Here is a 57,195-nt window from a genome sequence, read left to right on the forward strand (position 1 = left end):
ACCGCACACCCCGGACGCCATCTTTGCATTCCCCTGAAAGGCACGCAGGGGCCGGTGGGTATACTCCACTTGCATCTTGCCAGTACCACCGACGAGACGGGAAATGGCGACCCTCAAGCCGAGTTCGCCAAGGGCGCCGCCGAGAATATGGCGCTGTCGCTAAGCAATGTGCGACTGCGCGAGCAACTCGAGGAGGCCAGTATCCGCGATGCCTTGACCGGCCTCTACAATCGACGCTTCCTGGACGATACCTTGACGCGCGAGCTGGCCCGTGCAGAACGCCAGCCCGGCCCGCTTTCAGTTCTCATGCTGGATATCGACCATTTCAAGCCGATCAACGATGACCACGGCCATGCCTTGGGCGATAGGGCGTTGATCGAGGTGGCCGAGCTTCTAGTAGACAACGTCCGGCGCGGCGATATCGTCTGCCGTTACGGCGGCGAAGAATTCCTGATCATCATGCCCGGCGCCGGCCTGTCCGCCGCACGGCAACGCGGCGAGCATCTTCGCCAGCAGGTCGCCACGCTGGACATTCCCCGGGATGACGCAACCCCGCTTCACCTTACCATCTCTCTGGGGCTAGCCTGTTACCCCCAGCATGGCGAGGACGCCGCCACCCTGCTGCATCACGCCGACATGGCGCTTTACGAGGCCAAGCAAGGCGGGCGCAATCGCCTGGCGATCGCCAACGACTGAGCCCACGTGAATCGCCCCGCACGCGGCGGGGCAATTCAGGCTCGATCATGCATGGCGAATTACTGGCGAATACCTTCGACCACCAGGTACATGTCAACGGTGGACGCCATCGGACCCAACTTGCTGGTATCGATGCCGAAGTCGGACAACGTCAACGTCGTTTCCCCCTCGAAGCCATCGCGATAATCGCCCCATGGGTCGTCGCCGCCGCCGATATGCTCGACGTCGATGGTGATCGACTGCGTCTGGCCATGCAGCGTCAAATCACCGGTGAGCTCTCCCTCGCCATCACCGGTCGATTCGAAACCGGTGGATTCGAACGTCGCGGTGGGGTACTGCGACGCATCGAGGAAGTCGTCACTCAGGATGTGCTTGTCACGCTCGGCATGGTGGCTATCGAGACTGTTCACGTCGATCTCGACATTGGCACTGGCTTCTTCCGGGGCATCGGCATCGTAGCTGAACGTTCCCGTGAAGTCCTCGAAGCTGCCGAGCACATAGGAATAGCCAAGATGGCTGATCTTGAACTCAATGAAGGCATGCTGCCCTTCGCTGTCGATCTTGTAATCGGCGGCGTTGGCCTGGGCCATGGGCAATAGCACGGCAGCACCGAGGGCGGCACCGGTCACGGTCTTGAGTAGCGATTTCGAGAACATCGTCATCTCCTGATGATGAAGGATTGAAGTACTTAAGTGGCGGCACACCGCCACGGATATCGAACTCATTGGCGTCGAGACCCGCCGGGCCACCACATGCGACGCAAGGTATCCCGGCGATCGAGAATATGATGTTTAATCGCGGCCAGCGTGTGACCCACGGCGAGCACTATCAATGCCCAAGCTGCGTACCAGTGCACCTCCCCTGCCAGAGTTGCCTGGCGGGGCAAACCGCTGAGCAGTGCCGGTACTTCGAAGGCGCCGAACACACTGATGCCTTGGCCTTCTGCAGTGGATATCAAGTAGCCGCTGATCATCACCGTCAACAGCAAGACGTAGAGCAGACCATGGCCGGCATGCGCCAGCATTCGCTCCCACGACACGCCATGTGCCTCGGGCGTGGGCTGGCTCAAGCGCCATGCCAGCCGCAGCAGCGTCAATCCCAGTAGCGCCAGGCCCAGCGACTTGTGCCACCAGGGCGCCAATTGATACCAGCGATCGTAATAGCCGAGGCCGGTCATCCACCAGCCCAGCACGAAGAGCGACACGACCAGCACGGCACTCAGCCAATGCAAGAGAATGCTGGGCAAGCCCCAGCCGTGTACCGAATTACGCCACATCGTGTCTCTCCGCCAGTCATGCCTTTAGCATAATGGCTATCGCGCGTCGCGCCAGGCGATATCGAAGAAAGGCATCATTAACCAAAAAGAAATAATGACCCGCAAAGGCGAGCCATTATAAGAAAAGCGTGTAAGAATCGAGAGGTAGTGTCAGCCTGTCAGCGCCTCCAGCAGCAACTTGGCCGTCGGCGCACTGGAGGCCGGGTTCTGACCGGTAATCAACAAGCCATCACGCAGTTGAAAAGGCGCGAAATCGGTAGCGGCACGCTCATAGTGGCCGCCCTTTTCTTTCAGGGCATCTTCCACCAGTAGCGGAACGACATCGGTCAGCCCCACAGCATCTTCTTCGCTGTTGGAGAATCCCGTCACGCGATGCCCCTTGACCACCGACTGGCCATCGGGACCTTGGGCATGCACCAACACGGCAGGCGCATGGCAAACTGCGCTGACAGGCTTATGGGCCACAAGGAAGTCGTGGATCAACTGCTGGGAATGACGATCCTCGGTCAAGTCCCACAGCGGGCCATGGCCACCGGGATAGAAGACCGCATCGTAGTCATCGGCACGCACCTCGGCCAGCTTGTGCGTATTGGCCAAATGCGCCTTGGCGTCGCTATCCGCCTCGAAGCGGCGCGTTTCCTCGGTCAGCGCATCCGGCTGCGTAGAGGTGGGATCGATAGGCGGTTGCCCGCCCAGCGGCGAGGCCAGGGTCACCTCGGCACCTGCATCCTTGAACACGTAATACGGCGCAACGAACTCCTCGAGCCAGAAGCCGGTGGCATGGCCGGTATCGCCCATGCGGTCGTGTGACGTCAGAATCATCAGAATCTTCATGCAAACCTCCTTGGGTAAGCGACATTCATGTCGATACCCATGAGGTGGAGACATCCGAGTAGACTTCAAGGTATCGCCGCGCCAAGTACCCTACTCGATCGCCACTTCCACCTCGTAGCCACCGAACTTGCGCAGATTGATGACACCCGTATCGAAGATCAGGTACTGCCCCTTGAGTCCCATCAAGCGGCCGCTGACCTCGGGGGATTTATCGAAATTGTGCGACACCACCTTGCCGGGAAACTCCAGGACGGGATAGTGCAGATCGACCGGCGTCGCCGCCAGCGTACCGATCGCCTGCTCGCCGATGCGTCGCTTCAGCGCCGCCAGCTCCTGATCGAGCGCCGCCAGGAGACGATCCCGCTCGGCAGGTAGATCGAGAGGCGCCACATCGCCTTTCAGCATGGCGCGCCAGTTGGTGCGATCGCCCACCACCTGCTTGAACAAGGTTTCGACCAGCCCCGACTGCAGACGATTGTCGACCTCGAGAATCGGCAGTGCCTGAATCGCCCCCTGATCGAGCCAGCGCGTGGGCAATTGCGTCTTGCGTGTGATACCGACCTTGAGCCCCGACGAATTGGCCAGGTAGACCACGTGCGGCTGGAAACAATGCTGCTCACCCCACGTCGGTTCGCGGCACGTGCCCGCATGATAGTGGCAGGTTTCCGGCTTGACGATGCAGGTATCGCACTGAGCAAGCGACTTGAAACAAGGGTAGCAATAGCCCTGGGCAAAACTCTTGCGCGTGGCACGCCCGCAATGCACGCAGTGAATGGCGCCGGTATGCACCAGTCGCAACGACGCCCCCAGATGCGCGTTGAGGCCGATGCGCTGTTCGCCGGCACGCAGGGTGTATTGCACCGGCGTCTGAGCGTCGCCGGGCGCTATGTCCATCTTGCGCAGCGGTCCGCGTGCGGCACTGACATCCGCCACGCTGAACAGATCGCTCATCAGTTCATCCACTTGATGGCATCGGACTCGCCGGCTTCATCGTTAGTGCTGCAACTGCTGCGCTCGAGATAGCCCACTCGCTCGTTCTCGGGGATACCGTGGGCGACTTCGTATTTCATCACCGCCTCAAGACACAGCTCGGTCTGCTCCTGGCTCAGGCGCTGTCCATCCGGCCATTTACGCAGTGCGATGGCCTGCTTGAAGCTGTCGTACATGGCGGGTGTCATCTGCGCCACCATCTTGTCGAAGGTCATATCACTCACTACCGTTCTCCTCTCGCGGCACGTCCACCGGCCCACCATCCGCCGACCAGCCCGACCAACAGACCGCCCAGGTGGGCCTCGTTGGCGACGTTGCCGAATCCAAACAAACTCGCCATATCGGTCATCGTGAAGACCATCCAGGCAAGCATGAACACCACCAGCATCTGGGGCACGAAAAATCCGCTTTCCGGGGCTCGACGTGCCATCAGCCAGACATACCCCAGCAAGGCATAGTCGACCCCGGACATGCCGCCGAACAGTACGGTCCCCGTGGCGTATTGCGCCAGGTTGGAGACGAGTGCCGCCACGACGGCGAGCATGATAAGGCGCACGGGGCCTTGCAGGGCCTCGACCTGGCGTCCGAAATACCACAACCACAGCATGTTGAAGACCAGATGCATCCAACCGAAATGCATCAACGCCGGCGATACCAGACGCCATATCTGACCGCTGGCCAGGGAATCGCCCAAGTTGCCGACCGTCAGGCGCCCGGATACGGAATCGACGGGCACGAAGGTCAGCGCAGCGATCACGCGATCCCCGAACATCGCCATCAAGGCGAAGACCACCACACAGAGTGCCACGCAGGCAGCCGCCAGCGGCGCCTGGCTAAAGGCACTGCCAAGCATGCCGGGCGATCGGCGTTTCGCCGCTTGAGCGGGACGCTCGGCCAACTCGCCACGATGCCATTGCTCGATCAAATGCGCCGCCTCGTCACGCTGACGCGGATCGGCCAGCCATAACACCTGAACCGCCTCTTCCTCAGTCACCTGATGGCCGATACGATGCGCCCACAACGCTCGACGCAGCGCGACGATATCCTGTTGAAGAGGCAATTCCAGTAGTTTGTACATGGGCGGGGTCCCTTTCAGTACCGCAGACGAACGCACAAAAGAAAAAGTCCGGCGGAGGGGGCCGCCGGACAAGAGCAAGGGATCATTCAAGGGAACACTTACTCTGACGACGCCCCACCGCGATGAGTTCCCGGCGCAACGAAATTTTTTCCAACTTTTTTCTGCTCCCCTCAAGCCAGGTCGAAGTCATCCGGCATCGGAGGAACCGACCCCTCACGCGCTACATCGACCCACACGAAGCGATTGGCATCCAGACGCTGCTCACCTTCCCAGCGATAGGCCACCAGACGCCCGTATTTCACGGCACTATAATCGAGACAGGCAATATTCGGCGCCGGCAACGCCGGGACCCCCTCGCACCAATAATGACCGATGAATAGCGGCGGTTCTTCCGGTCCGTAATACGGCAGTCGCTGCCGCTCATCCGCACTCAAGGGCTGATTCTCGATATCGCCGGGCAGGTTATCGGGCTGGAAGACCACATCGCCATAGGTAAGAGGGTCACGTGCCCAAAAATGAGTGCGAAAGGTAGTGCGCGTGAAACCATCACCGGAATAGATCCGCAGTCCCGCCGGCAGCGGCAAGGAGGGACCCCGCGTCAGCCGATCCATGACACGAAAGGCGAAGGTCCCTGGACACGCCGAATCGTAAAAGAAATCCTCGCTCATGCAACCATCGGGACACTGCGCCAGAAATGGCGCGATGAGATCGCTGTCCCAGCAGGCATGCACGACCCGTAGTCCGTCGCGTTCGAGGCACAACGGCATCGTCATGAACCAATCGAGGTGGGACTGCCACTCCTGGGGATGATCGCGAAACTGTGCCAGCGTCTCATTGATGATGCGATTGTGGCGCGGTGAATGCTCACGTAACCACTCTCCCGCCCATTCCGGCGGCGCCCGGCGACTATACGCCAAGGCATTGTATTCGTGATTGCCCATCACGATATCCGCTTCGCCAGCCTCGACCATATCGCGGGCGATATTCAGTGCCAGCCGAATGCGTGGGCCACGATCGATCAGATCGCCGAGGAAGACGACCCGACGACGCGGATGACGATACACGCCATCCCGGTAGCGATACCCAAGCTTCTCCAGCAACACTGCCAGCGAGGCGCCACACCCATGCACGTCGCCGATCAGGTCGTAGCCATCGAGATCATTTCGAGCCAGCGTCATATCACTCCCCCATCCGGCTACTCCAGCCGAGCTTGGTGCGACAGGCCTCGAAATAGTTGTGCCCATGCGGATGAAGGAGTGTCAGCCGTTCTCGCTTGCGACGCACCACCAGGCGGTCGCCGGGCTTGGACACCACCTGGGTCTGGCCGTCACAACTGACATGCGGATACGCGTGGTTGGTTTCGCCGATATGCACCGTGACTTCGCTGGCCGCATCGATGACGATCGGCCGACTCGACAACGTATGCGGAAACATCGGTACCAGGGTGATGGCCTCGAGCCGGGGATGCACGATCGGACCACCTCCCGACAAGGCATAGGCGGTGGAACCGGTGGGCGTGGCAATGATCAACCCATCACTGCGCTGGCTATAGACGAACTGACCGTCGATGAACAGCTCGAACTCGATCATCCGCGCCGCCTTGCCGGGATGGATGACCACATCGTTGAGCCCCGAAGAAGCACCGACCCTCTCCCCGGCGCGGAACACTTCCGCCTCCAGCAGGAAGCGGCGCTCACTTTCGAAGTGCCCATCGAGCACTTCGCCGATTCGCTCTTCGACTTCATCCGGCGAGATATCGGTCAGAAAACCCAACCGTCCTCGGTTGATGCCCACTACCGGCGTCCCCGTGTCGCACAACGCCCGCGCGGCGCCCAACAGACTGCCATCGCCACCCACCACGATCACCAGGTCGCAACGTTCACCCAGTTGGCTGCGGCTGGCCTCGGGATAGCCGTGATTGAACAATACCGTGGCGGTGCGTTCCTCGACGATAACGTTGAGTTGGCGAGCGCCGAGAAAGCGGAGCAACCGCTTGAGCGTCTCTACCGCGTTGGGGCTGCCCAATCGCCCGATCAGGCCAATGGTCTTGAATGGCTGCATGAAAGCATCTCGTTGCCAGCGTCGCGGCCCGTCATTATGCGGACTGGCGAGCAGCGGAGCAAACCGTGCCCGGACCGGACGCTTGCGAGATTAGCGATAGGTACTCATTCCTTGGGGTCGTTGTACTGATCCGAATCGGGCGTCTGCACGGGGTGCAACTCCCACCAGTAGAGATACAAGGCCACGGGCGACGCAAAGATCGTATTCAAGATCATGAAGGTCACCAACGCTGCCCGGCCCTGTCCATCGACCTCGCCGTAATAGAGCATCATGAAGGCAATGCCGGCGATGCCCACAATCACGTTGATCACGATGATGGCCGCGAAGAATTTACCGATGGCGCGCCACCGGCGACGCCGGACCGTCTTTTCCGTCATTACGCATCTCCGGTTCAAGAATTGGCGTGCCACCTCGGGTCTGTCGACGACCTGGCAAGCGAGAGTATATTGTCAACACGCTGGTGCACTTAGTACAGCCTTGAGTAGATGCGATGTTGATGACAGGCGCCTCACAGATGACCACGACATGATGCAAACATTGCTCGATGACGCCACGCCCGTGCAGGAAGGCGAAGGGGCAGCGCTTCACCATCCCTGGGTGCGTGATCTCGCCTGGCTATTGCATGCACCGGATATCATCGAAAGCGCTCATCCGGGCCGGCCGACCCTTGAGGAACTCGGGCTTGGCGACGACGCATGCAGAAAGACTTGGCTACGTGCGCTCGACGCCGCGCCACAACGGCTCGCACCTTATATCGGCGCGACGCCGCCGCAACGCCTGGGGCATTATCATGAGCGTCTCTGGCACGCCCTGCTCGACCTTGCCCCGGCGACACGCCTACTGGCCACCAACATCGTGATTCACGAAGCCGGCCGCACACTGGGTGAACTCGATGTCATCTATGCCGATGCCCGTGGACACCCCGTCCATCTCGAACTGGCCATCAAATACTATCTGGGACTTCGCGATGGTCCCGGCGACGAACACAGCCCAGCACGCTGGATTGGCCCCGGCTGCGCTGACTCCCTGGCGCGCAAGCATGCCCATACTCGACATCACCAACTGCCCCTGGCCCATCATCCGCTCGCGGCGGCACGCTTGAACGCGCTGGATATCGACCCAAGATCACTGCGACAGCGTGCCGCCATGCTCGGGATACTGTTTTACCCGTGGCCCGACACGATAGCGGCGCCGCATTTGGCAAGCACCACCGCCGCTCATGGCGCTTGGCTGACATGGCGAGACTGGCCGATACTGTGTGACCACTTACCGACGGGAACCCTGGGCGCCCCGCTGCACAAGCCGCATTGGCTCGCACTCCCCGGAGTCGAGACGTATCGCTCGCTGGAGAAATTGGAAACCGCACTCGAGACGCACTTCACGAGCACCGGCGCGCCACGGCAATATCATCTGCAAGCGCCCGACGGCGCACAGCGACGTTTGTTCATCGTCCCCGATGACTGGCCGCGCAGCCTGCCGCTACCCCCCATCACCCCCATCACAGGGAGCAACTATCACCATGTTGAGGATCGGAGAACTGGCCGAGCATAGCGGCGTCAGCGTCGACACGTTGCGCTACTACGAAAAGGAAGGGTTACTCCCCGAAGCCCTGCGCGGCGACAACGGCTATCGCTACTACGCCGAGGACAATCTCGAGCGCCTGCATTTCATCCTTCGGGCCAAGCGGCTCGGTTTTACCCTGGCCGATATTCGTGAGCTGCTGTCACTGCAGGTCGATGCCGATGCACACACCTGCAAGGAGGTCAAACGCGTCGCCGAGGACAAGCTCGCCGCCATCGACGCGCGCCTGGCCGAGCTGCATCACATGCGCCAGGCGCTGGCCCATCTGACCGATGCCTGCTGCGGAGGCCCGCACGCGGCCACGCAATGCACGATCCTTACCGCCTTCGCCAACGGCAAGACCGCCCCCGAGCCCCACCAGCACCGGCATGACGCCTGAAAACACCCACTACGCGGCCGTCGCCCCGCTCGGCGCGTCAACCAACTGCACGGGGGCGAAGCTCTTGGCCTGCGCCATGCGCCAGATACGGCCATAAAACGGCCGCTGACCGGGGTCGCGCAACAACTCTCCCGGCTCCAGGAACGGATGTAGATGAGTGAACAGCTTCACCTCGTTTTCCGAAACGCGGTGCACGAGGTGATCGGGCGTGATCTGCCACGGGCGCGTCAGCCCCGCCGCCGCGATCATTTCCGCCAGGGCATGCAGGGTATTGTGATGGAAGTGATACACCTGCTCGGCCTTGTCACCGACCACCAACGCCTTCTGACGTAGCGGGTCCTGGGTGGCCACTCCTGTCGGGCAGCGGTTGGTATGGCAGCTTTGCGATTGAATACAGCCCAGCGCGAACATGTAGCCGCGCGCGGCATTGACCCAATCAGCGCCCATGGCCATGACCCTCGCGATATCGAAGGCGCTGATGATCTTGCCGCTCGCCCCTAGGCGGACCTGCTCACGCAGCCCTGCGCCGACCAGCGTGTTATGCACGAACAAGAGCCCTTCTCGCAGCGGCGTTCCCAAATGGTCGGAAAACTCCACCGGGGCCGCGCCGGTGCCCCCTTCACTGCCATCGACGACGATGAAATCGGGCATAATCTCGGTTTCGAGCATCGCCTTGACGATGGCCATGAATTGCCAGGGCTGGCCGAGGCAAAGCTTGAAGCCAACCGGCTTGCCGCCGGAAAGCTCACGCAATTGCGCGATGAAGTCGAGCATCTCGAGCGGCGTCGAGAACGCCGGATGGCTGGCCGGCGAGAGACAATCCTCGCCCTGTGGGATCTCCCGCGTCTGGGCGATTTCCGGCGTGATCTTGTCCGCCGGGAGAAGCCCTCCGTGGCCAGGCTTGGCCCCCTGACTGAGCTTGACCTCGATCATCTTGACCTGCGCATCGCGGGCCTGCTCGGCAAAGCGCTCGGGGTCGAACTCGCCTTCCGGCGTGCGGCAACCGAAGTAGCCACTGCCTAGCTCCCAGATCAGGTCACCGCCATGTTCGCGATGATACGGGCTGATGCCGCCTTCTCCGGTGTCATGCGCGAAGCGCCCAAGCCGGGCGCCCTTGTTGAGGGCGCGAATCGCATTGGCGCTCAGCGCGCCGAAACTCATCGCCGAGATATTGAATAGCGAAATCTCATAAGGCTGGGAACACTGGCGGTTACCGATAGTCAGACGAAAATCGTCCGGCTCCGCCACCGGTGCCGTTTCCATCGAGTGGCCGATGTATTCATACGTATTGGCATAGACATCGCGCAGCGTCCCGAAGGGCTTGGCATCGTTATGCTGGCGTGCTCGCTGATAAACTAAACTTCTCTGCACATGGGAAAACGGCAGTTGCTCGGTATCGGCCTCGAAGAGGTACTGACGCAACTCCGGGCGTAGCGCCTGAAAGACATAACGCAGGTTGCCAAGGATGGGGTAATTGCGACGTACCGCATATCCACGCTGCGAGAGATCGGCGATACCCAAGAACACCAACGCACCGCTCACCAACGGTACCGGCCACCAGCCATGCCACTGTATGGCCATGAGCGTCGTCACCAAGGTGGTCGTACAGCACGCCGTAAAAAACCCGTAACGTGATAACAAAGAATACTTCATGAAGATGTCCTGAACGAAAGGCGTCATCACCATGAAAACACGAAACGTCGTCCGGGTTTAGAGCCGCCTGGTCCAACAGGCGGCCGCAACGCTATCACGCAATACCAAGCGACGCCTGATGACGCCGGCGCCACCAGGTATTGATCAGCAGCGAGGCCAGCAGTATGCCCCCGCCCAACGCCAGACGCCCCACATCCGCATCGCGGTTCCAGATCAGCAGATTGACCAGCAACCCGGCGGGCACCAGGGCATTGTTCATGATCGCCAGCGTCCCGGCATCGACGCGGCAAGCCCCCTTGTTCCACAGGAAGTAACCCAGCCCCGACGCGACGACGCCTAGCCATAGCAGGACACCCCACTGCAGGGAGGTCGTCGGCAATGCCGTGACATCGCCGAACAGCCAGAACGCCGGTAGCGCTACGCACAACGCTCCCAGGTAGAACCAGCCGAAGACATGGCGATGCGCTATCTCCCGAGGCAAACGTGGCGCCAGATGACGATAAGCGACCTGCCCCACCGCAAAGCATAGGTTCGAACTCTGTACCACCAGGAAGCCGACCCAATAGGCGTCGCTGATGTCGGCGTAACGAATGACCGCCGCCCCAAGCACGGCAAGCGCGGCGGTAAGCAGATAGAATGGTGTGAAACGCCCCTGGAGGATGTCGTCGATCAAGGTGATATAGAGTGGCGTGAAGATCGTGAACATCAAGACTTCCGGCACGCTCAACAACAGAAACGACTGATAGAAGCCGATATACATCGCCCCCAGCTGCACGGCGCCGATGGTCATCAGTCCCACTATGTGCCCGAGCGGCAAACGCTGCGGACGTAGCCAAATCAGAAAGACCGCCGCCGCCAGCCCAATGCGGGTGAGCACCGCGAAATAACTATCGACCTGGCCGGAGAGGTAGACGCCGATCAGGCTAAAAGAAAATGCCCAGAGTACCGTCACCCCGATCAAATACCCCATTTATGGTTAACCTCAGGATTAATTAAAGTTGACTGCTATTATACGCCTGACACGCCTGTTGCCTAGTATTCATCGACTGAGTTTCACGTCGCGCTCGGGACACGCCTCCGAGGTTGTCTGGTCCGGCCAGGGCGCTGGGGTCGTGACGCCCGAGACACACACCGACCGGGTACGTTTCATCGAACAGGGGCATTTCCTACCTCAAGGACAGTCGCGCGAAGTGGCATTTCGCAACGTCTATCGCTGGGATTTTCATCCTGAGCATATCGCGCTTTATCACGAGCGCCGTGGCCCCGACGCGGCGGTCTGGCTATTCGACCTCGTCGCCGAGTCGGCGACCACATTGATCAGCAAGTCGCCGCATCTCTGCGGTGCCGATACCTACCAGGCCCGGCTCGACCTCGAGCCCCCTGGCTTTCGACTCGAATGGCATATCACGGGACCGCGCAAGGATGAGCGACTCGTCTACCATTATCGGCAGTCAGGCGATTAACGCAGCGCAGCGACACGTCTTCGTCGCCAGCACTGGCAGGCATCGTCACAACGCGCTAGAATAGTTTGAGAACACTGTTTTAAAACAGTATGGCAAGCAACGGAGGTCGCATGAAAGCATTACTTCCTTTAGCACTCATCGGAACATTGGCACTGGCCGGTTGTGCCAACACCTCGCCCTATTCCGGCGATGTCTATCGCAGCGGACAAGCCGAAACCGCACAGTCGGTGACTTACGGCACTATCACTTCAGTGCGTCCGGTGCAGATTCAAGCCGGCGATCAGAACGAAGGCGTTTTGGGTGGCCTAGGCGGTGCCGTACTGGGTGGTTTGCTGGGGAACCAGGTCGGCGGGGGATCCGGACGCACCATCGCCACGGCGGTCGGCGCCATCGGCGGTAGCGTCGCCGGCAGCAAGGTCGAAGACTCCGCCAATCGTACCCAGGCCTGGGAGTTAGAAATTCGGCGCGATAGCGGCGATTCCGTCGTCGTGGTCCAGAAGGCTGACCGCGACTGGCAAGTTGGACAACAAGTACGCATGATCGGCAGTGGGGGCAGTCTGAGCGTCGCACCCTACTGAACCAATGAACTAATGAACCAGTGTCACAAGGCTCATGCCGCCGATGAGGGCATGAGCTTTTGAAAGCACGCTAATTTTTCCTGTCCGAATCTTTTTACATCCGCTATCGTATGTACTGTAATACGCCACGGACAGGAAAACCGTCTCATGAACACAGGACGCACGCTCGGCTATCTCGCTTCAGCGCTTGCCTTTACAGCCTTCTCCAGCCCCGTGCTGGCCGACGGAATGCTGACGATCAAGAGCGAGAATGATCTTTTCGCCAGCGGTGACGACGGGCACTACACCAATGGTTTGGAAGTCGACTGGTCTTTCAAGCCCGACGAGGCGCACTGGACACGACGTCTCGCCGACGCCGTGCCCGGCTGGTCCGGCGCCGATCTCGACGGCGTGGCTTATCGTGCCGGCCAGCAGATCTACACGCCAAACGATATCGACCGCTCGGACCTCGTCGAGAACGACCGACCCTATGCGGGTTTGCTCTATGCCGGTGTGTCACTCTTCGATGACCGTCAGTACAACGGCTGGCGCCAGGCGGACGATCTCCACGTCGACGTCGGCATCGTCGGGCCGGCATCGGGTGGGAAAGCCATCCAGAAGAACTTTCACCACCTCATCGGTAGCGATGAGCCCAACGGCTGGTCGCATCAGCTTCACAACGAGCCGGTGCTCAACCTGACCTACAAGCGCAGTTGGTGGCTGCAAGACTCGCTCGGCAATCTGGAAGTAGAATACGGCCCCAACGCCGGCTTTGCCCTCGGCAACCTGTATACGTATGCCGCAAGCGGCGTAGGCCTGCGTATCGGCGATAATCTACGCAATAGCGCCGGCATACCTGCCGTCGCCCCCGCCCAAAGTGGCAGAAGCCATTTCACACCCGGCCAAGGGTTCGGCTGGTATGCATTCGCGAGCCTCGAGGGCCGCTTCATGGCCCACAACCTGTTGCTCGACGGCAATACCTTCGAGGACAGCCACTCAGTGGACCGCCGCCAATGGGTCGGCGATGCGCTGGCCGGTATCGCCTTGACGTGGGACCGCTGGCAGCTCACCTACACCAGCGTCTGGCGGACCCACGAATTCGAAGCCCAAGACGAAGGGGACCAGTTTGGCTCATTGACGCTCTCGCTGTGGCTATGACATTTCCCGCAACGACAATGCCCCGCATTGACGGGGCATTGATCTATCGCAAAACGGCTTTTCGTCTCGTCAATGTAATTTGACGCGGCGCATCAACCAGCAGCCCAAACGCTTGGCGATCCAGAAAAACAGCGCCAGGAGAATCAGCGTCAATAACATCGATATCGGGTTGACGATAAAGGTGGCGCCCAACACGGCCAGGGCAATGCTCCACACCCAACGATCGTCACCGCCTAGCTGCAACGCCTGCGGAATGCGGCGCATGACCACCTTGCCAAGAGAAGAATCCCACGCGCGCAGCGCCAGGAACAGAATCACGGCGAAAGCGATCAGCCAGATCAGCGTTACGGTCATGTTGGCCTCCTGATAGGCAACGTCGGTAATCTTTCAGCTCCACCAATATCGGCAGGGTACCGTCCCCCCATTTACCGCGCAACCGGCGCGACGTCCTGACGCAGGACACTTCTTTCGGAGACCACTCGGCGCTGAATTCGTTCCCGATGCAGCTTGAAGTACCGTCATGCAACACAAAGGGGACATGAAAACCCCGAGAGGCCCCTGACACACTTGGGTGAGCGCGTTACCATGGGTGGCGACATACACCCAGAAAGGTCTTCAACATGCAGATTGCCCAGAATTCCGTGGTTTCCTTCCACTACACCCTTACCAATAACGAGGGTGAAGTGCTGGACAGCTCGGAAGGCCGCGATCCTCTGACTTACCTGCACGGCGCGGGCAACATCATTCCAGGGCTGGAAAAAGAACTGGAAGGCCGTCAGAGCGGCGAGAACCTCAAAGTCACCGTCGAGCCGGCAGAAGGCTACGGTGAAACACAGCCCGGCCTGATGCAAGAAGTGCCGCGCGATGCCTTCCAGGGTGTCGACGATATTCAACCGGGCATGCAGTTCCAGGCGCAGACCGAGGGTGGTCCGCTCATGGTCACGGTCACTCAGGTCGAAGGCGACACCGTCACCGTCGATGGCAACCATCCGCTGGCTGGTCAGACATTGAATTTCGATGTTGAGATCGCTGAAGTGCGTGAAGCCACTGCGGAAGAAACCGAACACGGCCACGTGCACGGTGAAGGCGATCAGGAACAGGAGCACTAAGACGCTCCTTCGCAACACCTGACGCAAAAACGGGCGGCCTGTGGGCCGCCCGTTTCATATCTACTCCCCGCTTACCTTGGCTCATCTCTCGACGCGTCAGCACCTTTCGCGAACGATCCCCCGGAGCCACCTTCAGCACTGCTCAAGGCACGGTAGCCTCCCCCGATACGCATCGCCGCCGTCAGCAGGCACGCCAGCGCGAAGCAGCCCGCCAACCAGGGAAAATATGCCGGCCACAGGCAGAACACGACGAAGGCGATGATCGTCTCGGTACCTTCGGTCAAACCATCCAGGTAGTAAAACGCCTTGTGCTCGAAATGCGGACGCTCCAAGCCATGGCGTGTCGCGGCGATCGCAAAGGCCAAAAACGAGGCGCCAGTCCCCATGAACGCGAAGAGCAGCAAAGCCGCTGGCAAGGCATTTTGCGCCGGATCGGCAAGCGCGAATCCCAATACCACGGCGGCATAGAAGACGAAGTCCAGGGCGATATCGAGAAATCCGCCGGCATCGCTCTGACATTGCAGATGACGCGCCAAGGCGCCATCCAGACCGTCACACACGCGATTGAGGACAATCGCCATCAGCGCCAGACCATAGGCCTGATAAGCCAATAACGGCAGCGCCAGCATACCGATTGCAAAACCGCCTACCGTCAGTTGCGTCGGCGTCACGCCACGACGCCCCAAGCCAATGGCGCAGCGTGCCAGTACCGGCGCAACCCAGGCGTTCGTCCATTTATCCAGCATGCGAGTTCTCGCTATTTTTCGAGTAGACTTGATGTATGTTCATCGCATCAGCATGGCATATTAACCCGACGTTCAGGAGCTTCACGATGCGCTTTCCCGTGATGGCGTTAGCTCTACTCACAACGCTTGCAGTCGTTCCCATCTCCCAGGCGCATGCCGCACAACGCGAGGCCATCTTCGCCGGTGGCTGTTTCTGGTGCATGGAGCCACCTTACGACAAACTCGAAGGCGTCGTCTCGACAACCTCCGGCTATATAGGCGGTGATAGCGAGCGTCCCACCTACGAACAGGTCAGCAGCGGCACTACCGGCCATGCCGAGGCGGTCAAGGTCGTCTACGATGACGAGGCCGTCGACTACGACACGCTGCTCAACGTGTTCTGGCACAATATCGATCCCTTTGCCGAAGGACGCCAATTCTGCGATGTAGGCAGCCAATATCGCAGTGCCATCTTCCCCCTCGACCAGCGCCAGCGACGCCTCGCCGAAGCCTCCAAAAAAGCCGTGGAAACGCGCTTCGAGCGCGACGTCAAGACACGCATCGAGCCCAAGGCTCCCTTCTGGGACGCCGAGGAATACCATCAGAATTTCTACGAGAAGAACCCCGTGCGCTACCGCTTCTACCGTGCCGGTTGCGGTCGAGACGAGCGTCTCGAAGCTGTGTGGGGCGATGACGCCGGCAAACCTTGAGAATACGCGCTCAGGTCGTCGCCGGCATGCGTCGCTCGCGACGCCACAGCCAAGTCGCCACGCTGAAGGTTCCCAGCAACACCAGCAGCGAGGCAACGATCACGCCGCCCCATTGCCAGCGCGCCCAGAACGGCTCCAGATAGAAACCACCGAGGCTGGCGCCCAGGTAGTAGAACACCAGATACAGCGACGACGCACTACCCCGCGCGCGCTGGGCGTGGCGCCCCACCCAGCTCGAGGCCATCGAATGCGCCAGGAAGAATCCCACGGCATTGACCGTCAGCCCAGCGACGATCGTAATCAAGGTGGGTATCAACGTGAGTAACGAGCCGCTCATCAGGATGCCGATACCCAGCATCATGCAGGCCGGTTGCGACAAGCGTTGCGCGATACGCCCGGACAGCGCCGAGCCCACGGTGCCGCCGAGATAGGTCAGGAAAATCAGGCCCAGCCATTGCGAGGTGAGAGCAAACGGCGTCTCGCTGAGCCGAAACGTCACATAGCTGTATTGATTGAGGAAGATGAAGAAGTTGAACCCGCCGATCAGGTAGGCGGCAATCAACCGGGGATCGCGCAAATGCCCCTGCATGTCCCGCGCCGCCTGTCCCACGCGCAACGGCGAGGGGCGGAACTCTCGGGCAGGCGGCAAGGCACGCCAGAAGATCCAGGTACATACCAGGCTCAGACAGGCGACCGCCACGAAACTGCTATGCCATCCCCACTGTTCGGCAACCGTACCGCCGATGACGCGCCCGCCGATTCCACCCAGCGTGTTACCGCTGATATAGAGCCCGACGGCCAGCAACAGCGCCGGCTTGTTGAATTCATCACCCATCCAGGCAATCGCCACCGCCGGCAAACCGCCCAGCAAGAACCCCTGCAAGGCACGCAAGGCCAGTAGACTCGCGAAGTTGGGCGCAAAGGCCATGACCAAGGTGCAAAAGCTGGCGAGTACCAGCGTGACACGCATGATGGCGGCTCGGCCGATGGCATCGGAAAGCGGTCCATAGAAAAGTAGCGACAATGCCAGCGTCAACATGCTCACCGACATCGCACTGCCCGCAGCCAGCGTCGAGACCTCGAAACTCTCGCGAATGGCGGGCAGCAATGGCTGGGCAACGTATAGATTGATGAAGACGGTAAAGGAGCCCAGGCACAGTGCCAGGGTAGCGCGCCACCAGGCGCGGGTACGTGGTTCGATCATGACATCCTCCATGAGTGCATCATGATCTCTTTCAGCGCCGCATTATACAAACAAGGCGCGAGGTGAATCCGTCGACCAGTCATGACGAAGCCTGCTCGCCGCTCATCCTTCGTGGTGTTGGCGATCGATACGCGCCGCCAACTGAGTGCTATCCATGGGCCGCCGTGACTGCCAGTAGTGACGATTCCAGTAGACATTATCGAGGCGTGACAGCTTGACGCCCTGTGACGTCGAAGCATGCAGGAAATAACCGTCGTCGACATAGACGCCGACATGGTTGTAAGGGCCAGGGGAACGGAAAAAAACCAAGTCGCCGGCTTCCAGCTCGCTGCGCTGGACGCGTCGTCCCTCTTGCATCTGCTGTTCGGTGGTACGCGGCAGGGAAAGCTGGAACGCCTCACTGTAGACATGCTGCATCAGCGCCGAGCAATCGATACCGCGTCGCGTGGTACCGCCGAGGCGATACGGGGTCCCGACCCAGCGCCGGTGCTCGGAGAGTAGCGCCTCGCGAATACGTGCCGGTGATACCAGCGCGCGCTGAACGTCGCTGTCGCGAAAGGTGGTCAGTAGAGATTCACGGCTGGACAGCGCACCTTTGCCGACTTTGGCGGCTGCGGACAGGGACGACGATTGTGGCGCGATATGTTGCGGGCTTTGCGTGGCACAGCCACTCAGCAGAGCGGCCAACACCCATCCCAATGCCATGATTCGAAGCATCCAAGCGACCTCATCACACGTATTCAACCTCGCGGATGCCTCGGGGCGCTTGCATGAATGCAAGGCGCCCTGCCTTGCTAGGCACTACCTGGCGAGGGGGTCGCTGTGGTGGTGGCGCACATCGCAGGTGCCACCGCCAGAGCGGCCTAGACTCGACTCGTTAACATGCCGTGTGCCCACTGGAGGGCATCATGACCGAAACGATGATAGAGAAACTCCCGCCTTTTGACGAGAGCTCTCGTAAGCGGGATACGAAATGTTTCATCCCGATGCCCTGCCCGATCAGTGCAGCGTCCGCGCATCACCCGGCAGGGTATCGATATGCAGAGGCGCCCAGTGACGTGCAGGGGCACCCGGAAAATCGAGACTCGCCCAGCTACCAGCCAGCGGTGGCGCAGCCGTCAACCAGGCGGTCAGTGCCTCGCCAAATCCCTGCAGGAATGCCTCCCGCTCCTCGGTCTCGCCCATGAAGAAGGAAAAGCCCGCGTACAGCCCTCGAGCATAATCGTACCAACTCGCATAGTGCGATTGCGCCAAGTGAGCGGCGCGCTCCACCAGAGCGTCGAACTCCATCCCCGACAGCCACCCCATCTGTCGCCCGGCAATGGCGAGATCGACGGCCTGGGCCACATCCCAGGCGGCCATGTCGTACTCGTTGCACCCCGACGCATTATTCTCGACGCGCCGCAGGCGCAACAGATGATTGCGATCATCCTCGCTGCACTCACCGGATTCGATGATCGCGACTTCCTCACGCAAGCGCGCGGCATTGAGCGTGTAAGGCGCATAGTTGATCTGATATTCCTGACGGTCGCCCGCCTCGATCAGGAAATCCAGGAACTCCTTGAGCGCTTCCGACGACAACACCCCATAGTGGCTATCGAGCCATTCGCGAAGCTCCTCACGCTCGCTGCCGACTTCAGGGCCCGGGGCGCTCCAGACAGGGGCATTGAGAGGCCCGACCAACGCCAGCGCCGTGAAGCGCGGCAACGACAAGCGCTCGCCGGGTTCAGTCCAGGTGCCATGGCGCCAGTCGAGCCAATGGAAGGGGCTTCCAGCGTCATCGAGGTGCCAACGAATTTCCGCCACCAGAGACGGCTCTTCCGCTTCTGGCAGCGCCGCCTCCCATGTCGCCCACGCCTCGATCAGCGCCTTGGGGCCACTATAAAAGCGGCTCAACACGCCGCGTAGCGACTCCGCCAGCGTCTCAAGCTCGCGTCGGTCGTAATCGCCGCTGTCGGCACACATCATCAAATAGAAGGCGTATTTCTCCGCCATGAAAATCGTCGCCGCATGGCGCGCGCAGTGCTTGAGCCCATTGCGGAGTCGCACGGCCTCCGACATCGCATGCCCAAAAGGGGTTTGCGTCGCAGGCAATGCACCGTGGGCGGCATCGGCGGCCAGTTGATTGAGATGATGCACCTGCCCGGGCAGCCACAAACTGGCCAGACCGGCCGTGCCCATGGCAGGTTCGAGACCCAGCGTGTCCCGCAGATAACGACGCGCCTCGTCTCGCTGCTGCGCATCCGGAGAACGGTCGATGCCCTGCCGGTACAGCAGATCGGGTTCACGCATCGCCGCCAACGCCAGGACCCAGTGCCACGCCGGCGCGCGCCAACCGCGTATCGCCTGCCGCGAAGCCTCCCGCTGGGCGTCGTCCAGCAGCGCCTCGAGCGTCACCTGCCAGGGGCTCGACCGTGAACGCAACAAGACGTCCCAATCACGCGCGAAATTCGCACGCCGATCGACCCCCTCGAAAAGACTACGTCCACGCTGATACGCCTTGGCGACAGCCGTCCAGTCGCGATACCGGCGCATCAACAGATCACCTGCGTGCGCGGCAAATGCCTCGGCTTCCCGTACATCGAGCCAGCCTGCGTTCCAGCCCGCATAGGCGAGATCCGCCAGCCGCAGCCAATCCCACGCCGCCCATTCCAGTGGCTCTCCGCCATCGATGAATGTCAGCATTATCTGGCCGTAGTCACCCGCTTCGCCGAGAGATTCCCGCCACTGACGTCGAGCGCTTTTGCCCTTGGGGGTCAAACGCGCAGCATCGAGATCCCATGTATAACGATGCCCTTGACCGCCCAACCACAGCAGCATGCGAATCAATTCATCACGCCCGTCGATCTGCCAGACATCGGCCAACCAGCGCTCAACCCCCGGCCAGTCCAGGCGCGCATCGCACGTCGCGGTCAGTACGGGGGCGAAGACCGCGCGCAACCGCCATACGCCAGCATTCTGCTCGACCGGCCACGGCAACTCACGAGGCCGGTCTGACAGCCACTCGGCGAGTACCTCCCAAGTGACGCCGGCCGCTTCGCGCTCGAGTTGCGACAATGCTTCGCAGGCCTCGAGAAAGCCGTCATCGTCATGCGTCCAGTCGATTTGCCCTCGCTCGTGGCGCAACGCCGCAAGCCATGCATCCAGCGAGGCATGATGCGCCTGGATGTCGGCAGCAATCCACTCTGCCCAGGCCTGGGATCGGGTAGCGTCCAGCCAACCGGCAGAGCCCGACAACGCCAGCAGCTCAAGTGCTTGTAGCTGGCGCAAGGCCTCGCCCTGCCCCGGCATGCACGCTTCGGCCAGACGCCAGCCGAGCTCTCCCCGTTCGCGCACGTCCAACAACGCTAGGCGTGCCTGCGCCGTCTCGGGCGGCACACTCAACGGTTCGGGATCAAACGCCCAGCCGCACAGCACCAATTGCTGGGCCCACCAGGCGTTAAGAGGATCGATCAAGACGCACCTCACTCATGACTCGGCATTCACACAACGGCGCCATAGTGTACCGGAAAGAGACTGGTGTCGCCGATACGCAAGGCACGATAACCTGACTGCGCAGGGATACGAAAAATCGCTGGACGCCACCTCGGCCAAGTGTTTTAAATAATGCACACGCCATCAAACGATAGCGATGAATCATGCTTCACCCGGAGGCTTCCATGAGTCAGCCAACACCCAATATTTTGATCGACCGCGCCTACATCGGCGGCGAATGGCGCGATAGCGAGCGCCGTTTCGCCGTCACCGACCCTGCCACGGGCGAAACCCTGGCCGAGGTACCCGACCTGGGCGCCACCGATGCACGCGATGCCATCACCGCCGCCGAAGCCGCTTGGCCGGCATGGCGCAAACGCCCCGCCAAGGAGCGCGCGTCCTTGTTGCGTGCCTGGTTCGAGCGTGTCATGGCCCACCGCGAAGCCCTGGCACAACTCATGACCCTGGAACAGGGCAAACCCCTCTCTGAATCGCGTGGCGAGATCGCCTACGGGGCCAGCTTCATCGAATACTACGCCGAGGAAGCCAAGCGCATCGCTGGCGAGACCTTGCCCGGCCACGGCGCCGACAAACGTATTCTCGTCATGCGCGAACCGATCGGCGTAGTGGCAGCGATTACGCCCTGGAACTTCCCACTGGCGATGATTACCCGCAAATGCGCCCCGGCCTTGGCGGCCGGCTGCCCGGTAGTGATCAAGCCCGCGGAAGCCACCCCGCTAACCGCTCTGGCATTGGCCAAGCTCGCCGATGATGCTGGGCTACCCGCAGGGGTCATCAACGTGCTTACTGCCGAAAAGCCCGCCGAGATCGGTCACGTGCTGACCACCGACCCCCGAGTACGCAAGGTCTCGTTCACCGGCTCGACACCGGTCGGTAAGCGCTTGCTCGCGCAATGTGCCGAGACGGTCAAGAAAGCATCCATGGAACTAGGCGGCAATGCCCCCTTCGTCGTCTTCGACGATGCCGATCTGGATGCTGCCGTGGAGGGCGCCATCGCCTCCAAGTTCCGCAATTCCGGGCAGACCTGCGTGTGCACCAACCGCTTCCTGGTGCAAGACGGCATCTACGACGCCTTCATCGCCAAGTTCGCCGAGCGCATCGCACAACTCAAGGTCGGTAACGGTCTCGACGACGACGTGACCCAAGGCCCCTTGATCAATGCCGCCGCCATCGACAAGGTGCAGGCACATATTGCCGATGCCCGATCCAAAGGCGCACGCTTGGTATGTGGTGGCGAACCGCACGCGTTGGGCGGTACCTTCTTCCAACCGACCCTGCTCGCCGATGTCACCGACGACATGCATGTCGCCCACGAAGAGACATTCGGCCCCGTGGCGCCGGTCTTTCGTTTCACCGACGAGGCCCAGGCCATTGCCATGGCCAATGCCACCGAATTCGGCCTTGCCGCCTATGTCTATGCGCGCGACTATCGACGTATATGGCATGTGATGGAGGGCCTCGAATACGGCATGGTCGCCATCAACGAAGGGCTTCTATCGACCGAGCTGGCGCCCTTCGGCGGCATCAAGGAGTCCGGACTGGGCCGTGAAGGCTCTCATCACGGTCTCGAGGAATACACCGAGCTAAAATACGTCTGCATGGGCGGACTTTGACAAGGAGGCAAGCATGAACAACGCACAGCTCAATGAACTCAAGACACGCTATGTCGCCAGCGGCGCCGCAAGCCCGGCGACCCAGTTTGCCGAGCGCGCCGAGAACGCCCTGATCTGGGATGCCGACGGCAATCGCATCATCGACTTCGCCGGTGGCATCGGCGTGCTCAACGTCGGCCACCGTCATCCCAAGGTGGTGCAGGCGGTCAAGGACCAGCTCGACAAGGTGATGCACACCTGTCAGACGGTGATGCCCTATGAAGGCTATGTGAAAGTCGCCGAAAAACTCAGCCAGCTCACCCCGGTACGCGGCCATGGCAAGGTAATGCTCGCCAACTCTGGGGCCGAGGCGCTGGAGAACGCTGTCAAGGTGGCCCGCGCAGCGACCGGGCGCGACAACGTCATCTGCTTCACCGGCGGCTATCATGGCCGGACCTTCATGACCATGGCCATGAACGGCAAAGTCGCGCCCTACGCCACCGACTTCGGCAGCATGCCGGGCAACGTCTTCCGTGCGCCCTACCCGGTGCCTTATCACGGCGTCAGCGAGGAAGACGCGCTAAACGGCCTGAAGATGACGCTCAAGACCGATGCCAACCCGCGTGATACCGCAGCCATCGTGCTCGAGCCAGTCCTCGGCGAAGGCGGCTTCTACGCGGCGTCGACCAGCTTCCTCAAGGCGGTCCGCGAGATCTGCGACGAGCACGGCATGCTGATGATCGTCGATGAGGTCCAGTCCGGCTTCGGTCGCACCGGCAAGTTGTTCGCCATCGAACACAGCGGCGTCGAGCCCGACATCATCACCATGGCCAAGAGTATGGCCGACGGCATGCCGATCTCCGCCGTGGTCGGCACCGACACGGTCATGGACGCTTCTGGCGGTAACTCGCTAGGCGGTACCTACACCGGCAGCCCGGTCTCCTGCGCCGCCACGCTGGCGGTGCTGGAAGTCTTCGAAGAGGAGAAGATTCTCGAGAAGAGCCAGGCGCTGGGTGACAAGCTGGGCGAGCGCTTCACAAAATGGCAGCAAGACTTCGCCTGCGTCGACAATGTCCGCCACCTGGGGGCCATGGCCGCCTTCGACGTAGTCGCCGACAAGGACAAGCACACGCCGGATGCAGAGTTGACCGGAGCGCTGTGCAAGAAGGCGCGCGAGAAGGGGCTGATCCTGCTGTCCTGCGGCCTTTACGGCAACACCCTGCGTTTCTTGATGCCGGTCACCATCGAGGACGACGTACTCCAGGAAGGCCTGGACATCGTCGAAGCCTGCCTCAAGGAGCTGAACCACGCGTAAACGACTCGCGCGCACTCATGACAACGCGTGCTCATGACAACGCGTGCTCATGACAACGCGTGCTCATGACAAGAAGGGGCGCCATGCCAATGGCGCCCCTTCGTTGTTAAAGCCAGAGTGTTCGAGCCGAGCAGCGACGTCAGCGCGCCACCTTCTCGGTATGCGACGGTGGCGATCCCACTTTCGGCAGTAGCCACCGCTGCATGGCATTGCGTACCCGGAGTACGAACTGCTCCTGAAACATCACGCAGAACAGCACCATCAGCAAGAGATACAACGGATAGAACAGCACGGAGCTATCACCGGCAGCGTCGAAACAGGCACGAAATCCGCTCGTGCAGAGTGCCGGGTCGCCCACGATCACGCGCTCGATTCGCGTGAAGATCACAAACAGCGGAACGTGCAGCGCAAACATCGGCAACGATGCCCCACCCAGCCGGCTCGCCAAGCGACGGACACGGCGACTCTCGGGCGTACGCCACTGTGTCGCCAGCAGAATGAGCGCTAACTGCGCGGGCAATAACAGGCCATTATGAAGCATGTAGTACCAAGCATGCCCATGGCCCAATAACCAGACCGCCAGCAACACACAAATCGCTACGAAGAACGTCAGCATCAGGCGCTGCCCACCACTCAGCCAGCCACCCGCCGCGCGATAGCGGGTATACCATACGCACAGTAGTATCCCCGCCACGAATTCAGGCAAGCGTATCAACGGATTGCGGTGCAGGATCCCCGTTTCGGGCATACCGAAGTCCGTCATGGCAATGACAATCAGTGGTGGAATCAGGTACAGCAGATTGGTCAATACCAAGGCGCGTCCCACGCGACGAAGACGAAATAGGCGCGGCGCCAGCCACGGGAAGACCAGATAAAAGCCCATCAGCGCCGAAATCGACCAGGACGGCGGATTGAAAGTCAGATAATACGGGTTCCAGGCATGCAGTAACCCGACATTGAGTACTAGATTGAGCGCAAGCTCGCCATTGCCCATGAAGTGTTTGAGGACATCCGGGGTTTCGCCTAGATCGTTGTTGACGTCGTAGAGCACGAAACGCCATGACATATCGGCATCTTCCGGCGTAATCGCCAGATACCCGATCAGTGCCGACATGCTGATCGCCAGCACCAGCGAGCCGATATGAATCGGATACAAGTTCGAGAAGCGCTTGATCCAGAAACTTCGCGCCGGCTCGCGCAGTTGGCGACGCTCATCGAGGTACACATGGGTCAGCAAGAAGCCCGACAGCACGAAAAAAGTACTCGTCGAGAAAAAACCGATATCCGTCACGTAATGCGACCAGTCACTGATCGATGGATAGGTATGCAGGGTATGGAAAATAACGATATAAAGCCCGAGTGCGAAGCGTAACCACTCCAGACCGATAAAGCGTTCCTTCTGGGCTGTCTGTTGCGTCTTGTCCATAAGCGCTCATCTCACAGCAGTTCCGGGGGCACGGCATCCATGAAAAGCCCCGACCTCTCAACGGGATCGGGGCAATACGTCATTCGTTTTCCGTATGCAACGAACATTCTTCAGCGGGTCGGTAACTCACGACGCACTACGACTTGCGGATCTTGGCCACGATCCACAGCAGCACCACCGCACCAATCACGGCCATGATCAACGAGCCGATAATATTGGTCTGCGCAAGTCCCAGTAGACTGAAGAGGAAACCGCCGATCACCGCGCCCACGATGCCCACCCCAATGTTGCCGAGGATACCGAAGCCGCCACCGCGCATGATCTTGCCAGCAATCCAGCCGGCCAAGCCGCCGATGATCAACCACAAAATGATGCTCATTCCTTCATCTCCTTCTTTCCTTGAATGCGACGCTACACGACAAACCACTTACAGACATCGTCTCCAGCATAGCAGCTAGGCCAACGGCGATAACTTTGTCCCCTCGTCTCATCCTGGCACTCGCCATGAGACAGGCGTCGGCGTACCGAGTTCACGCCAGTCCGGATGTGCGTCGGGCGATGTCCATACCCAGTGATGCAGCATCGACAGCAGCACGGGGTCGTCGAGAAAGTTCAGTTGGGTTGCGGGCTGCACTTTGCCGGGGTTCTCGGTGACGATCGCCCTGACTCGTTCCTCTCGACGCCGCCGCAGAAGCGCCGAGACGCCATGTCGGCTCGTGGCCAGCGCACACCCGAGCGCATTGGCCATGGGATCGACGACCACCTGCACGAAGGTGGGCGTCGCCGCCTGCTGAGCGCGCATGCGTTTCAGATGCCGCACCATGCGCCGCAGCACACGCGGAGGATGCGTCTCTTCGGGAATACGAAACAAGCGCGCATGCTGACACCAGCGCCCCAGCGACACACGGCTGGAAAGAACCGAAACGGGAATCGACACCATCAAGGCGCCGACGATCGGCGCCAACCACCAGAGAAAGGTCGGTTCCATGTAATACACGCCCACGGCCCATACCGCTCCGATGAGCGTCTGAACGCCGTGGTGACGCACGGCATCACTCCACGGCGTATCGCTGTTATCACGCGACGGCGAACGCCACTGTATGGCGCGTCCCAGAAGCGCCGTCAGTACGAAGCGCGTATGGAAGAGCATTCGCACCGGCGCCATCAGCATGGAAAACAGCGATTCCAGCACCATGCTCGCAAATAAACGCAAGCCGCCACCGAACTCCTTGGAGCCTTGGGCGATGACCAGGATCACGCTGAGCACCTTGGGCAAAAACAACAGCGTCGCCGTCGCCGAAAACAGCCCCACCGCCAGAGTCGGATTCCACTGTGGCCAGACGGGGAACATCATGCCCGGCTCGGGGAAATACTGAGGTGTACTCAACGTATGCACCGCCAGCAAGGCAGTCGACAAGATCAAAAACAAGCACCACAACGGTGCCGATATATACGACATCACGCCGGTCAGGAAGACCGCACGATGCACGGGATGAATACCCTTGGCCAGAAACAGGCGAAAGTTCATCAAGTTGCCGTGACACCAGCGGCGATCGCGATTGAGCTCGTCGAGGAGATTGGGGGGCATCTCTTCGTAACTGCCATCCAGGTTGTAGGCGATCCACACACCCCATCCCGCGCGGCGCATCAACGCCGCTTCGACGAAATCGTGAGACAGGATTTCCCCGGACAGCGAGCCTTTCCCCGGCAACGGCGCCAACATGCAGTGGCGCATGAAGGGGGCCAGGCGAATGATCGCATTATGCCCCCAGTAATGTGACTCGCCCAACTGCCAGAAATGCAGCCCCGCCGTGAACAGCGGCCCGTAGACACGCGTGGCGAACTGTTGCATACGCGCATAGAGGTTTAGACGGCCGGAGGCACGCGGCGCGGACTGGATGATCCCCGCTTTGGGATGCGCTTCCATCAACCGCACCAGACGCGTCAAACACGCACCGCTCATGACGCTGTCGGCATCCAGCACCAACATATAGCGGTAATTGGCGCCCCAACGGCGGCAGAAGTCGTCGATATTGCCGCTCTTGCGCTTCATGCGGCGCTGGCGGCGTCGATAGAAGACTCGGTCGAAGGCACCCAGTTCACGGCACAACGCCAGCCAGGCGTGCGTCTCCGCAATCGCCAGTTCAGGGTCGAAGCTATCGCTCAGGATGAACAGGTCGAAGTGGCGTTCCTGGCCGCTATCGCGCAGCGACTCGAGCGTGGCCCGCACGCCGGCAAAGACGCGCGCAACGTCTTCGTTGCAGATGGGCACGACCAAAGCCGTACGCGCCGTCTCCTCGATCGGCGCATCGGCCTCCACGTCACGGGCGTCGATGGCGTAACGGTCGCGTCCACGCAACAGTTGGAAGAACCCCATGAGGGCCGTCCAGAACCCCGCCGAAACCCAGCAAAACAACAGCACGAACAGCGTCAGGATGGCAATCTCAAGCGCTTGCTTGCCTTGATAAGGCAACACCGAACGCATGTATTCCGCCGCGACCAGGCTCTGCCCCACTACCAGGATCAACAGGACCCTGCGCCGCAGCATGCCGACTTTTTGCCAACGTGGTGTCGGAGAAGCTTCAGGCTTAGCCTTATGCCGACGCCGAAATCCACGCTCGATCCACTTTCGCACTCGTTGCCCAAAGCGAACGAACGGGTTGGTCGCCCAGGGTTCCGGCCCCAAGGGGGTGCGCGTCATCGGCGGCATAGTACAAAGCCGTGTGATGCCTTGCGCATCGGTCGTGAGCACGGTGGGCGGCGCCAACGGACGGGCGCTATACGCCAGCGACAGACGCGCGCCCACCGACGTCGCGGCCGGATCATCCTCCGCGACCTCGCGCGCGCCGAGACTCGAGTGCAAGCCTTCCATGTCCTGTTCATCGAGGCGACTGGCGAGTAGCTCGCGGCGCACCTTACGGGAGTCCGTTTCCTGCGCCAGGCGTTCGAGATAATCGCCAGTCACCGTATCGGCTTGTGTATCAACCATTGGCAGGGAGCCGGTAATACCAAGTTTCCGAAAGCCGTTCGTCCCCATCCTTCAAGAAGGCACGAATATCCAGCGGTTTACTGTCATCGCTGCGCTTGACGCGCACGAACATGCGCCAACCGCCTTCGGCGTCATTGGGTACGACACGGCTTTCGACCAGTTCGCCGTTGTCGCCGATATCGGCATCGACCTCCATATCTTCGCCGTCCTCGATCGACTCCAGACCCGGCCCCTTGAAATCGACGATGAAAGCCAGCGACCCATCGCTCTCACGTACCAGGTTGTCCTTACGCACCTCGCCTTGGGAGCGGCGCGTCTGATCGGCCCAGGACAGATCAGGGCTATGGAACTTGGCTTCGTGCGTCGTCCAGTACATGCGGTAATCGAAGTCGAGTTCATCACCCGATTCCGGCGCTTCGTCGGGCTTCCACATAGTGACGATATTATCGTTGGTCTCGTCGGGCGTGGGGATCTGGATCAATTCGATCTGGCCTTTTCCCCAATCGCCCTGAGGCTCGACCCACACGCTTGGACGACGATCATAGCGGTCCGTGAGATCTTCATAATCATGAAAGTCGTGACTGCGCTGCAGCAATCCGAAGCCCTTGAGGGACTCGACATCCTGCTCATTGACCATCAACTTGTCGGGATTGGCAAGCGGGCGCCAGACCCAGTCTTCCTCGCTCCCTTCTGATTTTTTGCCTGCGTCGTGCACCAACAAGCCATTGGAATCGTGAATCGCCGGCCGATAGTTGAGTGAATCCGTGGGCTGGCCAGGGCCGTATAGGTACATACTCGTCAGCGGTGCGACCCCCAGCTTTTCCACGGCGTTACGCATGAAAAGCCGCGATGTCACGTCGACGACGGTGTCTTCGCCAGGGCGGAGAACGAAACGATAAGCGCCGGACAGGCTCGGCGAGTCGAGCAGGGCGAACACCGTCAGGTATTGGCTATCGTTGTTCGGCTTGACGACCCAGAACTCACGAAACGCGGGGAACTCCTCCCCACTGGGTAACGCCGTATCGATCGCCAGTCCACGGCCGGACGCGCCATAGGTCTGATCACGCCCCAAGGTACGGAAATAACTTGCCCCCTGAAAGGCCATGATTTCATTCATGTGCTCAGCGTCATTGAGCGCATTGGTGACCTTGAATCCCGCAAACCCGAGGTCCTCGAGATCTTCATCGGGAATATCCAGATCGCCGTAAGTGAAGTCGTCGGGATCGAAGGAAAGGTCTTCTACCTCACCATCCACCACGGTGTGCATCTTCACCGGGGTGTCGTAGTGCATCCCTTCATGAAAGAAAGCGAGATTGAAGGGTAGATCCTCGTCTTCCCACAGCGCGTGACCATCTTTGGTGTGAATCTTGGCGTAGTCGGAATACTCCAGGTTGCTCAGCGATTCCGGCAGGTTGGCTCCGGGTGATTGATACCCCTGCTCGGAAAGTTTCTCGGCTTTCTTGATCACATCTTCAAAGCCAAAGGCAAAACACGCCTGCGCCGCGAAGGCCAACCATACGCCCATTACGCCCGCGAGAGGGCGACTACAACGGCGCGAGGAAATTGCCGTCAAAAAATGTCGATTCGGTACGCTCACATTACTACTCCCTTGCGGCTTTTCAGGGGGAAATCACCCCTTTACGTCACATTCTTCGTCTGAACACACTAGTCTATGCAATACACTCAACGAAGATAAAAGTTCCAGAGACGATGCGAATTGCGTGAGACGAGAAGCTTTCCGTGCCCCCGACGCAAGAGCTTAGCATCACGCAGGGCATGAAGGGAGCCCATTGGCAGCGTTGTCGTCACATTGCACTCATCCGCGCTATCTTCATACAGACGAAGGATTCCTGATGTCGACACCATCAACTCCGCCGTCCTCACGCACGCCGAGCCCCAATGCCTGGCGGTGGATAGGCGCTTTCATTGGTCTTGTGCTGGCCACTTACCCGATCGTGGCGGCCGATCGTCCCTATCTCGATGATATCTGGCGCAGCATGCATGGCGATCCCGGCTGGACCTCGAATGCGCGCCCTCTCGCCGACGCCGTCATGCTCATGCTCAACCTAGGCACACGTGTCGTCGAGCTGGCTCCACTTCCTTTATGGTTGGGATTGGCCGGCGTCGCGACAATGCTCGTTGCACTACGCCAGACCTTTGTACAATTTAGCGACGGCTACGCCTGGCCTGCGATGGCGCTGTTGGTGCTGCAGCCCTTCTTCCTACAGAACCTTTCCTATCAGTTCGATGCCTTACCCATGGCACTTGCCGTCAGTTGCGCCGGACTCGCCTTTGCCATCGGCATGAGATCGTCACCGAAAAAGGGTTTCATGCTGTCAGTCATCGGCTTATTCGTCAGCCTATGCTTCTATCAGGCGGCAGTGAGCGTTTACTTCGTGTTGCTCGCGTTTCATGCCCTGCTCAGCTTGGCCACGCATGGCACACTACAATGGCGGCGTCATGTCGGCTTGCTGGCCGCAGGCGCCGTCACGCTCCTGGGGTACAAGCTGATCTCGCCCTGGTGGTTGGCCGGTGACTACAGTCTATCGCATAGCCAGATGGCCGCCCCGGCGACATTGCCCATGCATATCTTCGACAACACCCTGACCTTCTGGCGTTATGCGGCCAGGACACTCTCCGGTGCACCTTGGTGGGGCCTATCGGCCACGGCCCTGTTCGCGCTAATCGGTCTGATTCTGGGCACCCTCAGGCCAACACAGGCCAAGCGTGCCCTGTCACTGCCCTGGCGGCTCTTATGCATGCTCATCATCGTGCTACTGCTTCCGCTTGGCGCACTGGGTATCATGGCGGCGCTCGAAGATCCCCTCTGGCGTCCGCGCACCTTCATCGGGTTCGGCGCCTTATGCGCCGGCTCACTGTTCTGCGCAGTCTCTATTTGCGAGCGCTACGGATGGCGCCGCTTAGGCATGTCAATGCTCGTTATCGTGCTGGGAGGCGCCACGGTGATCGCTTATGCCTATGGCAATGCCCAGAGCAGTCAGAAAGCGTTCGAGGAAAGCGTGTCGCGCCAGCTAGTCGACGACCTGCGACGGTTCGAGGCGAACGGTCCCCTCGTCGTCTTCGGCATCCTCCCGCTCAGTAACAGCGCCGACAACAGCGTGCATGCGTTCCCCGTCCTCAAGGAACTACTGGGACGCTATCTCGACAACGGCTATTGGTGGGGCTATCAAAACCTCTACCGTCTGGGCTTGCCCCAGCGTTACGAGTTCAATGGCGACCAGGCGCTGCGCGACGACTTCGCCAACCACTGCACTACCCTCGAGCCCCTCCTGGAACGTGGCTGGTACACACTGTACCAGTGGCAAGACGCAACCTTCGTCTCCTTGGACGGGGCCTGTCGAAGGAACGCTAGCAACCCATGAGTCGAGCTGCACAGACATTGCTCGAGCAATGTCAGACAAATGGCGAATGGTAGTTGACGGTTCGCCGGCTAAAATTCGTCCCCACGATGTCGTGTTATCGACGTGGCGTGCGCTTGAAGACTGACGATATGCCAATGGCATGTCGTTGGTCTTCAATTGCATTGATCGCAGCAGGCTATTTCATACCGCCCTTCAACAAGATTCTCGACGTCACCAGCCAGTATCACTTCGTGGCAGGCGTCTTCGTCTTGCTGATCATCAGCAAGCTATTCCCGCGTGAAACCAAGTGGGTACACCACGACGCCGGCGAAGTCGATCTGACGCCCTGGAAAGGCGCTTGGCCCGTGGGCTTGGTGATGATCCTATGCGTCATCGCCATCTATGCTGCATTTGCTGGCGGTTAATCGCATACATCACCCACAAGCACGATGAAAAACGCCCGATCGGCATTGAAGCCGATCGGGCGTCTTTTCGATAGCGCCGGGAAGCGACTAGTCCGCGAACGGGTTGCGCAACACGATGGTCTCGTTGCGATCAGGGCCCGTGGAGATCGTATCGATCGGCACCCCCGTTTGCTCTTCGAGAAAGCTGATATAGGCCCGTGCGTTATTGGGCAGGTCCTCGATGCGCTTGGCTCCCAGGGTCGACTCGCTCCATCCAGGCAGATCCTGGTAAAGCGGCTTGACCGCTTCATACCCTTCGGAATCGACGGGGTGATCGATAATGGCGTCATCCTTGCTGCGATAGCCTATGCAAACTCGGATGTTTTCCAGGCCATCGAGCACATCCAGCTTGGTCAGACATAGCCCCGAGACCGAATTGATTTGCACCGCATGGCGTAGCGCCACGGCATCGAACCAGCCACAGCGCCGTGCACGACCCGTCGTGGCACCGAACTCATGACCTTTTTCGGCTAAGTGGCGACCGAATTCATCGAAGATCTCGGTGGGAAACGGCCCCGACCCGACACGTGTGGTGTAGGCCTTGGTAATCCCCAGCACGTAATCAAGATACAATGGCCCCACACCAGAACCGGTAGCCGTCCCCCCCGCCGTGGTATTGGAACTGGTCACGTACGGATAGGTACCGTGGTCGATATCCAGCAACGAGCCTTGCGCCCCTTCGAAGAGGATATTCTCGCCAGCCTTACGCATCTCGTGAACCAGCGACACGGTATCGCAGACCATCGGGCGAAGCTCTTCGGCCATCTCCATCGCCTGATCGAGCACCTGCTGAAAGTCCACCGGCGATTCGTTGTGATATTGCGTCAGCACGAAATTATGGTAGTCGAGAACCTCACCCAATTTCGAAGCGAACCGCTCGCGATACAGGATATCGCCGAGACGCAACCCACGCCGCGCGACCTTGTCCTCGTAGGCCGGCCCGATTCCTCGGCCGGTCGTGCCAATCTTGGCAATGCCACGCGCTTTTTCGCGCGCCTGATCGAGACGCACGTGATACGGCAGTATCAAGGGACAGGCCGGGGACAAGCGAAGACGTTCACGCACAGGCACGTCTTTCGCTTCCAGCTCGCGGATTTCCTCCATCAACGCTTCCGGCGAAAGCACCACGCCGTTGCCGATCACGCAAGTTTTATCGGCACGCAGGATCCCGGAGGGAATCAGATGCAGGACGGTTTTCTCGCCATCGATCACGAGCGTATGGCCGGCATTGTGCCCCCCCTGAAAGCGGACCACCGTGGCGGCGGATTCCGTCAGCAGGTCGACGACCTTGCCCTTGCCTTCGTCACCCCATTGAGTGCCCAATACGACTACGTTCTTGCCCATTGCTTTCGTCTCTCGATCAAAGAATCCACCGATTTACGCGAGCGGCTCGACCCGCCATTCGCCATTGGTTTCCACTAGCTGCCGGTCACAACGCTGTTCGCGAGGCCCCACACGCTGCCCTGGCAATGCCTGAATGACACGCTCGCCGGCAGCACGCAGATGCGCGATGGCCTGGGTGAGCGTGGCACGATCGTCTGCAGGCGCCCAGATGGCATCGCTACGCGGGCCACTCTCGATGAACGAGGCTAACAGCTTGAGGTCCATGGAAAACCCCGTCGCCGGGCGCGCCCTGCCAAAGGCGCGTCCCGTATCATCGTAGCGCCCTCCCTTGGCCAAGGCCTGACCGTAACCCGGCACATAAGCCGCAAACACCATACCCGTGTGGTATTGATACCCGCGCAACTCAGCCAAGTCGATATACACCTCGGCCTGTAGATGATTGGCCGTCACGGCACGGCACAACGCCTGAATTTCATCCAGCGCCGCCGCGACGGCAGGAGGCGCTCCCGCAAAAACCTCGCGGGCCTGGTCGAGCATCTCCTGGCCCCCGTAAAGACGCGGCAACGTTTGCAGCATCTCGGCCAGCGCGGGATCACGAACGTCGCGTTCGACCAGTGCATCGACGTCATTGAAGGCTTTGCGCTCGATGGCTTCGAAAAGCGCATGCTCGCTTTCCGCATTCAAGGCTGCCGCGTGCACCAAGGCACGATAGATGCCGATATGGCTAAGCGCCAGGTGAGTTTCGCCGGCTCCGGCGACTTCCAGCCCCGTGAGTGCCAGCCGCAACACCTCGATGTCCGCATCCAGCCCCGCATGGCCGAACAACTCCACGCCGACCTGAGTCGGGCTGCGCCCACCCTGATGCTGATCGGCCTTGGCGCGCAACACGGTCGTGCAGTAGCAAAGTCGTGCCGGCCCGCTGCGCTTCAATGAGTGCGCATCCATACGCGCCACCTGCGGCGTCACATCCGCGCTGGCGCCCATCATCCGCCCGGAGAGCTGATCGGTCAGCTTGAACGTCTGCAGATCGAGATCGGTCCCCGTACCGGTCAAAAGCGAATCGAGAAATTCGACCGTCGGAGGAATCACCAGGTCGTATCCCCAGCGGTCATAGAGATCGAGCAATGCACGGCGCAGTTGTTCCATCCGCGTCGCCTGAGGCGGAAGTACTTCATCCATGCCGTCGGGAAGCAGCCAGCGGTCAGCGATGGTCATTTTTCGGTCCTGCCAGAAATGAGTGGCGTATTGGCATCGTCGGCTGAGGGCGAGACGACATGAGCGCTGACACGTCATGTCGGAGTCGCATACCGAGCCCGTCGCGAATCGCCATGAAGGCATTCATATCCGCTGACAGGCCACAAAAAAACCGGGCGACGCCCGGTGTCAAGAGTCTATCACAGTTGGCCCCCGGATGTACCCCGAACGGAGGTTCCCCGAACGGAGGTTCCCCGGAGGCCAGTACGCGATTTATTCGTCGCTGCCGCTTTCACCCTCCGGCGACCGGAAATAGCGGAAGAACTCGCTATCCGGGCTCAACAACAGCATATCGTCGCCCTTGTCGAAGCTGTTCCGATACGCTTGCAGAGAGCGATAGAAATCAAAGAAATCCTCGTCCTGACTATAAGCATTGGCGTAGATCTCCGCCGACTTGGCATCGCCTTCACCACGCAGCGTCTCGGCCTTCTTGCGTGCGTTAGCCAGCGTCACCTGACGCTCACGATCGGCCCGGGCGCGAATACGCTCGGCCTGCTCCTGCCCCTGGGCGCGATACTGACGCGCTTCGGCATTACGCTCGGTACGCATACGCTCGAAGACAGCCTGCTGAACCTCTTGAGGCAGTTCGACGCGCTTGAGACGTATATCCAGGATCGAGACACCTACTTCCTCGCGCAGCCGTTCATCCAAGTCCTCCTGAGGCTCCTCGAGCATCTCGTTACGCTCTTCGCTGATGATCTTGTCCACTTCGCGACTACCGAAGGCGTTACGCAAGCTTTCATCTACACGCGGCGCAATGAGGTCCTCGGCACGCGACGCTTCACCACGTGTGGCCTGATAGAACAGGCTGGGATCGACGACCTGCCACTTGACGTAGGAATCGACGATCAAGGCATTGCGACCCGCCGTCAGAAAGCGACTCTCGGTGCTTTCCAGCGTCTGCACGCGCGCATCGAAGATGCGCACAGTGTTGAGCACTGGCCATTTTACGTGCAGGCCAGGTTCGATATCGGCCTGCACCACCTCACCGAAGCGTAACTTGATGGCACGCTGCGTCTCCGTCACCACATACAAGCTGGAGCTGGCAACCCAGGCGCCCACGGCCAGCAATGCGACGATACCCAAGGCACGATTGTTGACCATGATTAACGACCCTCCCGCGAAATTCCGCTCGACTGGCGCTGACCATTGCTGTTGTCGCCACCAGAAAGTGGTTCGTTTTGAACCTGCTGGGAGACCGACTCGAGTTCACGTATATCTTGTGAGTCAACACCGCTACCACTATCACCGGCACGAGGCTTACCTAGCTGATCGAGCGGTAGATAGATCATCGAGTTGTTCTGAGAACCAACATCGATCAATGCCTTGCGGTTGTTACCCAATACTTCGCTCACCGTATCCAGATAGAGACGTTGGCGTGTCACTTCCGGCGCCTGCTGGTATTCGCCCAACACGGCCAGGAAGCGGCTGGTCTGACCTTCGGCATCCGATACCACGGTATTACGATAACCGGTAGCTTCCTCGATAAGGCGCTGCGCCTCCCCTTCGGTACGGGGCTGCAGGGCATTCTCGTAGGCGCGCGCTTCGTTGATCGAGCGCTGACGATCCTCTCGCGAGCGAATCACGTCGTCCACGGCATCTTGAACCTGCTCCGGTGCCTGAGTGCTTTCCAGGTTGACGGTCTGCAAACGCAGCCCCAGTCCATAGGCATCCAGCGACTCCTGGAGCCGCTTGGCGACTTCTGGACCGAGCTCTTCACGACCACTGAGCAATGAATCCGGAACCGGCGGCGTCATGGTGACCACCGGCAATTCGCTGGGATCCTCCACTGTTTCCGGCATATCCGGCACCTTGCCGCCTTCATCGATCTGTTTGACTTCTTCCACCTCAGTGGTACTGGTCAACACGTTCTGCATGCCACTCGCGCCCACGACATGGCGCAACGTGGAATCCAGCGCGTTGCGCAGGCTCTGCTCAGGATCACGCACGTTGAGCACATAATCGCGAGGATTGGCGACCTGGTACTGAGCAGAAAGGCGTACCGTCACGATGTTGGTATCGCTCGTCAGCATGGAAGCATTCTGACGGAACGACCGCACCTCGGTAACGTTCACCCTCGTCACTTGATCGACGAAAGTGGGACTCCAGTGCAGACCAGGATTCACCGTATCGTGATACTCGCCAAAGCGCAGCACCACGCCACGTTCAGACTGATCGACAACGTAGAACCCTGACCCGGCCCAGATGACCAACGCGATGATCACCAGCACACCCGGCAGTATGAAGGGATTCCCCTTACCGCCCGATGAGCCGCCGCTGCCGTTGCCACCACGCTTGCCGCGCTGGCCCATCATGCGATTGAGCTTGTCCTTGAACTTCTTCAGCGCCTCGTCGAGATCCGGTGGGCCCTGGTTGTTGCCACCATTCCCCCCACCGCTGCCGCTGCCACGACGATCACCGCCGCCGCTCCACGGGTCCTGCTGATTGCCACCACCAGGCTCATTCCAAGCCATACGTTTTTCTCCACTGCATTGATTGCGATGCATCTCGCCAAGGGCGCCAGTGACGGGCACTGTCAGTGACGCTCCCACTCCGGGCAATCGAGGGCTCCCGGCGGCAAATAATCTGCTGCCTTCTCACCGAGACGGGCCATCAGTTGAAAGAAATCGCGTCTAGGCAGACGGATATCCAGCAGGATTCGGCCCTGCTCGTCAAATCGTTCTTGCTGCACGGCATTCAACGCATGCAGCGATGCCCGCAATCTTCCCTGATCGGGCGCCAACGTCAAACTCGTCTCGAGCAGCTCTTCAGCCAGCAGCTCGCCGAGTGCTTGATGCAGCAATTCAAAGCCGCGTGCATCACGTGCCGATAGCCACACAATCTGCGGACGCCCATGCGCGTCACGCTCGAGACGTGGAGCGCTGTCAAATATATCGATCTTATTCATAACCAGCAGTCGCGGCACCTCGGCAGCACCGATTTCCTCGAGCACCGCATCCACCTGCGCCACATTGAAGTCGCGATCCGAGTCCGCCGCATCGATGACATGCACCACCAATGAGGCCTCGGTCGCTTCCTGCAAGGTAGCGCGAAACGCTTCTACCAGCTTGTGTGGAAGATGGCGGATGAAACCCACGGTATCAGCCATGACCACCGGCCCGACATCCTCCACGTCGATACGACGCAGCGTCGGGTCGAGCGTGGCGAAAAGCTGGTCGGCCGCGTACACATCTGCCTTGGTCAAGGCATTGAACAGCGTCGACTTGCCGGCATTGGTATAGCCCACCAGGGAAACGCTGGGAATCTCGGCACGCGCCCGTGCACGGCGATTCTGATCACGCTGTGTGCGGACCTTTTCCAACCGCTTGTGAATCGCCTTGATACGCGCGCCCAGCAAACGACGGTCGGTCTCGAGCTGCGTCTCCCCCGGACCGCGCAAGCCGATCCCGCCCTTCTGGCGCTCCAGGTGAGTCCAGCCACGCACCAGGCGCGTCGACATATACTCTAGCTGCGCCAGCTCGACCTGAAGTTTACCTTCATGCGTACGCGCGCGTTGCGCGAATATATCCAGTATCAGGCCCGTGCGATCCAGCACGCGACTTTTCAGGGCGCGCTCCAGATTGCGCTCCTGCGAGGGCGACAAGGCATGATTGAAAATGACGACCTCGGCGCCGTGAAGTTCGCGTGTCTCGCGAATCTCCTCCAGCTTACCGCTGCCGATAAATGTTTTGGGATCGGGACGACGCCGACTGCCCTCGATGAGGGTCGCCGGCGTCACACCCGAGGAACGCACCAACTCCAGGAATTCTCCCGGGTCTTCACGCTCCTGTTCGTCGTGGAAATCCACATGGACGAGGATCGCCGTTTCACCGGCGTCGGGACGTTCGAAAAACAATCAGCGCCTCTCGATCAAACGTCTTCTTCTTCCGCCGGGGCATTCGGATCCTGGACGGGAAGACGCACGTTGCGGGATGGCACGACCGTGGAAATGGCGTGCTTGTACACCATCTGACTGACGGTATTGCGCAGCAGGATGACGAATTGATCGAAAGACTCGACCTGTCCCTGCAATTTAATACCGTTCACCAAAAAGATGGAGACCGGAATGCGCTCCTTGCGCAGAATGTTCAAGTACGGATCTTGAAGGGACTGTCCTTTGGACATTTTGCTCTCCCTAACTTCTCGCTGTGGTTTATGGTCGTTTTCGAAGGGTCACAGCCGCCATTCGCGTCGCCACCGCCGTTCGCGGCGTCACTCGCCAAGCGTTGTCGTGACCGGTCATCTTACGCTAAGTGCCGCTTCCGCGCACGATTTTCAATACCTGCTCATGCATATCGCTCGCCTCACTATCGACCCACTGCACGCCTGGCCAATTGCGCAGCCAGGTCAATTGACGCTTGGCGAGTTGCCGCGTCGCCGCCATGCCTCGCTCGCGCATCGTGGCCTCATCGGTCTCGCCTTCCAAATGTTCCCACATCTGACGATAGCCGACACAGCGAATCGCAGGGAACCCGCGATGCAAATCGCCGCGCGCTCTGAGAGCGGCAACTTCCTCGCGGAAGCCTCCTGCTAACATGGCGTCAAAGCGCTGCGCGATACGTTCATGCAGCACCCAACGTTCGGTAGGCGCCAGCGCTATGGACACGAGGCGCCAGGGAAAGGTTTCACTAGGCTGCTCAGCCCATAGTTCACCCAGTGCCCGGCCGGTGAGGCGATACACCTCCAGCGCCCGCAACAGGCGCTGCCGATTGTGCGGGTGGATAGTGTTCGCGGCGATCGGATCGACCTGCGCGAGCTCGGCATGCAACGCCTCCAACCCCTCGCACTCGGCGCGCAGAGCCAGCTCATCGCGCAGCGCAGGATCGCGAGCGGGCAGTTCCGCCACGCCATCGATCAAACGTTTGATGTACATCATGGTGCCACCCACGAGGATAGGTATACGCCCCTGCGACGAGATGTCGCGCATCTCGGCCAGGGCATCCTCGCGGAATTCAGCGGCAGAATACGTGTCGGCGGGATCGCAAATATCGATCAGACGATGCGGCGCACGCGCCAGCTCTTCCGCCGAAGGTTTCGCGGTACCGATGTCCATGCCGCGATAGATCATCGCCGAGTCGACGCTGATCAGTTCACCACCCAAGCGCTCGCGCAAGGCGATAGCCAAATCGGTCTTGCCGGCCGCCGTCGGGCCCATCAAGAGGATGGCCAGTGGCCGCGTATCGTTCATCGAGAATCCTGAAAACGGTCGCTGACCAGCGTTACTGGCCACGAAGAAATAGCTTATCCAGCTCGTGCATCGACATCTCGGTCCAGGTCGGCCGCCCATGATTGCACTGCCCGCTGCGTTCGGTGCGTTCCATGTCGCGCAGCAAGGCATTCATCTCCGGCACTGTCAGCCGGCGATTGGCCCTCACGCTGCCATGGCACGACATGCTGGCAAGCAATTCATTGATATGCGCTTCGACTCTGTCCGAACGCCCGAAACGCTCGAGATCACCCAGCATGCCATGAATCAGCGATTCGACATCGGCGTTGTCGAGCAGTACCGGCACCCGGCGCACGAGTAGCGTCTCCGGGCCGGCAACGTCCAGCTCGACCCCCAGGCGCTCGAAGGTCTCGCGCTCGCGTTCGGCGGTTTCCACCTCGCGCGCGCTGACCGCCAACGACATCGGCACCAGCAGCGGCTGTGTCTGCAACCGCCCCAGGGCCTGTCCGTCGCCATGTACCTGCTGTTTCATACGCTCATAGGTGATGCGCTCGTGCGCGGCATGCATGTCGACCACGACCATCCCACGTGCGCTCTGCGAGAGGATATAGACCCCATGCAACTGCGCCACCGCATAGCCCAATGGCGGTGCCTGGGTCGCATCGGCCTCGGGCATCGCCGGCGCCTGGACATCGGACTCAGGTACCGCCGGCGCCTCAGCCTCGGTGCGTTGCGGCTGGGGCATCAAAAGCTGTTCTTCATGCTCCGGATGCAGTGCCTGGTAACCGGCCATGAATTCGCGCACGCGATGCGCCGCGGGACGCTCCTGATCGGCGCCGAGCGCCATGCCCTGTTGTTGCCAGCGCGGTTGTTCCTGCCCCTCGGAGGCCGAAGCTTCTCTGGACGGCGCCACGTCACCACCATTAGTGGTCGCCTCGTGTGTAGTGGTCGCCGCGTGTGGCGAGGAGGCCTCATTGGGGCGGGCATCCGCCAGCGCACGGTGCAGGCTCGAGAACAGGAAATCGTGCACCAGGCGTCCATCGCGGAAACGGACTTCATGCTTGGTGGGATGCACGTTGACATCGACCACGTGCGGATCGAGCTCCAGATAGAGAACGAAAACCGGGTGGCGACCGTGAAACAGCACATCGCGATAGGCTTGACGCACAGCATGGGCGACCAGGCGATCACGCACGACCCGGCCATTGACGAAGAAATACTGCTGGTCCGCCTGTGCGCGGGAGTATGTCGGCAGCCCGACCCAACCCCACAGACGCAAACCGGTTGCCTCAATGTCCACATGCAGGGCATTCTCGAGGAAATTGCGACCCAGCAGCGCCCCGACGCGACGCTCCATCGCCGCCGGCTCTTCACCCGCCCGCAACTGATGCACGACCTTCTGATTGTGACGCAGTACCCAGGCGATGTCGTAGCGCGACAGCACCAGCCGCCGAAACGTCTCTTCGACATGGCCGAATTCGGTCTTTTCGGTACGCAGGAACTTGCGTCGCGCAGGGGTATTGAAGAACAGATCGCGGACCACGACCGAACTGCCACGCGGATGTGGCGCGGGACTCACCCGAGGCTCCATCTGGCGACCTTCGGCGACCACGCGCCAGCCCTCGCTCGGCTCATCCTGCGTATTGGAAACCAGTTCGAGCCGCGAGACCGAACTGATCGAGGCCAGTGCCTCACCACGAAAGCCAAGGCTATCCACGCCTTCCAGATCGTCCAGCGAAGCGATCTTGCTGGTAGCATGCCGCGACAATGCCAGCGGCAGATCGTCCTCGGCGATGCCACGCCCATCGTCACGCACACGAATCAAGCGAGCACCGCCGGCTTCGAGATCGATCTCGATGCGCTGACTGCCGGCATCGATGGCGTTCTCGGCCAGCTCCTTCAATACCGAAGCCGGCCGTTCGACGACCTCGCCGGCTGCAATCTGGTTGGCAAGCCGGGGATCAAGGATATGAATGCGTCGGAATTGCGTCATAGCGACCATTGTGCCTCGCGCATAGGGCTCACGTCATGTCCACGCTCACGAGTGGGGGATCTGCAGCACTTGGCCCACGCGCAGGATATCGCCGCTAAGATCGTTGGCCTGCTTGATATCCAGCATCGTCACATCATGACGCGCCGCCACCTGAGACAGGGTATCGCCCTCTTGCACGCGATATTCGCCGGGCTCTCCGCCACGCTTTTGGTCGCGCTGCCAGGCCAACAGACTGCTGGGAGGTGGATGGCGGCGAAAATGCGCGATGATTCCATCGCCGATGGCGTCCGCAACCTTTTCCTGAAACGTCGCCGAGAGCAATTTCTTTTCCTCGGAAGGATTGGAAATGAAACCGGTTTCGACCAGCAATGATGGGATATCAGGTGATTTCAACACCACGAAGCCCGCCTGCTCGACTTGTGAGCGATGCAGACGATTGACGCGTCCCAGCTTATCCAGCACTTGGCCGCCGACGCTCAATGAGTCATTCATCGTTGCGGTCATGGTCAGGTCGAGCAGAACACCGCGCAGTACTTCGTCCTTGTCGGACAGGTCGAGATTGCCATCGACACCGCCAATCAAATCGGAACGGTTTTCCGTCTCGGCCAGCCAGCGCGCACTCTCCGAAGTAGCCCCGTTCTTGGATAGCGCATAGACGGAGCTGCCAGTGGGCCCCCGGCTCTTGACCGCATCGGCATGCACCGAGACGAAGAAATCGGCTTTTTGCTCACGCGCCAGCAGCGTTCTCTTGCGCAGGCCCACGTAGTAATCGCTGTCTCGCGTCAAGAAGGCCTTGAAGCCTGGCGTGGCATTGATGTGCGTCTTGACCTTGCGCGCGATGGCCAATACGACGTCCTTTTCATACGTGCCGCCAGGTCCGATCGCCCCCGGATCTTCCCCCCCATGGCCGGGATCGACAGCAACGATGATATCACGCTTGGGGTGGGGCTTGGCCTGGCTATCATTCTTGGCCAACGCCGCGCTCGGCGACCTCCCTTCGGCCTTGGCCTGCATCAGCTCTCGCTCGGCATCCATTTCCTGATCGCGAATCATGGCCGCGATGGGATCGACAGGCTCATCCAACGCGCCCTCTCCCGGATAGTCGAGATCGACCACGAGGCGATAGCCATACTGATCGGTGGGCGGTAACAGGAAGTGATGAGACTTCACCTCTCTATTGAGATCGAAGACCACACGGAGATCGTCACCGCTGCGTGTCCCGGTGCGTAGCGTGTCTATCGCACTATCACCCAGATCGACATCGTCCGAGTCGAAAGCCAGTTGCGCATCCTTTAAATCGACGACCAAACGACGCGGATCGTCGAGTTGAAATACGGAGCTTTCCACCTCGTCGGACAAGTCGAAGACCACGCGCACATGATCGGGCGCTGCCCAGAGACGAATATTATCCACGTCAGCGGCCTGGGCAGGCGCCACATGACTCATTGCGAGCATCATCAGCACGATAAGGCTAATAAGATGTCGAACGGCACTCAGCCGGCATGGTGTCTGCCAGGGGGTAGCGTGAAACGGCTTCAAGCGTCGATTTCCTTGTCCTGACGAGTGGCATGTAGTGCGGCGATGACGGCCTGGCCATGTGGACTGAGACCTTCGAGCATGACGTGGCGGCCCTCGCCTTCCAGGGCCAGGCATACCACTAAATCGGCCCGGGGCAGCCATCCCGCACCCCGAGAAGGCCATTCGATGAGGCTCAAGCCGTCCTCGCCGAGCATGTCGCGTGCGCCCATGAATTCGAGTTCTTCGGGATCGCCCAGCCGGTAGAGATCGAAATGATAGAGGCGGCGCCCGTCCAGCATGTACGGCTCCACCAATGTATAAGTAGGACTCTTGACCGCCCCCTCATGGCCATAGGCACGCAAGATGCCGCGCGTCAGCGTCGTCTTGCCAGCTCCCAGCTCACCCTCCAGGTGTACTTGACCGTGACCATCCAGAGCATGCCCCAGGGCTTCACCGAAAGCGACATGGGCGGCTTCATTGGGCAGAAAACGTTGCATCTATCGTGGCATCTCGCGTTATCGCATGACATCAAAGCGGTGTGGGTTGGCAATCGCGCGCGCATAGGATGCCAGATCCGTGGCGACCAGACCACGCTCGCCCCCGTCTCGGGCCGCCGCATCACCGGCCAGGGCATGCAGTAGAACACCATGCCGCGCCGCTTCGCCCAGCGTTTGGCCCTGTGCCAGCAACGCTCCGACGATTCCGGAGAGCACATCGCCCATGCCGCCACTCGCCATGCCCGGGTTACCGTACGGACACACGGCGACGCCATCCGCGTCGGCCACCAGAGTGCCCGCCCCTTTGAGCACCACTGTACCCCCATAGCGCTCATGCAGCGCCAGTGCCGCCGCACGCCGGTCGGACTGAATCTCGGCACCGGAGACACCCAGTAACCGCGCCGCCTCGCCGGGATGCGGGGTCAGTACCCGGTCGTCGCGGCGATTGGTCGCTTCTTCAGCCAGCCAGTTGAGTGCATCGGCGTCGAGTACACTGGGCACCCCTGCGGCGAGCGCTGCCTGCCACAGTGCGTACCCCCAGGCCTGACGTCCAAGACCCGGCCCGACCACCAGCACATTGGCTTGATCGAGCAGCTCGCGGATATCTTCGGCCTTCTCCACGCCGCGCACCATGACTTCCGGGCTATGCACCAGGCTCGCCGTGACATGCGCCGCATCGGTAGCCAGGCTGACTTTTCCCGCACCGCTGCGCAGCGCGGCTTCGCTGGCCATCAACGCCGCGCCGCCGAAACCGGCGCCGCCACCGATCACCAACACATGACCGAAATCGCCCTTATGACTGCCCCGTGGCCGGGGCGGAAGTGCGTGCTGCAATATGTCGGCCGACTGCAGTTCGCCCAATGGCACGAGATCATCATGCGCCTGAGGCGTCACACCGAGCATCTCGACACGCAGTTCACCGACATGATCCGCGCTGGCGCCGGTATGCAGACCGAATTTATCGGCGATGAAGGTCACCGTCAGACTGGCGCGCACTGCCACGCCGCCCACGCTACCGGTCTGTGCCGAAAGCCCCGAGGGTACGTCCACCGCCAGCACCGGGCGCGGTGTCGCATTGAGAATTTCGATGGCACGGCGCAATGGCTCGCGAACCTCGCCCGTCGCTCCGGTGCCCAGCAACGCATCGATCACCACGTCACCATTGACTACCGTCTCGGGGCGCCACTCGATGACATCCAGTCCCGCCTGCCAGGCCATTTCGTAAGCCCGGGCCGCGTCGCCGCTCAGCGTCGCAGGGTCACGCAAGGCGATGAGCTGCACGTCGAGGCCATCACCCGCCGCCAGCGCCGCCATCACATAACCATCGCCAGCGTTGTTGCCACCGCCACACAAGACGCTCAAGCGATGCGCCTCCGGCCAGCGCGCACGCAAAGCAGCATACGCCGCCTGCGCGGCCCGTTGCATCAATTCGAACCCTGCCACTCCCTCGGCGATGAGGCGCCGGTCCAACGCCTGGACCTGATCGGCACCATACAAGGGATGCGGCGCTCGGCATGTCGTTGTCATGGTTCGCCTCCTGTTGTCGTGCTCGCCGGCGACAAGCATTTATTCCACGTAACGATTGCGCTAGGGTGGCGCCCTCGCTTTACGGGGGTCTCGTCATGTCCTCATCTTCACCCATCGATTACGCCGCGCTGGCCGATCGCATCCATACGTGGGGACGCGAGCTCGGCTTTCAGCAGGTCGGCATCACCGACACCGATCTCGAGGCGCATGAGCGCTATCTCGAGCGCTGGCTCGCGGCCGGCTACCACGGCGAAATGCACTTCATGGCCAAGCACGGCCACAAGCGCACGCGGCCCGAGGAACTCATACCCGGCACCTTGCGCGTCATCAGCGTGCGCATGGACTACCTGCCCCCCGAGGTGGAAACCACCAAGGTGCTCGGACAACCCGAGCGCGCCTATGTTTCACGCTATGCGCTGGGACGCGATTACCACAAGCTGATCCGCAAGCGCCTCGCCACCCTGGCCAAGCGCATCGAGGACGAAGTCGGCGCTTACGGCTACCGTGCCTTCGTCGATTCGGCCCCGGTCATGGAACGCGCCCTGGCGCAGAAAGCCGGCCTTGGCTGGTTCGGCAAGAATGCCATGCTGCTCAATCCCCAGGCCGGTTCGCTGTTCTTCCTCGGCGAGCTATATACCGATCTACCGCTACCGGTGGACGCCCCCTTCGAGAGCGAGCATTGCGGCAAGTGCTCGAGCTGTCAGACGGCTTGTCCGACAGGCGCCATCGTCGACGACAAGGTCATCGATTCGCGGCGCTGCATCTCGTATCTGACCATCGAACTCGGCGGCTCGATCCCCGAAGAATACCGCAAGGCGATGGGTAACCGCGTATACGGCTGCGACGATTGCCAACTGGTATGTCCCTTCACGCGTTTCACGCGCGCCTCGCAGGAGGAAGACTTCGCGCCGCGCCACGACCTCGACCGCGCCTCGCTGATTCGCCTCTTCACCTGGAGCGAAGAAGAGTTCCAGATGCGCACCGAAGGCAGCGCGATTCGTCGCATCGGCTACGAACGCTGGCTGCGCAACCTGGCCGTCGGCCTGGGCAACGCGCCCTGGAGCGAGCGCGTCGAAGGCGCCTTGCGCGCGCGCCTGGCCTACCCCTCGGACCTGGTCCGCGAACACGTGCGCTGGGGACTCGAACAGCAACGTCAGAAGCGCGAGCAAGTCATCGTCAGTCAGGTCGAGGTCTAGCTAGCAGCCTGCTCAGACGCGCAGAAATGTCTTGCGATAATGCGCCAGCTCGGCCAGCGACTCACGAATGTCATCCAGCGCCTGATGCGTATTGCGCTTCTCGAAGCCTGCCAGGGCCTGCGGGTTCCAGCGTTTGGCCAGTTCCTTGAGCGTCGAGACATCGAGATTGCGGTAGTGGAAGAACTCGGCCAGTTCGGGCATCTCCCGCAGCATGAAACGCCGATCCTGATGCACGCTGTTGCCGCACATCGGCGAGCTATTGGGCGTTACATACGTTTTTAGAAACGCCAGCGTCTGGCGCTCGGCCTCGGCGGTATCGATGCGGCTCTCGCGGACGCGTTGCGTCAGCCCCGAGGTGCCATGCGTGCGCGTATTCCACTCGTCCATCGCCTCGAGCAGCGCATCCGGCTGATGCACCGCCAGCACCGGCCCTTCGGCGATCAGGTTCAGGTCGCCATCGGTAATCAGAGTCGCAACCTCGATGATGCGCTCGCGGGCGGGATCGAGCCCGGTCATTTCCAGATCGATCCAGATCAGCAGGTCATCACGCGGGGCTTGCGGTGTGTCACTTGCCATGGGGGTCTCCGTCGGGGCGTCGCCTAGGGACAAGGGGACGCAATGAACGCTACAATAATTGCCATTGTACCCTGTCCCGAGAGCGCATGAGCAAACGCAAACTCAGCCGCCAGCAACGTTGGCGGGTCGAAAAGATTCAAGCCCAACGCGCCGAACGTGCCGAACGCCGCACCCAGCGCGACGACACCGCGCTCGAGGCCGGCGATTACGGCCCTGAGCAGTTGGGACGCGTCACCGCGCATTTCGGGCGCACCCTGGAGGTCGAAGCCGAGGATGAACACGGCGACCTCCAGCGCCACCGTTGCCATCTGCGTGCCAATCTCGAGGGCCTGGTCACCGGCGACGATGTAGTATGGCGCACGGCGAGCGACGGCAGTGGCGTAGTCGTGGCGCGTCAACCACGGCGCAGCGTGCTGGAACGCCCCGACGCGCGCGGCCAACTCAAGCCCGTGGCTGCCAACATCGCGCAGATCCTGATCGTCTTCGCCGTGGAGCCCGCGCCCCACCCCAATCTCATCGACCGCTATCTCGTCGCCGCCGAAGCGACAGGCATCGCCCCGGTGCTGGTCCTCAACAAGACCGACCTGTTGCCCGACGAAGGCGGCGAGCTGCGCGCGTTGCTGGCGCGCTATCGCGAGCTGGGATACCACGTGGTCAGCGCCTCCACTCAGCGCGAGAACGGCCTCGATGCCCTGCATGCCTGCCTCACCGAGCGCACCTCGGTGTTCGTGGGCCAGAGCGGGGTCGGCAAGTCGTCCTTGATCGACCGTCTGCTGCCCGATAAACAACTGCGGGTCGGCGCGCTCTCGGTGGACTCTCGCAAGGGCACGCACACCACCACCACCGCCACTCTCTATCACCTGCCGGCGGGCGGCGAGCTGATCGACTCGCCGGGCATTCGCGAATTCGGCCTCGGCCATCTCGACGAACCCGACGTGGCACGCGGCTTCATCGAGTTCCAGCCCTACCTGGGCCATTGCCGATTTCGCGATTGCCATCATCGCCAGGAGCCGGGATGCGCCTTGCGTGAAGCCGTGGCGCGCGGCGCGATTCTCGCTTCACGGTTCGATAGCTACCGACACATCGTCGATAGCCTGGCACCCGATCGCTCTCCATGAAGAACGTCTCATAAAGAACGTCTCATGAAAAACGCCTCGCCCCAGGAGGGACGAGGCGTCATGCGTACGATGTGACATAGCGAATCGACAGGCCGTGATGCGGCTCAGCCGAGCGTATCGAGCCCGCGGCGGATATCGCGTTTGAGATCATCCAGCGCTTCCAGGCCCACGGCGATACGCACCAAGCCTTCACTGATCCCCGCAGCGACCTTCTGCGCGTCACTCAAGCGCGCATGCGTCGTCGTCGCCGGGTGCGTGACGGTAGTTTTTACATCCCCCAGGTTGCCGGTGATCGACATCAGGCGAGAATGGTCGATAAGCGCCCAGGCACCGTCGCGACCGCCCTTCACCTCCACACCCAGCACGGCGCCGAAGCCGCTTTGCTGTTGCTTGGCCAGCGCATGCTGCGGATGGCTTTCCAGACCGCTGTAATACACGCGCGCGATTTCCGGCTGCGCCTCCAGCCACTGAGCCATGGCGAGGGTATTCTCGCAATGCGCCTTCATGCGCAGCCCCAGGGTTTCCAGCCCCTTGAGGAAGATCCAGGCATTGAAGGGACTCATGCAGGGACCACAGGTGCGCACCACGCCCACCAGTTCCTTGAGCATTTCCTCAGGCCCTACCACGGCACCGCCGATGGCACGCCCCTGGCCGTCCAGATACTTGGTCGCCGAATGGATCACCAGGTCGGCGCCCAGATCGAGCGGACGCTGCAACACCGGGGTCAGAAAGCAGTTATCGATAGCGAGCCAGGCGTCATGGCGATGCGCCAAGTTGGCCAACGCGGCGATATCCACCACCTCGGAAAGCGGGTTGGAAGGCGTCTCGGCGAACAAGAGGCGCGTCTGCGGCGTGATCGCGGCCTGCCAGGCGTCCAGGTCGCCCAGCTCGACGTAGCGGGTCACGATGCCCAGCTTGCCGAGATACTTGTCGAACAAGCTGACCGTGGAACCGAACAATGAGCGCGAGGCGACGATTTCGTCACCGGCCTGCAAGAAGGCCAGCGCCGTGGCGAGAATCGCCGCCATGCCGGAGCTGGTGGCTACGCAGCTTTCGCCCCCCTCGAGCGCTGCCAGGCGTCGTTCGAAGGTGCGCACCGTGGGGTTAGTGAAACGCGAATAGATGTTACCCGGTTCTTCGCCGGAGAACTTGCGCGCCGCCTCAGCGGCACTGCCATAGACGAAGCTCGATGTCGGAAAGATCGGCTCGCCGTGTTCCTGTTCGTGCGTGCGGTCGTGGCCGGCACGGATCGCCAGCGTGTCGAGCGCGAAGGCGTCGTCATGATCGTCATGCATGTCTCACCTCCTCAGTCTTCTTCTTCGACATCGTTATGCAAGTCGACCACGGCATGCACCGTATTGTCCTGATGCTTGGCCACATCGTTACGCGCGGCCTCGAGATCAGCCAGATAGGCGGCATCGATATCGCCGGTGACGTACTCGCCATCGAACACCGAGCAGTCGAACTCCTCGAGCGCGGGATTGACGTCGCGACAGGCCGCCTTGAGATCCTCGAGCTTCTGATAGACGATGCGATCGGCGCCGATCAGCTCCCCGACTTCCTCTTCGCTGCGCCCATGCGCGATCAGCTCCGACGCCACTGGCATATCGATGCCATAGACGTTGGGATAGCGCACCGGCGGCGCGGCGGAGGCGAAATAGACCTTGCGCGCGCCGGCCTCGCGAGCCATCTGGATGATCTGTTTACACGTGGTACCACGGACGATGGAATCGTCGACCAGCAGCACGTTCTTGCCGGCGAACTCGACGTCGATGGCATTGAGCTTCTGACGCACGGATTTCTTGCGCTGCGTCTGCCCGGGCATGATGAAGGTCCGCCCAATATAGCGGTTCTTCATGAAGCCTTCGCGGTACTTCACCCCCAGATGCTGAGCCAGTTCCAGCGCCGAGGTCCGCGAGGTATCGGGAATCGGGATCACCACATCGATGTCATGCTCCGGCCAGTCACGCTGAATGCGATCGCCCAGCTTGCGCCCCATCTCCATCCGCGTGCCATAGACATAGGCGCCATCGAGGATCGAGTCGGGGCGCGCCAGATAGACATGCTCGAAGATGCATGGCGTCAACTGTGGGCGGTCGGCACACTGCTGAGTATGCACCCGGTTGCCCTCGGTCTCGATGAAGATCGCCTCGCCCGGCGCCAGATCGCGACACAGCTCGAAGCCACCGACATCCAGTGCCACCGACTCAGAGGCGATCATCACCTCCTGCCCTTCTTCAGTGTCGCGGGTACCGTAGACTACTGGTCGAATCCCGTGCGGATCGCGAAACGCGACCATGCCGAAGCCGTTGATGCAGACCACCGCGGCATAACCGCCCTGGCAGCGACGATGCACGCGACGTACGGCATCGAAGATGTCGTCGGGAGTGAGATGGTGACCCTGCTTGCCCAGCTCGTGGGCAAACACGTTGAGCAGAACCTCAGAGTCGGAGCTGGTATTGATGTGGCGCAGATCGGAAAAGAACAGCTCACGCTTGAGCTGCTCGGAGTTGGTCAGATTGCCGTTATGCGCCAACGTGATGCCATAAGGCGAATTGACATAAAACGGCTGCGACTCCGCTTCGCTGGACGAGCCGGCAGTCGGGTAGCGAATATGCCCAATTCCCATGTTGCCGCGCAGACGCGTCATATGGCGGGTATGGAACACATCCCGCACCAGGCCATTGCTCTTGCGTAGCAGGAAACGTCCCTCATGCCATGTCATCATCCCGGCGGCATCCTGGCCACGGTGTTGGAGCACTGTCAGCGCGTCATACAGCGACTGATTGACCGCCTGATTGGCCATGAGGCCCACGATACCGCACATTGTGCCTTTCCTCGCTTGCCTTGAGAGTAGCAAGCGGCGTGCGATGAACGCCGCTCGCGATTGAAACCTGTCACGCATCGAGGCGCTTTTTCAGGGCGCCGTCGTCTCCGATGATGTACTCGATGCAGGTACCTCGGGCGATGTTTCCAGCGCTTGGCCGGCGGCCTCGCGGCCCGTGTCGCGCAAGGCACGTTCGGCGCCCGAGGTGTCTATTTCCCACGCCTCCAGGCGGTCAACCGACCAGTCGCGCAATTGTTCGAAGGCCGGGCGCAGCTGCGCATTCTGCCAAGCAGCGATCCCCGACAAGGGCGTCAACGTCAAGATGACCGTCGCCAGTACCAGGATCAAGGCCCCCCGCGCGGCACCGAACGTCGCACCGGCGACACGGTTGAAAAACCCCATGCCGACCCATTCGATGGCAGCATTGATCATGCGGATCAAGAACCCGCAGAGCATGACGATGACGAAAATGACCAGCACAAAGCCCAGTACCAGGCGAATTTCGGGATGATCGATATAGGGCGACATCATTTCGGCTACCGCCGGGGCGAACATCCGCGCACCCAACAATGCCGCCACCCAGGCCGCCAACCCCAACGCTTCGCGTACCAGACCTCGCATGAAACCGGCCAACATGGAGACGCTCAATACCGCCAGGAAAGCCCAGTCGAGCCAGGTCAGCGTCATTAGTCCTCCTGCACACGAATCAAGAGCCCCTGGATATTGGCGTCTTCCTTGAGCTCGGTGCGCACGCGCTCACCTTCATCGGAGGACCCGAACGGGCCTACATATACCGTCGTCAGATCATTATCCCGCGGGCGCTGATAGGCATCGAACCCTTGCGACTTGAGATCTTCGACGAGTCGTTGAGCATTGTCCGACTGCTCGAAGCTGCCGACCTGAACCGCCCACCCTTCTTGTGCCTCTGACCCACCAGATGTCGAACTACCCTCTCTGTCACCGTCGTCGGCCTCCTCTTGCGCTTGTGAGGCAGAAGACTGCTCGGCAATGGCGGCAATGGGATCGTCGTTCGCGGATTCCGCCTCGCCGGATGCTTCGCCGTCATCGGGCGCCGCTGGCTGCGAAGACATAGTTGGAGAAGAAGCATCAGCGTCGGGTTGACCGAGCTGAGCCCCGGTCGACGGTTCGACAACCCTGTCATCGCCCGATTGATCCTCTACCGTATCGTCCTCTAGATTAGCGGGCGGTTCAGGGGAATCGACATCGCGCTGGTCCACGGGAATCGGCTGTTCGATGGTCAACACCGGCTCGGGACGCTCGCCACGCGGCGTCGGCTCATCGAACAGCATAGGGAGGAAAATCACTGCCAACGCGACGAGGATGATCGCGCCACTGACACGCTCACGGATTCCATATTTCATGACACACTCCTTGGGCTCGCCACGACCCCGAGTGATTCCAGGGTGGTCAAAGCCTCGGCGACGGTCCAGAACGAACCGCAGACCAGCACCTCGTCGCCATTGTCCATACTGGTGTGCAACCAGCGTACGCCAGCATCCGGCGACGCAGCGCAATCCAGCACCCGCGCATCGCACGCTCTTAGGAAGGTCGCCAACTGTTCGGCATCGCGCGCGCGATCCCCGCCCAACGATACCGGCACCCAAGCATCGATCTGTGGCGCCAGCGCCTCGATCACACCCTTGGCATCCTTGTCGGCCAGCATGCCCAGCAGACAAAACCGTCGTCCGCGCGGCGGGCGCTGCGCCAAGTAGGTGGCGACATAAGCGGCAGCATGCGGATTATGGCCGACATCCAGACACCAGGGGCCCTGCCATTGCAGCCGTCCGGCCAGTACGGCGCGACCCAAGGCCCGCTGGCATGCCGCTTCCTCGAGAGGAATGCCGGCGAGTGCCAGTGCCTGCAATGCCGTGGCGGCATTATCCAGTGGCAAACCAGGATCGGGAAGCGCACGCATGATCAGCGACTCGCCGGTGACCGTCTCACCCTGCCATTGCCAGCCATCGGCTGCGGCTTGCCAGTCGAAACGCTCACCCAGCGCGAATACTGGCGCCGTCAGGTCCTCGGCATGCTGGCGCACACTCGCCGGCAAGACGGTACTGCCCAGCACCGCCGGACGCCCTGAACGCATGATGCCAGCCTTTTCCTGGCCGATGGTCTCGAGATGGGTGCCTAGAAAGGCCGCATGATCCTGGGCCACGGTCGTCACCACCGCCACATCCGGGTCGATGACATTGACCGCGTCCAGCCGTCCGCCCAGCCCCACCTCGAGCAACGCGACATCGGGTTGCTCACGCCCAATCAGCCACAGGGCGGCTAAAGTGCCAGCTTCGAAGTAGGTAAGGCTGATCTCTTCATCCGCAAGTCGCGCCGCTTCGACGGCCTCGAAGGCCTCGACCAGGGCAGCATCATCGACCTCTTCGCCATCGAAGCACAGGCGTTCGTTGTAACGCTGTATATGCGGTGATGTATAGGCGGCGCTTCGCCAACCATGCTCGCGTGCCAGTGCATCGAGCATGGCCACGGTCGAGCCTTTGCCATTGGTGCCGGCCACGGTGATGACACGCCCCGCCAGCGCTCTAGTCTTGAGGCCCAGGCGCGCGGCGACTGCAGAGACCCGCTCGAGCCCCAGATCGATAGCAACGGGATGCTGGCGCTCGAGACGCGCCAGCCAAGCCTCCAGAGTGGTCGTCTCAGCCATTCAGTGGTCGGCCTGGGAAAACTCGTCCAGTGTGGCCTGAGACGACGCCTCATCGGCCTCACTGCCTTGGCCGAGACGCGACTGATGCGTCAGCTTGCGCATGACACCGCCCAGACGCTCACGCATGTCATGACGATGTACGATCATGTCCACGGTGCCATGCTCGAGCAGGAACTCGCTGCGCTGGAAGCCTTCCGGCAATTGCTCGCGCACGGTCTGCTCGATGACGCGCGGCCCGGCGAAACCGATCAGGGCGTTGGGTTCGGCAACATTGAGATCGCCCAGCATCGCCAGCGACGCCGACACTCCGCCGAAGACAGGATCGGTCAACACCGAAATATACGGCACCCCCGCCTGCTTGAGCTTTTCCAGAGCCGCGGACGTCTTGGCCATCTGCATCAGCGAGAACAGCGCTTCCTGCATACGGGCACCGCCGGACGCGGCGAAGCAAACCAGCGGCACACCTTCTTCCAGCGCCTGGGTCGCGGCACGCACGAACTTCTCGCCCACCACAGCCCCCATGGAACCGCCCATGAAACTGAACTCGAACGCCACCGCGACCACCGGCAGACCGTCAAGCTTGCCGCGCATGGCGATCAGGGCATCGTTTTCGTCGGTGGCTTTCTGGGCCGACGCCAAACGATCCTTGTACTTCTTGGAGTCGCGGAACTTGAGTCGATCGCTGGGCTGCAGGTCGGCGGCGATTTCCTCGCGACCTTCCGTATCCAGGAACCAGTTGAGTCGTTTGCGTGCTGTCAGGCGCAGATGATGATCGCACTTGGGGCACACGCTCTGATGGCGCTCCAGCTCGGGAAGATAGAGCACCGCCTCGCAATTGGGGCACTTACGCCACAGGCCATCCGGCACGCTTTTCCGGCGATCGGTTCGCTGGGTACGGCTCATCGACGGCACAATTTTGTCTAGCCAGCTCATGGTTCTGAGACGCTTCCATGTTGCTTGTCTGACGCATCGAGCCACGTCCGTGGCCCGATACAGCGAATAAAGGGGGCTCGCATGGCCACCTCAGCGATCCAGTGCATCACGCATGTCGCCAAGCACGGCCTTGAGCGCCGCGGGTATGGCCTCGGGACGTTCGGCGTTTTCGGCAATACGCGATACCAGCGCACTGCCGACGATGACGCCATCGGCCACTCGACCGACCGCCGCGGCGGTCTCGCCATCGCGAATGCCGAAGCCGACACATAACGGCAAATCGGTCATCTCGCGTAGCGGCGCCAACTGACGCGCCACGGCCTCGACATCCAGCGATGCGGCACCCGTCACCCCCTTGAGTGATACATAGTACAAATAACCTTCGCCGTGCGCACATATTGTAGCGGCCCGGACGGATGAGGTGGTAGGGGCCAGCAGGAAGATCGACTGCAGGCCGTGCTCGGCGAACAGCGGCGCGACCTCGGCCCCTTCCTCAGGTGGCATGTCGACCATCAGCACGCCGTCGACGCCCGCCTCCCGCGCACGCCGAACGAACGTCTCGTACCCCATGCGCTCCACGGGATTGACATACCCCATCAACACCACCGGCGTTGTCTGGTCGGTCTCGCGAAACGACGCGACCATGTCGAGCACGTCGGCCAAGCGCGTGCCATGCTTGAGCGCACGTTCGCAGGCCTTCTGGATCACCGGCCCATCGGCCATGGGATCGGAAAACGGCACACCCAGCTCCAGCACATCGGCACCCGCCTCGACGCAGGCGTGCATGAAGCCGACGGTATGTTGCGGCGCGGGGTCACCGGCGGTGATATATGGAATCAGGGCACGGCGAGATTGGTCCTTGAGCGCCGCGAAACGTTGATCGATGCGATTCATAGTCATGCTCAGAATTCCAGACCGTCGAGCTTGGCCACCGTGTGAATGTCCTTGTCACCGCGCCCGGAAAGATTGACGACGATGTGCTGATCGGGGCGCATGGCTGCTGCCATTACCTTGGCATGGGCCAGCGCATGAGCCGTTTCCAGGGCGGGCATGATGCCTTCGATGCGCGTCAGCTCACGAAACGCCTCGAGCACTGCATCGTCGTTGGCAGCCACATAGCTGACACGGCCGACATCCTTCCACAATGCGTGCTCGGGGCCGACTCCCGGATAGTCGAGACCCGCGGAGATCGAGTGCGTCTCCGACACCTGACCGCTGGCGTCGGACATCAAATAGGTACGGTTGCCATGCAGCACGCCGCTGGGCGCATTAGAAGTCAACGGCGCGGCGTGACGTCCGGTTTCGACACCGTCACCACCGGCCTCGACGCCGACCATGGCCACCTCTTCGTCCTCGATGAACGGATAGAAAAGACCGATGGCGTTAGAACCGCCGCCCACGCAGGCCACCAGGGCATCGGGCAGGCGACCGATCTGCGCCAGACTCTGCTCACGCGCCTCGCGACCGATCACCGAGGTGAAATCGCGGACCATGGCGGGATAGGGATGCGGCCCCGCCACGGTGCCGATGATATAGAAGGTGTCGTCGACATTGGTCACCCAGTCACGCAGCGCCTCGTTCATGGCGTCCTTGAGGGTCCGCGATCCGGACTCGACCGGGTGCACTTCGGCTCCCAGCAGACGCATGCGATAGACGTTGAGCTTTTGACGCTCAACATCTTCGGCGCCCATGTAGATTTCGCACTTGAGGCCCAGCCGCGCGGCCACGGTGGCGGTAGCCACACCGTGCTGACCGGCACCGGTTTCGGCGATGACACGCGGCTTGCCGCTCTTCTTGGCAAGCAACGCCTGGCCGATGGTGTTGTTCACCTTGTGAGCGCCGGTGTGGTTGAGATCTTCGCGCTTGAGCCAGATCTGCGCGCCACCGATTTTATTGGACCATCGTTCAGCGTGGTAAAGGGGAGACGGGCGGCCCACGTAATGGGCCAGGTCACGATCGAATTCGGCCTGGAAATCGGCATCGTCGCGAAGGCTTAAATAAACCTTCTCCAACTCTTCCAGGGCGAAGCTCAGAGTCTCCGAGACGAACCGTCCACCGTAAGGACCGAAATGGCCTTGGGCGTCCGGCAGTCGGGTCAGGTCGCTGAACTTGGTCACGAATGACACCTCATAGGGCTTGGGTATGGGACACTTGGGACAGAAATGCCCGGATGCGCGCGGGATCCTTGACGCCCTTGGCCGCCTCGACGCCTCCCGAGACGTCAACGGCATAGGGCCGAACCCGCTGGATGGCTTCGGCAACATTGGTTGCCGTCAAGCCTCCCGCGAGAATAACAGGTTTTGCCAGGTTTGCGGGGATTCGCGACCAGTCGAAGGTCTCTCCCGTTCCTCCTGGCATGCCGGGGCGATAGGCATCCAGCAACAGCGCTCGCGCGCCGGCATAACGCGCTGCCTCGGCGTGCAAATCGAGCCCGTCGCGCATGCGCAA

At 61.0% G+C, this 57,195-nt stretch carries 54 protein-coding genes and 1 pseudogene (2 of these 55 only partly in view); 14 read left to right on the forward strand and 41 right to left on the reverse strand.

Annotated features, from left to right (window positions below; genetic code table 11):
• Positions 1 to 696 carry the 3' end of a diguanylate cyclase gene (locus L1073_RS02395; RefSeq protein ID WP_246896646.1) on the forward strand. 1,119 nt of this gene lie to the left of the window's left edge, so the window shows 696 of its 1,815 coding nt (coding positions 1,120-1,815); the start codon falls outside the window, past its left edge; the stop codon is at positions 694 to 696.
• A 59-nt stretch (positions 697 to 755) separates the two neighbouring features.
• On the opposite strand, the gene L1073_RS02400 is transcribed toward L1073_RS02395, so the two are convergent.
• The 9 genes from L1073_RS02400 to L1073_RS02440 all read right to left on the reverse strand — a co-directional run bounded on the left by L1073_RS02400 (position 756) and on the right by L1073_RS02440 (position 7,312).
• Positions 756 to 1,352: a YceI family protein gene (locus L1073_RS02400; protein ID WP_246896647.1), complete on the reverse strand. Its 597-nt coding sequence runs from the start codon at positions 1,350 to 1,352 to the stop codon at positions 756 to 758.
• 65 nt (positions 1,353 to 1,417) lie between these two features.
• Positions 1,418 to 1,972, reverse strand: a complete 555-nt coding sequence (locus tag L1073_RS02405) for a cytochrome b (protein ID WP_246896648.1) — start codon at positions 1,970 to 1,972, stop codon at positions 1,418 to 1,420.
• A gap of 150 nt (positions 1,973 to 2,122) precedes the next feature.
• Positions 2,123 to 2,806 (reverse strand): type 1 glutamine amidotransferase domain-containing protein, encoded by a 684-nt coding sequence (locus tag L1073_RS02410; protein WP_246896649.1) that lies wholly within the window; start codon positions 2,804 to 2,806, stop codon positions 2,123 to 2,125.
• 90 nt (positions 2,807 to 2,896) lie between these two features.
• A complete protein-coding gene (locus L1073_RS02415; protein WP_425531561.1) occupies positions 2,897 to 3,757 on the reverse strand; it encodes a DUF2797 domain-containing protein in 861 nt (286 codons plus the stop codon).
• Positions 3,757 to 4,020, reverse strand: a complete 264-nt coding sequence (locus L1073_RS02420; protein ID WP_246896650.1) for a YeaC family protein — start codon at positions 4,018 to 4,020, stop codon at positions 3,757 to 3,759. Before L1073_RS02420 ends, L1073_RS02415 begins: the two co-directional genes overlap by 1 nt.
• The gene (locus tag L1073_RS02425) at positions 4,020 to 4,874 is read right to left on the reverse strand and encodes a rhomboid family intramembrane serine protease (RefSeq protein ID WP_246896651.1); all 855 of its coding nucleotides are present in this window, start codon (positions 4,872 to 4,874) and stop codon (positions 4,020 to 4,022) included. The genes L1073_RS02420 and L1073_RS02425 overlap by 1 nt, the downstream gene beginning before the upstream one ends.
• 170 nt (positions 4,875 to 5,044) lie before the next feature.
• On the reverse strand, positions 5,045 to 6,052 hold the full coding sequence (locus L1073_RS02430; protein ID WP_246896652.1) for a metallophosphoesterase: 1,008 nt from the start codon (positions 6,050 to 6,052) through the stop codon (positions 5,045 to 5,047).
• A gap of 1 nt (position 6,053) precedes the next feature.
• Entirely contained in the window at positions 6,054 to 6,935 is an 882-nt protein-coding gene (locus L1073_RS02435; RefSeq protein WP_246896653.1) for an NAD(+) kinase, read from the reverse strand.
• Between the two features lie 104 nt (positions 6,936 to 7,039).
• On the reverse strand, positions 7,040 to 7,312 hold the full coding sequence (locus tag L1073_RS02440) for a hypothetical protein (RefSeq protein WP_246896654.1): 273 nt from the start codon (positions 7,310 to 7,312) through the stop codon (positions 7,040 to 7,042).
• Positions 7,313 to 7,460: 148 nt separating this feature from the next.
• On the opposite strand from L1073_RS02440, the gene L1073_RS02445 reads away from it, so the two are divergent.
• Both L1073_RS02445 and zntR read left to right on the forward strand, forming a co-directional pair.
• Positions 7,461 to 8,486, forward strand: coding sequence for a DUF1853 family protein (locus L1073_RS02445; protein WP_246896656.1), 1,026 nt, complete (start codon positions 7,461 to 7,463; stop codon positions 8,484 to 8,486).
• A complete protein-coding gene (gene zntR / locus L1073_RS02450) occupies positions 8,455 to 8,895 on the forward strand; it encodes a Zn(2+)-responsive transcriptional regulator (protein ID WP_246896657.1) in 441 nt (146 codons plus the stop codon). Before L1073_RS02445 ends, zntR begins: the two co-directional genes overlap by 32 nt.
• A 9-nt stretch (positions 8,896 to 8,904) precedes the next feature.
• Here zntR and L1073_RS02455 read toward each other — a convergent pair whose 3' ends face one another.
• Together L1073_RS02455 and L1073_RS02460 are read right to left on the reverse strand one after the other, a co-directional pair.
• Positions 8,905 to 10,548: an FMN-binding glutamate synthase family protein gene (locus L1073_RS02455; protein WP_246896658.1), complete on the reverse strand. Its 1,644-nt coding sequence runs from the start codon at positions 10,546 to 10,548 to the stop codon at positions 8,905 to 8,907.
• A gap of 94 nt (positions 10,549 to 10,642) precedes the next feature.
• Complete coding sequence (locus L1073_RS02460) at positions 10,643 to 11,518, reverse strand: EamA family transporter (RefSeq protein ID WP_246896659.1); 876 nt, start codon at positions 11,516 to 11,518, stop codon at positions 10,643 to 10,645.
• A 28-nt stretch (positions 11,519 to 11,546) separates the two neighbouring features.
• Between L1073_RS02460 and L1073_RS02465 the strand changes: the two genes are divergently transcribed.
• The 3 genes from L1073_RS02465 to L1073_RS02475 all read left to right on the forward strand — a co-directional run bounded on the left by L1073_RS02465 (position 11,547) and on the right by L1073_RS02475 (position 13,726).
• On the forward strand, positions 11,547 to 12,011 hold the full coding sequence (locus tag L1073_RS02465; RefSeq protein ID WP_246896660.1) for a DUF6314 family protein: 465 nt from the start codon (positions 11,547 to 11,549) through the stop codon (positions 12,009 to 12,011).
• Positions 12,012 to 12,121: 110 nt separating this feature from the next.
• Positions 12,122 to 12,589, forward strand: a complete 468-nt coding sequence (locus L1073_RS02470) for an outer membrane lipoprotein (protein WP_246896661.1) — start codon at positions 12,122 to 12,124, stop codon at positions 12,587 to 12,589.
• A 147-nt stretch (positions 12,590 to 12,736) separates the two neighbouring features.
• Positions 12,737 to 13,726, forward strand: a complete 990-nt coding sequence (locus L1073_RS02475) for a lipid A deacylase LpxR family protein (RefSeq protein WP_246896662.1) — start codon at positions 12,737 to 12,739, stop codon at positions 13,724 to 13,726.
• Positions 13,727 to 13,795: 69 nt separating this feature from the next.
• Here L1073_RS02475 and L1073_RS02480 read toward each other — a convergent pair whose 3' ends face one another.
• Positions 13,796 to 14,080, reverse strand: a complete 285-nt coding sequence (locus L1073_RS02480; protein ID WP_246896664.1) for a hypothetical protein — start codon at positions 14,078 to 14,080, stop codon at positions 13,796 to 13,798.
• A gap of 266 nt (positions 14,081 to 14,346) precedes the next feature.
• Here L1073_RS02480 and L1073_RS02485 point away from each other — a divergent pair, with 266 nt between their 5' ends.
• On the forward strand, positions 14,347 to 14,835 hold the full coding sequence (locus L1073_RS02485; RefSeq protein ID WP_246896666.1) for an FKBP-type peptidyl-prolyl cis-trans isomerase: 489 nt from the start codon (positions 14,347 to 14,349) through the stop codon (positions 14,833 to 14,835).
• Between the two features lie 71 nt (positions 14,836 to 14,906).
• Here L1073_RS02485 and L1073_RS02490 read toward each other — a convergent pair whose 3' ends face one another.
• Positions 14,907 to 15,581, reverse strand: coding sequence for a CDP-alcohol phosphatidyltransferase family protein (locus L1073_RS02490; RefSeq protein WP_246896668.1), 675 nt, complete (start codon positions 15,579 to 15,581; stop codon positions 14,907 to 14,909).
• 86 nt (positions 15,582 to 15,667) lie between these two features.
• Between L1073_RS02490 and msrA the strand changes: the two genes are divergently transcribed.
• Positions 15,668 to 16,270, forward strand: coding sequence for a peptide-methionine (S)-S-oxide reductase MsrA (gene msrA, locus L1073_RS02495; RefSeq protein ID WP_246896669.1), 603 nt, complete (start codon positions 15,668 to 15,670; stop codon positions 16,268 to 16,270).
• Positions 16,271 to 16,280: 10 nt separating this feature from the next.
• Here msrA and L1073_RS02500 read toward each other — a convergent pair whose 3' ends face one another.
• The 3 genes from L1073_RS02500 to L1073_RS02510 all read right to left on the reverse strand — a co-directional run bounded on the left by L1073_RS02500 (position 16,281) and on the right by L1073_RS02510 (position 20,930).
• Positions 16,281 to 17,474: an MFS transporter gene (locus L1073_RS02500; RefSeq protein ID WP_246896671.1), complete on the reverse strand. Its 1,194-nt coding sequence runs from the start codon at positions 17,472 to 17,474 to the stop codon at positions 16,281 to 16,283.
• Between the two features lie 102 nt (positions 17,475 to 17,576).
• Positions 17,577 to 18,191, reverse strand: coding sequence for a C40 family peptidase (locus tag L1073_RS02505; protein WP_246896673.1), 615 nt, complete (start codon positions 18,189 to 18,191; stop codon positions 17,577 to 17,579).
• Positions 18,192 to 18,473: 282 nt separating this feature from the next.
• Entirely contained in the window at positions 18,474 to 20,930 is a 2,457-nt protein-coding gene (locus tag L1073_RS02510) for a DUF1266 domain-containing protein (protein WP_246896676.1), read from the reverse strand.
• A 203-nt stretch (positions 20,931 to 21,133) separates the two neighbouring features.
• On the opposite strand from L1073_RS02510, the gene L1073_RS02515 reads away from it, so the two are divergent.
• Positions 21,134 to 22,582, forward strand: coding sequence for an NAD-dependent succinate-semialdehyde dehydrogenase (locus L1073_RS02515; protein ID WP_246896677.1), 1,449 nt, complete (start codon positions 21,134 to 21,136; stop codon positions 22,580 to 22,582).
• Between the two features lie 13 nt (positions 22,583 to 22,595).
• Complete coding sequence (gene gabT / locus L1073_RS02520; RefSeq protein ID WP_246896678.1) at positions 22,596 to 23,876, forward strand: 4-aminobutyrate--2-oxoglutarate transaminase; 1,281 nt, start codon at positions 22,596 to 22,598, stop codon at positions 23,874 to 23,876.
• A gap of 139 nt (positions 23,877 to 24,015) precedes the next feature.
• Here the strand turns inward: gabT and L1073_RS02525 are convergent, their stop codons facing one another.
• The 4 genes from L1073_RS02525 to L1073_RS02540 all read right to left on the reverse strand — a co-directional run bounded on the left by L1073_RS02525 (position 24,016) and on the right by L1073_RS02540 (position 29,816).
• Positions 24,016 to 25,302 (reverse strand): acyltransferase family protein, encoded by a 1,287-nt coding sequence (locus L1073_RS02525; RefSeq protein WP_246896679.1) that lies wholly within the window; start codon positions 25,300 to 25,302, stop codon positions 24,016 to 24,018.
• A 136-nt stretch (positions 25,303 to 25,438) separates the two neighbouring features.
• Complete coding sequence (locus L1073_RS02530; protein ID WP_246896680.1) at positions 25,439 to 25,681, reverse strand: GlsB/YeaQ/YmgE family stress response membrane protein; 243 nt, start codon at positions 25,679 to 25,681, stop codon at positions 25,439 to 25,441.
• Between the two features lie 108 nt (positions 25,682 to 25,789).
• Entirely contained in the window at positions 25,790 to 28,291 is a 2,502-nt protein-coding gene (mdoH, locus tag L1073_RS02535) for a glucans biosynthesis glucosyltransferase MdoH (protein ID WP_246896681.1), read from the reverse strand.
• On the reverse strand, positions 28,284 to 29,816 hold the full coding sequence (locus L1073_RS02540; RefSeq protein WP_246896682.1) for a glucan biosynthesis protein G: 1,533 nt from the start codon (positions 29,814 to 29,816) through the stop codon (positions 28,284 to 28,286). Before L1073_RS02540 ends, mdoH begins: the two co-directional genes overlap by 8 nt.
• A gap of 328 nt (positions 29,817 to 30,144) precedes the next feature.
• Between L1073_RS02540 and L1073_RS02545 the strand changes: the two are divergent.
• A pseudogene (locus L1073_RS02545) lies at positions 30,145 to 31,146 on the forward strand (glucosyltransferase domain-containing protein); the annotation flags it as partial.
• A 662-nt stretch (positions 31,147 to 31,808) separates the two neighbouring features.
• On the forward strand, positions 31,809 to 32,078 hold the full coding sequence (locus tag L1073_RS02550; RefSeq protein WP_246896685.1) for a hypothetical protein: 270 nt from the start codon (positions 31,809 to 31,811) through the stop codon (positions 32,076 to 32,078).
• Between the two features lie 87 nt (positions 32,079 to 32,165).
• Here L1073_RS02550 and L1073_RS02555 read toward each other — a convergent pair whose 3' ends face one another.
• The 11 genes from L1073_RS02555 to L1073_RS02605 all read right to left on the reverse strand — a co-directional run bounded on the left by L1073_RS02555 (position 32,166) and on the right by L1073_RS02605 (position 45,417).
• Positions 32,166 to 33,461: an adenylosuccinate synthase gene (locus tag L1073_RS02555; protein ID WP_246896686.1), complete on the reverse strand. Its 1,296-nt coding sequence runs from the start codon at positions 33,459 to 33,461 to the stop codon at positions 32,166 to 32,168.
• 33 nt (positions 33,462 to 33,494) lie between these two features.
• A complete protein-coding gene (locus L1073_RS02560) occupies positions 33,495 to 34,676 on the reverse strand; it encodes an ATP phosphoribosyltransferase regulatory subunit (RefSeq protein WP_246896687.1) in 1,182 nt (393 codons plus the stop codon).
• Between the two features lie 252 nt (positions 34,677 to 34,928).
• Complete coding sequence (gene hflC, locus L1073_RS02565) at positions 34,929 to 35,819, reverse strand: protease modulator HflC (RefSeq protein WP_246896688.1); 891 nt, start codon at positions 35,817 to 35,819, stop codon at positions 34,929 to 34,931.
• A gap of 2 nt (positions 35,820 to 35,821) precedes the next feature.
• The gene (gene hflK, locus L1073_RS02570; RefSeq protein WP_246896689.1) at positions 35,822 to 37,189 is read right to left on the reverse strand and encodes an FtsH protease activity modulator HflK; all 1,368 of its coding nucleotides are present in this window, start codon (positions 37,187 to 37,189) and stop codon (positions 35,822 to 35,824) included.
• Between the two features lie 62 nt (positions 37,190 to 37,251).
• Positions 37,252 to 38,571, reverse strand: a complete 1,320-nt coding sequence (gene hflX / locus L1073_RS02575) for a ribosome rescue GTPase HflX (RefSeq protein ID WP_246896690.1) — start codon at positions 38,569 to 38,571, stop codon at positions 37,252 to 37,254.
• A gap of 14 nt (positions 38,572 to 38,585) precedes the next feature.
• Positions 38,586 to 38,840, reverse strand: a complete 255-nt coding sequence (hfq, locus tag L1073_RS02580) for an RNA chaperone Hfq (RefSeq protein ID WP_246896691.1) — start codon at positions 38,838 to 38,840, stop codon at positions 38,586 to 38,588.
• 124 nt (positions 38,841 to 38,964) lie between these two features.
• Positions 38,965 to 39,903, reverse strand: coding sequence for a tRNA (adenosine(37)-N6)-dimethylallyltransferase MiaA (miaA, locus tag L1073_RS02585; RefSeq protein WP_246896692.1), 939 nt, complete (start codon positions 39,901 to 39,903; stop codon positions 38,965 to 38,967).
• 31 nt (positions 39,904 to 39,934) lie between these two features.
• Positions 39,935 to 41,875, reverse strand: a complete 1,941-nt coding sequence (gene mutL / locus L1073_RS02590) for a DNA mismatch repair endonuclease MutL (protein ID WP_246896953.1) — start codon at positions 41,873 to 41,875, stop codon at positions 39,935 to 39,937.
• A 45-nt stretch (positions 41,876 to 41,920) separates the two neighbouring features.
• The gene (locus L1073_RS02595; protein ID WP_246896954.1) at positions 41,921 to 43,333 is read right to left on the reverse strand and encodes an N-acetylmuramoyl-L-alanine amidase; all 1,413 of its coding nucleotides are present in this window, start codon (positions 43,331 to 43,333) and stop codon (positions 41,921 to 41,923) included.
• A gap of 77 nt (positions 43,334 to 43,410) precedes the next feature.
• A complete protein-coding gene (tsaE, locus tag L1073_RS02600) occupies positions 43,411 to 43,890 on the reverse strand; it encodes a tRNA (adenosine(37)-N6)-threonylcarbamoyltransferase complex ATPase subunit type 1 TsaE (protein ID WP_246896694.1) in 480 nt (159 codons plus the stop codon).
• A gap of 18 nt (positions 43,891 to 43,908) precedes the next feature.
• A complete protein-coding gene (locus L1073_RS02605) occupies positions 43,909 to 45,417 on the reverse strand; it encodes an NAD(P)H-hydrate dehydratase (RefSeq protein ID WP_246896695.1) in 1,509 nt (502 codons plus the stop codon).
• Between the two features lie 95 nt (positions 45,418 to 45,512).
• Between L1073_RS02605 and queG the strand changes: the two genes are divergently transcribed.
• Positions 45,513 to 46,613 carry a tRNA epoxyqueuosine(34) reductase QueG gene (gene queG / locus L1073_RS02610; protein ID WP_246896696.1) on the forward strand — a complete coding sequence of 367 codons (1,101 nt, stop codon included), beginning with the start codon at positions 45,513 to 45,515 and terminating at the stop codon, positions 46,611 to 46,613.
• Between the two features lie 12 nt (positions 46,614 to 46,625).
• On the opposite strand, the gene orn is transcribed toward queG, so the two are convergent.
• On the reverse strand, positions 46,626 to 47,189 hold the full coding sequence (gene orn / locus L1073_RS02615) for an oligoribonuclease (protein ID WP_246896698.1): 564 nt from the start codon (positions 47,187 to 47,189) through the stop codon (positions 46,626 to 46,628).
• A gap of 86 nt (positions 47,190 to 47,275) precedes the next feature.
• Between orn and rsgA the strand changes: the two genes are divergently transcribed.
• Positions 47,276 to 48,307 carry a small ribosomal subunit biogenesis GTPase RsgA gene (rsgA, locus tag L1073_RS02620; protein WP_246896699.1) on the forward strand — a complete coding sequence of 344 codons (1,032 nt, stop codon included), beginning with the start codon at positions 47,276 to 47,278 and terminating at the stop codon, positions 48,305 to 48,307.
• A gap of 104 nt (positions 48,308 to 48,411) precedes the next feature.
• On the opposite strand, the gene L1073_RS02625 is transcribed toward rsgA, so the two are convergent.
• The 9 genes from L1073_RS02625 to L1073_RS02665 all read right to left on the reverse strand — a co-directional run.
• Entirely contained in the window at positions 48,412 to 49,602 is a 1,191-nt protein-coding gene (locus L1073_RS02625) for an O-succinylhomoserine sulfhydrylase (RefSeq protein WP_246896700.1), read from the reverse strand.
• An 11-nt stretch (positions 49,603 to 49,613) separates the two neighbouring features.
• Positions 49,614 to 51,134, reverse strand: coding sequence for an amidophosphoribosyltransferase (gene purF / locus L1073_RS02630; RefSeq protein WP_246896701.1), 1,521 nt, complete (start codon positions 51,132 to 51,134; stop codon positions 49,614 to 49,616).
• A 90-nt stretch (positions 51,135 to 51,224) separates the two neighbouring features.
• Positions 51,225 to 51,821, reverse strand: a complete 597-nt coding sequence (locus tag L1073_RS02635; RefSeq protein ID WP_246896702.1) for a CvpA family protein — start codon at positions 51,819 to 51,821, stop codon at positions 51,225 to 51,227.
• On the reverse strand, positions 51,821 to 52,516 hold the full coding sequence (locus L1073_RS02640; protein WP_246896703.1) for an SPOR domain-containing protein: 696 nt from the start codon (positions 52,514 to 52,516) through the stop codon (positions 51,821 to 51,823). Before L1073_RS02640 ends, L1073_RS02635 begins: the two co-directional genes overlap by 1 nt.
• On the reverse strand, positions 52,513 to 53,814 hold the full coding sequence (gene folC / locus L1073_RS02645) for a bifunctional tetrahydrofolate synthase/dihydrofolate synthase (RefSeq protein ID WP_246896704.1): 1,302 nt from the start codon (positions 53,812 to 53,814) through the stop codon (positions 52,513 to 52,515). The genes L1073_RS02640 and folC overlap by 4 nt, the downstream gene beginning before the upstream one ends.
• Positions 53,815 to 54,747 carry an acetyl-CoA carboxylase, carboxyltransferase subunit beta gene (gene accD / locus L1073_RS02650; protein ID WP_246896705.1) on the reverse strand — a complete coding sequence of 311 codons (933 nt, stop codon included), beginning with the start codon at positions 54,745 to 54,747 and terminating at the stop codon, positions 53,815 to 53,817. It abuts the gene before it with no gap.
• Between the two features lie 90 nt (positions 54,748 to 54,837).
• Complete coding sequence (gene trpA, locus L1073_RS02655) at positions 54,838 to 55,641, reverse strand: tryptophan synthase subunit alpha (protein ID WP_246896956.1); 804 nt, start codon at positions 55,639 to 55,641, stop codon at positions 54,838 to 54,840.
• An 8-nt stretch (positions 55,642 to 55,649) separates the two neighbouring features.
• Positions 55,650 to 56,864, reverse strand: coding sequence for a tryptophan synthase subunit beta (trpB, locus tag L1073_RS02660; protein WP_246896706.1), 1,215 nt, complete (start codon positions 56,862 to 56,864; stop codon positions 55,650 to 55,652).
• 10 nt (positions 56,865 to 56,874) lie between these two features.
• A protein-coding gene (locus L1073_RS02665; protein WP_246896708.1) for a phosphoribosylanthranilate isomerase crosses the window boundary here: on the reverse strand, positions 56,875 to 57,195 show its 3' portion. The gene runs 315 nt beyond the window's last position; 321 of the gene's 636 nt are visible here — the last part of the coding sequence; its start codon lies beyond the right edge, outside the window — the gene reads right to left on this strand; its stop codon occupies positions 56,875 to 56,877.

Origin of the sequence: Chromohalobacter nigrandesensis (assembly GCF_023061285.1) — a bacterium.
In the GTDB taxonomy this organism is placed as follows: domain Bacteria; phylum Pseudomonadota; class Gammaproteobacteria; order Pseudomonadales; family Halomonadaceae; genus Chromohalobacter; species Chromohalobacter nigrandesensis.

What these genes read in the sequence shown, in the direction of transcription:
- L1073_RS02400 (WP_246896647.1), bottom strand. Translation starts at nt 1,352, where the DNA reads ATGTTCTCGAAATCGCTACTCAAGACCGTGACCGGTGCCGCCCTCGGT.
- L1073_RS02405 (WP_246896648.1), bottom strand. Translation starts at nt 1,972, where the DNA reads ATGTGGCGTAATTCGGTACACGGCTGGGGCTTGCCCAGCATTCTCTTG.
- L1073_RS02410 (WP_246896649.1), bottom strand. Translation starts at nt 2,806, where the DNA reads ATGAAGATTCTGATGATTCTGACGTCACACGACCGCATGGGCGATACC.
- L1073_RS02415 (WP_425531561.1), bottom strand. Translation starts at nt 3,757, where the DNA reads ATGAGCGATCTGTTCAGCGTGGCGGATGTCAGTGCCGCACGCGGACCG.
- L1073_RS02425 (WP_246896651.1), bottom strand. Translation starts at nt 4,874, where the DNA reads ATGTACAAACTACTGGAATTGCCTCTTCAACAGGATATCGTCGCGCTG.
- L1073_RS02430 (WP_246896652.1), bottom strand. Translation starts at nt 6,052, where the DNA reads ATGACGCTGGCTCGAAATGATCTCGATGGCTACGACCTGATCGGCGAC.
- L1073_RS02435 (WP_246896653.1), bottom strand. Translation starts at nt 6,935, where the DNA reads ATGCAGCCATTCAAGACCATTGGCCTGATCGGGCGATTGGGCAGCCCC.
- L1073_RS02440 (WP_246896654.1), bottom strand. Translation starts at nt 7,312, where the DNA reads ATGACGGAAAAGACGGTCCGGCGTCGCCGGTGGCGCGCCATCGGTAAA.
- L1073_RS02445 (WP_246896656.1), top strand. Translation starts at nt 7,461, where the DNA reads ATGATGCAAACATTGCTCGATGACGCCACGCCCGTGCAGGAAGGCGAA.
- zntR (WP_246896657.1), top strand. Translation starts at nt 8,455, where the DNA reads ATGTTGAGGATCGGAGAACTGGCCGAGCATAGCGGCGTCAGCGTCGAC.
- L1073_RS02455 (WP_246896658.1), bottom strand. Translation starts at nt 10,548, where the DNA reads ATGAAGTATTCTTTGTTATCACGTTACGGGTTTTTTACGGCGTGCTGT.
- L1073_RS02460 (WP_246896659.1), bottom strand. Translation starts at nt 11,518, where the DNA reads ATGGGGTATTTGATCGGGGTGACGGTACTCTGGGCATTTTCTTTTAGC.
- L1073_RS02470 (WP_246896661.1), top strand. Translation starts at nt 12,122, where the DNA reads ATGAAAGCATTACTTCCTTTAGCACTCATCGGAACATTGGCACTGGCC.
- L1073_RS02475 (WP_246896662.1), top strand. Translation starts at nt 12,737, where the DNA reads ATGAACACAGGACGCACGCTCGGCTATCTCGCTTCAGCGCTTGCCTTT.
- L1073_RS02480 (WP_246896664.1), bottom strand. Translation starts at nt 14,080, where the DNA reads ATGACCGTAACGCTGATCTGGCTGATCGCTTTCGCCGTGATTCTGTTC.
- L1073_RS02485 (WP_246896666.1), top strand. Translation starts at nt 14,347, where the DNA reads ATGCAGATTGCCCAGAATTCCGTGGTTTCCTTCCACTACACCCTTACC.
- L1073_RS02490 (WP_246896668.1), bottom strand. Translation starts at nt 15,581, where the DNA reads ATGCTGGATAAATGGACGAACGCCTGGGTTGCGCCGGTACTGGCACGC.
- msrA (WP_246896669.1), top strand. Translation starts at nt 15,668, where the DNA reads ATGCGCTTTCCCGTGATGGCGTTAGCTCTACTCACAACGCTTGCAGTC.
- L1073_RS02500 (WP_246896671.1), bottom strand. Translation starts at nt 17,474, where the DNA reads ATGATCGAACCACGTACCCGCGCCTGGTGGCGCGCTACCCTGGCACTG.
- L1073_RS02505 (WP_246896673.1), bottom strand. Translation starts at nt 18,191, where the DNA reads ATGCTTCGAATCATGGCATTGGGATGGGTGTTGGCCGCTCTGCTGAGT.
- L1073_RS02515 (WP_246896677.1), top strand. Translation starts at nt 21,134, where the DNA reads ATGAGTCAGCCAACACCCAATATTTTGATCGACCGCGCCTACATCGGC.
- gabT (WP_246896678.1), top strand. Translation starts at nt 22,596, where the DNA reads ATGAACAACGCACAGCTCAATGAACTCAAGACACGCTATGTCGCCAGC.
- L1073_RS02525 (WP_246896679.1), bottom strand. Translation starts at nt 25,302, where the DNA reads ATGGACAAGACGCAACAGACAGCCCAGAAGGAACGCTTTATCGGTCTG.
- L1073_RS02530 (WP_246896680.1), bottom strand. Translation starts at nt 25,681, where the DNA reads ATGAGCATCATTTTGTGGTTGATCATCGGCGGCTTGGCCGGCTGGATT.
- mdoH (WP_246896681.1), bottom strand. Translation starts at nt 28,291, where the DNA reads ATGGTTGATACACAAGCCGATACGGTGACTGGCGATTATCTCGAACGC.
- L1073_RS02540 (WP_246896682.1), bottom strand. Translation starts at nt 29,816, where the DNA reads ATGGGCGTATGGTTGGCCTTCGCGGCGCAGGCGTGTTTTGCCTTTGGC.
- L1073_RS02550 (WP_246896685.1), top strand. Translation starts at nt 31,809, where the DNA reads ATGGCATGTCGTTGGTCTTCAATTGCATTGATCGCAGCAGGCTATTTC.
- L1073_RS02555 (WP_246896686.1), bottom strand. Translation starts at nt 33,461, where the DNA reads ATGGGCAAGAACGTAGTCGTATTGGGCACTCAATGGGGTGACGAAGGC.
- L1073_RS02560 (WP_246896687.1), bottom strand. Translation starts at nt 34,676, where the DNA reads ATGACCATCGCTGACCGCTGGCTGCTTCCCGACGGCATGGATGAAGTA.
- hflC (WP_246896688.1), bottom strand. Translation starts at nt 35,819, where the DNA reads ATGGTCAACAATCGTGCCTTGGGTATCGTCGCATTGCTGGCCGTGGGC.
- hflK (WP_246896689.1), bottom strand. Translation starts at nt 37,189, where the DNA reads ATGGCTTGGAATGAGCCTGGTGGTGGCAATCAGCAGGACCCGTGGAGC.
- hfq (WP_246896691.1), bottom strand. Translation starts at nt 38,840, where the DNA reads ATGTCCAAAGGACAGTCCCTTCAAGATCCGTACTTGAACATTCTGCGC.
- miaA (WP_246896692.1), bottom strand. Translation starts at nt 39,903, where the DNA reads ATGAACGATACGCGGCCACTGGCCATCCTCTTGATGGGCCCGACGGCG.
- mutL (WP_246896953.1), bottom strand. Translation starts at nt 41,875, where the DNA reads ATGACGCAATTCCGACGCATTCATATCCTTGATCCCCGGCTTGCCAAC.
- L1073_RS02595 (WP_246896954.1), bottom strand. Translation starts at nt 43,333, where the DNA reads ATGATGCTCGCAATGAGTCATGTGGCGCCTGCCCAGGCCGCTGACGTG.
- tsaE (WP_246896694.1), bottom strand. Translation starts at nt 43,890, where the DNA reads ATGCAACGTTTTCTGCCCAATGAAGCCGCCCATGTCGCTTTCGGTGAA.
- L1073_RS02605 (WP_246896695.1), bottom strand. Translation starts at nt 45,417, where the DNA reads ATGACAACGACATGCCGAGCGCCGCATCCCTTGTATGGTGCCGATCAG.
- queG (WP_246896696.1), top strand. Translation starts at nt 45,513, where the DNA reads ATGTCCTCATCTTCACCCATCGATTACGCCGCGCTGGCCGATCGCATC.
- orn (WP_246896698.1), bottom strand. Translation starts at nt 47,189, where the DNA reads ATGGCAAGTGACACACCGCAAGCCCCGCGTGATGACCTGCTGATCTGG.
- rsgA (WP_246896699.1), top strand. Translation starts at nt 47,276, where the DNA reads ATGAGCAAACGCAAACTCAGCCGCCAGCAACGTTGGCGGGTCGAAAAG.
- L1073_RS02625 (WP_246896700.1), bottom strand. Translation starts at nt 49,602, where the DNA reads ATGCATGACGATCATGACGACGCCTTCGCGCTCGACACGCTGGCGATC.
- purF (WP_246896701.1), bottom strand. Translation starts at nt 51,134, where the DNA reads ATGTGCGGTATCGTGGGCCTCATGGCCAATCAGGCGGTCAATCAGTCG.
- L1073_RS02635 (WP_246896702.1), bottom strand. Translation starts at nt 51,821, where the DNA reads ATGACGCTGACCTGGCTCGACTGGGCTTTCCTGGCGGTATTGAGCGTC.
- L1073_RS02640 (WP_246896703.1), bottom strand. Translation starts at nt 52,516, where the DNA reads ATGAAATATGGAATCCGTGAGCGTGTCAGTGGCGCGATCATCCTCGTC.
- folC (WP_246896704.1), bottom strand. Translation starts at nt 53,814, where the DNA reads ATGGCTGAGACGACCACTCTGGAGGCTTGGCTGGCGCGTCTCGAGCGC.
- accD (WP_246896705.1), bottom strand. Translation starts at nt 54,747, where the DNA reads ATGAGCTGGCTAGACAAAATTGTGCCGTCGATGAGCCGTACCCAGCGA.
- trpA (WP_246896956.1), bottom strand. Translation starts at nt 55,641, where the DNA reads ATGAATCGCATCGATCAACGTTTCGCGGCGCTCAAGGACCAATCTCGC.